52 protein-coding genes (1 of these 52 running past the window's edge) are annotated in these 57,671 nt (G+C 47.5%); 23 read left to right on the plus strand and 29 right to left on the minus strand.

The annotated features are described in order from the left end of the window. On the plus strand, positions 1-738 hold a 738-nt coding region (locus tag KU854_RS17855; RefSeq protein WP_218359773.1), incomplete at its 5' end, for a LysR family transcriptional regulator. Positions 739-909: 171 nt separating this feature from the next. Here KU854_RS17855 and KU854_RS17860 read toward each other — a convergent pair. Genes KU854_RS17860 through KU854_RS17895 form a run of 8 tightly spaced genes read right to left on the minus strand, consistent with a single transcriptional unit; the run spans position 910 to position 11,177 of the window. After that, the gene (locus KU854_RS17860) at positions 910-2,079 is read right to left on the minus strand and encodes a glycosyltransferase (RefSeq protein ID WP_218359774.1); all 1,170 of its coding nucleotides are present in this window, start codon (positions 2,077-2,079) and stop codon (positions 910-912) included. 24 nt (positions 2,080-2,103) lie between these two features. Next, positions 2,104-3,303, minus strand: a complete 1,200-nt coding sequence (locus KU854_RS17865; RefSeq protein ID WP_218359775.1) for a glycosyltransferase family 4 protein — start codon at positions 3,301-3,303, stop codon at positions 2,104-2,106. A 4-nt stretch (positions 3,304-3,307) separates the two neighbouring features. Then, positions 3,308-5,188 (minus strand): XrtA/PEP-CTERM system amidotransferase, encoded by a 1,881-nt coding sequence (locus tag KU854_RS17870; protein WP_218359776.1) that lies wholly within the window; start codon positions 5,186-5,188, stop codon positions 3,308-3,310. Then, on the minus strand, positions 5,188-6,639 hold the full coding sequence (gene xrtA / locus KU854_RS17875; protein WP_218359777.1) for an exosortase A: 1,452 nt from the start codon (positions 6,637-6,639) through the stop codon (positions 5,188-5,190). The genes KU854_RS17870 and xrtA overlap by 1 nt, the downstream gene beginning before the upstream one ends. Beyond that, a complete protein-coding gene (locus tag KU854_RS17880; protein ID WP_218359778.1) occupies positions 6,632-7,849 on the minus strand; it encodes a TIGR03087 family PEP-CTERM/XrtA system glycosyltransferase in 1,218 nt (405 codons plus the stop codon). Before KU854_RS17880 ends, xrtA begins: the two co-directional genes overlap by 8 nt. 3 nt (positions 7,850-7,852) lie before the next feature. Then, the gene (locus KU854_RS17885; protein WP_255555634.1) at positions 7,853-8,797 is read right to left on the minus strand and encodes a FemAB family XrtA/PEP-CTERM system-associated protein; all 945 of its coding nucleotides are present in this window, start codon (positions 8,795-8,797) and stop codon (positions 7,853-7,855) included. Between the two features lie 40 nt (positions 8,798-8,837). Beyond that, positions 8,838-9,767: an XrtA system polysaccharide deacetylase gene (locus KU854_RS17890; RefSeq protein WP_218359780.1), complete on the minus strand. Its 930-nt coding sequence runs from the start codon at positions 9,765-9,767 to the stop codon at positions 8,838-8,840. A gap of 3 nt (positions 9,768-9,770) precedes the next feature. Beyond that, positions 9,771-11,177: a TIGR03013 family XrtA/PEP-CTERM system glycosyltransferase gene (locus KU854_RS17895; protein ID WP_218359781.1), complete on the minus strand. Its 1,407-nt coding sequence runs from the start codon at positions 11,175-11,177 to the stop codon at positions 9,771-9,773. Between the two features lie 848 nt (positions 11,178-12,025). On the opposite strand from KU854_RS17895, the gene KU854_RS17900 reads away from it, so the two are divergent. The 5 genes from KU854_RS17900 (at position 12,026) to KU854_RS17920 (ending at position 17,940) form a co-directional block, all read left to right on the plus strand. Then, the gene (locus tag KU854_RS17900) at positions 12,026-12,676 is read left to right on the plus strand and encodes an XrtA/PEP-CTERM system exopolysaccharide export protein (protein ID WP_218359782.1); all 651 of its coding nucleotides are present in this window, start codon (positions 12,026-12,028) and stop codon (positions 12,674-12,676) included. Positions 12,677-12,692: 16 nt separating this feature from the next. Beyond that, complete coding sequence (locus KU854_RS17905; protein ID WP_218359783.1) at positions 12,693-14,258, plus strand: XrtA system polysaccharide chain length determinant; 1,566 nt, start codon at positions 12,693-12,695, stop codon at positions 14,256-14,258. Continuing rightward, positions 14,245-15,093, plus strand: a complete 849-nt coding sequence (locus KU854_RS17910) for an XrtA-associated tyrosine autokinase (RefSeq protein WP_218359784.1) — start codon at positions 14,245-14,247, stop codon at positions 15,091-15,093. Before KU854_RS17905 ends, KU854_RS17910 begins: the two co-directional genes overlap by 14 nt. Beyond that, complete coding sequence (locus KU854_RS17915; RefSeq protein WP_218359785.1) at positions 15,074-16,528, plus strand: TIGR03016 family PEP-CTERM system-associated outer membrane protein; 1,455 nt, start codon at positions 15,074-15,076, stop codon at positions 16,526-16,528. Before KU854_RS17910 ends, KU854_RS17915 begins: the two co-directional genes overlap by 20 nt. A 77-nt stretch (positions 16,529-16,605) precedes the next feature. After that, the gene (locus KU854_RS17920) at positions 16,606-17,940 is read left to right on the plus strand and encodes a hypothetical protein (protein ID WP_218359786.1); all 1,335 of its coding nucleotides are present in this window, start codon (positions 16,606-16,608) and stop codon (positions 17,938-17,940) included. An 88-nt stretch (positions 17,941-18,028) separates the two neighbouring features. On the opposite strand, the gene KU854_RS17925 is transcribed toward KU854_RS17920, so the two are convergent. Further along, positions 18,029-18,739, minus strand: coding sequence for a PEP-CTERM sorting domain-containing protein (locus KU854_RS17925; RefSeq protein ID WP_218359787.1), 711 nt, complete (start codon positions 18,737-18,739; stop codon positions 18,029-18,031). A 387-nt stretch (positions 18,740-19,126) separates the two neighbouring features. Between KU854_RS17925 and KU854_RS17930 the strand changes: the two genes are divergently transcribed. Beyond that, the gene (locus KU854_RS17930) at positions 19,127-20,329 is read left to right on the plus strand and encodes a tyrosine-type recombinase/integrase (protein WP_218359788.1); all 1,203 of its coding nucleotides are present in this window, start codon (positions 19,127-19,129) and stop codon (positions 20,327-20,329) included. A 122-nt stretch (positions 20,330-20,451) separates the two neighbouring features. Here the strand turns inward: KU854_RS17930 and KU854_RS17935 are convergent, their stop codons facing one another. Together KU854_RS17935 and KU854_RS17940 are read right to left on the minus strand one after the other, a co-directional pair. Continuing rightward, entirely contained in the window at positions 20,452-21,825 is a 1,374-nt protein-coding gene (locus KU854_RS17935) for a putative O-glycosylation ligase, exosortase A system-associated (RefSeq protein ID WP_218359789.1), read from the minus strand. Positions 21,826-21,912: 87 nt separating this feature from the next. Next, complete coding sequence (locus KU854_RS17940) at positions 21,913-23,043, minus strand: glycosyltransferase (protein WP_218359790.1); 1,131 nt, start codon at positions 23,041-23,043, stop codon at positions 21,913-21,915. 141 nt (positions 23,044-23,184) lie between these two features. Here KU854_RS17940 and KU854_RS17945 point away from each other — a divergent pair, with 141 nt between their 5' ends. The 11 genes from KU854_RS17945 (at position 23,185) to KU854_RS17995 (ending at position 33,099) form a co-directional block, all read left to right on the plus strand. Next, positions 23,185-24,213, plus strand: a complete 1,029-nt coding sequence (locus KU854_RS17945; protein ID WP_218359791.1) for a GHMP family kinase ATP-binding protein — start codon at positions 23,185-23,187, stop codon at positions 24,211-24,213. Further along, positions 24,201-24,791, plus strand: coding sequence for a D-sedoheptulose-7-phosphate isomerase (locus tag KU854_RS17950; RefSeq protein ID WP_218359792.1), 591 nt, complete (start codon positions 24,201-24,203; stop codon positions 24,789-24,791). Before KU854_RS17945 ends, KU854_RS17950 begins: the two co-directional genes overlap by 13 nt. After that, positions 24,775-25,518, plus strand: coding sequence for a nucleotidyltransferase family protein (locus KU854_RS17955; RefSeq protein WP_218359793.1), 744 nt, complete (start codon positions 24,775-24,777; stop codon positions 25,516-25,518). Before KU854_RS17950 ends, KU854_RS17955 begins: the two co-directional genes overlap by 17 nt. 122 nt (positions 25,519-25,640) lie before the next feature. Continuing rightward, positions 25,641-26,465, plus strand: a complete 825-nt coding sequence (locus KU854_RS17960; RefSeq protein ID WP_218359794.1) for a hypothetical protein — start codon at positions 25,641-25,643, stop codon at positions 26,463-26,465. A gap of 21 nt (positions 26,466-26,486) precedes the next feature. Then, complete coding sequence (locus KU854_RS17965; protein WP_218359795.1) at positions 26,487-27,239, plus strand: sulfotransferase family protein; 753 nt, start codon at positions 26,487-26,489, stop codon at positions 27,237-27,239. Positions 27,240-27,340: 101 nt separating this feature from the next. Beyond that, positions 27,341-28,474: an acyltransferase family protein gene (locus tag KU854_RS17970; protein WP_218359796.1), complete on the plus strand. Its 1,134-nt coding sequence runs from the start codon at positions 27,341-27,343 to the stop codon at positions 28,472-28,474. Between the two features lie 131 nt (positions 28,475-28,605). Beyond that, a complete protein-coding gene (locus KU854_RS17975) occupies positions 28,606-29,586 on the plus strand; it encodes a type IV toxin-antitoxin system AbiEi family antitoxin (protein WP_218359797.1) in 981 nt (326 codons plus the stop codon). Further along, entirely contained in the window at positions 29,552-30,373 is an 822-nt protein-coding gene (locus KU854_RS17980; RefSeq protein WP_218359798.1) for a nucleotidyl transferase AbiEii/AbiGii toxin family protein, read from the plus strand. The genes KU854_RS17975 and KU854_RS17980 overlap by 35 nt, the downstream gene beginning before the upstream one ends. Before the next feature lie 148 nt (positions 30,374-30,521). Further along, on the plus strand, positions 30,522-30,899 hold the full coding sequence (locus tag KU854_RS17985) for a DUF3316 domain-containing protein (protein ID WP_054780337.1): 378 nt from the start codon (positions 30,522-30,524) through the stop codon (positions 30,897-30,899). 161 nt (positions 30,900-31,060) lie between these two features. Then, a complete protein-coding gene (locus tag KU854_RS17990; RefSeq protein WP_218359799.1) occupies positions 31,061-31,753 on the plus strand; it encodes a heavy metal response regulator transcription factor in 693 nt (230 codons plus the stop codon). After that, a complete protein-coding gene (locus KU854_RS17995; protein WP_218359800.1) occupies positions 31,750-33,099 on the plus strand; it encodes a heavy metal sensor histidine kinase in 1,350 nt (449 codons plus the stop codon). Before KU854_RS17990 ends, KU854_RS17995 begins: the two co-directional genes overlap by 4 nt. 175 nt (positions 33,100-33,274) lie before the next feature. On the opposite strand, the gene KU854_RS18000 is transcribed toward KU854_RS17995, so the two are convergent. Genes KU854_RS18000 through KU854_RS18010 form a run of 3 tightly spaced genes read right to left on the minus strand, consistent with a single transcriptional unit; the run spans position 33,275 to position 36,433 of the window. Then, on the minus strand, positions 33,275-33,757 hold the full coding sequence (locus tag KU854_RS18000; RefSeq protein ID WP_255555635.1) for a cupredoxin domain-containing protein: 483 nt from the start codon (positions 33,755-33,757) through the stop codon (positions 33,275-33,277). 28 nt (positions 33,758-33,785) lie between these two features. Then, entirely contained in the window at positions 33,786-34,649 is an 864-nt protein-coding gene (locus KU854_RS18005; RefSeq protein ID WP_218359801.1) for a copper resistance protein B, read from the minus strand. Further along, the gene (locus tag KU854_RS18010) at positions 34,646-36,433 is read right to left on the minus strand and encodes a copper resistance system multicopper oxidase (RefSeq protein WP_218359802.1); all 1,788 of its coding nucleotides are present in this window, start codon (positions 36,431-36,433) and stop codon (positions 34,646-34,648) included. The genes KU854_RS18005 and KU854_RS18010 overlap by 4 nt, the downstream gene beginning before the upstream one ends. Positions 36,434-36,855: 422 nt before the next feature. Here KU854_RS18010 and KU854_RS18015 point away from each other — a divergent pair, with 422 nt between their 5' ends. Together KU854_RS18015 and sodC are read left to right on the plus strand one after the other, a co-directional pair. Continuing rightward, the gene (locus KU854_RS18015; protein ID WP_218359803.1) at positions 36,856-37,518 is read left to right on the plus strand and encodes a VPLPA-CTERM sorting domain-containing protein; all 663 of its coding nucleotides are present in this window, start codon (positions 36,856-36,858) and stop codon (positions 37,516-37,518) included. Between the two features lie 398 nt (positions 37,519-37,916). Beyond that, positions 37,917-38,429 (plus strand): superoxide dismutase family protein, encoded by a 513-nt coding sequence (gene sodC / locus KU854_RS18020; protein WP_218359804.1) that lies wholly within the window; start codon positions 37,917-37,919, stop codon positions 38,427-38,429. A 206-nt stretch (positions 38,430-38,635) separates the two neighbouring features. On the opposite strand, the gene KU854_RS18025 is transcribed toward sodC, so the two are convergent. From KU854_RS18025 to kduD, 11 genes are all read right to left on the minus strand, one after another. Beyond that, entirely contained in the window at positions 38,636-39,802 is a 1,167-nt protein-coding gene (locus KU854_RS18025; protein WP_218359805.1) for an oligogalacturonate lyase family protein, read from the minus strand. 52 nt (positions 39,803-39,854) lie between these two features. After that, complete coding sequence (locus KU854_RS18030) at positions 39,855-41,627, minus strand: sodium:solute symporter family protein (RefSeq protein ID WP_218359806.1); 1,773 nt, start codon at positions 41,625-41,627, stop codon at positions 39,855-39,857. A 296-nt stretch (positions 41,628-41,923) separates the two neighbouring features. Further along, positions 41,924-44,152, minus strand: coding sequence for a right-handed parallel beta-helix repeat-containing protein (locus KU854_RS18035; protein ID WP_218359807.1), 2,229 nt, complete (start codon positions 44,150-44,152; stop codon positions 41,924-41,926). 15 nt (positions 44,153-44,167) lie between these two features. Further along, on the minus strand, positions 44,168-44,845 hold the full coding sequence (locus KU854_RS18040) for an oligogalacturonate-specific porin KdgM family protein (protein WP_218359808.1): 678 nt from the start codon (positions 44,843-44,845) through the stop codon (positions 44,168-44,170). A gap of 689 nt (positions 44,846-45,534) precedes the next feature. Beyond that, positions 45,535-46,158, minus strand: a complete 624-nt coding sequence (locus KU854_RS18045; protein WP_218359809.1) for a bifunctional 4-hydroxy-2-oxoglutarate aldolase/2-dehydro-3-deoxy-phosphogluconate aldolase — start codon at positions 46,156-46,158, stop codon at positions 45,535-45,537. Positions 46,159-46,169: 11 nt separating this feature from the next. After that, positions 46,170-47,099: a 2-dehydro-3-deoxygluconokinase gene (gene kdgK, locus KU854_RS18050; RefSeq protein WP_218359810.1), complete on the minus strand. Its 930-nt coding sequence runs from the start codon at positions 47,097-47,099 to the stop codon at positions 46,170-46,172. Positions 47,100-47,196: 97 nt separating this feature from the next. Further along, positions 47,197-48,108, minus strand: a complete 912-nt coding sequence (locus KU854_RS18055; protein WP_218359811.1) for an alpha/beta hydrolase — start codon at positions 48,106-48,108, stop codon at positions 47,197-47,199. A 76-nt stretch (positions 48,109-48,184) separates the two neighbouring features. Continuing rightward, entirely contained in the window at positions 48,185-48,820 is a 636-nt protein-coding gene (locus tag KU854_RS18060) for an RpiB/LacA/LacB family sugar-phosphate isomerase (protein WP_218359812.1), read from the minus strand. 40 nt (positions 48,821-48,860) lie between these two features. Then, positions 48,861-49,181 (minus strand): cupin domain-containing protein, encoded by a 321-nt coding sequence (locus KU854_RS18065; RefSeq protein WP_005467181.1) that lies wholly within the window; start codon positions 49,179-49,181, stop codon positions 48,861-48,863. A gap of 7 nt (positions 49,182-49,188) precedes the next feature. Then, a complete protein-coding gene (locus tag KU854_RS18070; protein WP_218359844.1) occupies positions 49,189-49,713 on the minus strand; it encodes a YgjV family protein in 525 nt (174 codons plus the stop codon). Positions 49,714-49,731: 18 nt separating this feature from the next. Continuing rightward, the gene (gene kduD / locus KU854_RS18075; protein WP_005482916.1) at positions 49,732-50,493 is read right to left on the minus strand and encodes a 2-dehydro-3-deoxy-D-gluconate 5-dehydrogenase KduD; all 762 of its coding nucleotides are present in this window, start codon (positions 50,491-50,493) and stop codon (positions 49,732-49,734) included. A 255-nt stretch (positions 50,494-50,748) separates the two neighbouring features. Here kduD and kdgR point away from each other — a divergent pair, with 255 nt between their 5' ends. The 3 genes from kdgR to KU854_RS18090 all read left to right on the plus strand — a co-directional run bounded on the left by kdgR (position 50,749) and on the right by KU854_RS18090 (position 54,189). Next, positions 50,749-51,531 (plus strand): DNA-binding transcriptional regulator KdgR, encoded by a 783-nt coding sequence (gene kdgR / locus KU854_RS18080; protein ID WP_218359813.1) that lies wholly within the window; start codon positions 50,749-50,751, stop codon positions 51,529-51,531. 82 nt (positions 51,532-51,613) lie between these two features. Then, positions 51,614-53,482 (plus strand): DUF294 nucleotidyltransferase-like domain-containing protein, encoded by a 1,869-nt coding sequence (locus KU854_RS18085; protein ID WP_218359814.1) that lies wholly within the window; start codon positions 51,614-51,616, stop codon positions 53,480-53,482. Between the two features lie 2 nt (positions 53,483-53,484). Then, positions 53,485-54,189 (plus strand): exonuclease domain-containing protein, encoded by a 705-nt coding sequence (locus KU854_RS18090; protein ID WP_218359815.1) that lies wholly within the window; start codon positions 53,485-53,487, stop codon positions 54,187-54,189. An 86-nt stretch (positions 54,190-54,275) separates the two neighbouring features. On the opposite strand, the gene KU854_RS18095 is transcribed toward KU854_RS18090, so the two are convergent. The 4 genes in view from KU854_RS18095 to KU854_RS18110 are tightly spaced (at most 1 nt apart) and all read right to left on the minus strand, a layout consistent with a single transcriptional unit that may run on beyond the window. Then, positions 54,276-55,772 (minus strand): oligosaccharide flippase family protein, encoded by a 1,497-nt coding sequence (locus tag KU854_RS18095; protein ID WP_218359816.1) that lies wholly within the window; start codon positions 55,770-55,772, stop codon positions 54,276-54,278. Then, positions 55,769-56,806, minus strand: a complete 1,038-nt coding sequence (locus KU854_RS18100) for a glycosyltransferase family 2 protein (protein ID WP_218359817.1) — start codon at positions 56,804-56,806, stop codon at positions 55,769-55,771. Before KU854_RS18100 ends, KU854_RS18095 begins: the two co-directional genes overlap by 4 nt. A gap of 1 nt (position 56,807) precedes the next feature. Then, positions 56,808-57,551, minus strand: a complete 744-nt coding sequence (locus tag KU854_RS18105) for a sulfotransferase (protein ID WP_218359818.1) — start codon at positions 57,549-57,551, stop codon at positions 56,808-56,810. Further along, positions 57,548-57,671, minus strand: partial view of a polysaccharide pyruvyl transferase family protein gene (locus KU854_RS18110; RefSeq protein WP_218359819.1) — the 3' end only. Its footprint extends 713 nt past the window's final position; 124 of the gene's 837 nt are visible here — the last part of the coding sequence; its start codon lies beyond the right edge, outside the window; the stop codon is at positions 57,548-57,550. The genes KU854_RS18105 and KU854_RS18110 overlap by 4 nt, the downstream gene beginning before the upstream one ends.

Genomic DNA, 57,671 nt, shown 5'->3' on the forward strand with positions numbered 1-57,671 from the left:
CTAAAAAGGCTGGAAGATGTTGTGGGTGCCAAGCTGGTAAAGCGGACATCCCATGGCGTGAGCCTCACCCCGGCAGGTGCGAGATTTCTTCCCCATTCCCTCAGGCTACTGGAAACCAACCGCGACGCACTTTTTGCCACACAAATAAGCAATGAGCCTACGACGATTTTATTAGGGGTCCCCCACGAAATTGTCCATCCCACCATCCCCAAAGCCGTTAGGGCATTCAAGCGCTCTGGAAACTATCAAGTAAAAGTTGTTATATCCAATGCGAAACAGCTCCATGCTGCTTTTGAACAATCAGATATCGATATCATTCTTTCGGTAGATCCCTCCCCCTTACCAGATGGCAGGGTATTGGCTGTCCGCAAACTTGAATGGCTATGCGCCCAAGACAGCGAAAGCTGTCATCAGCGGCCACTTCCAATGATTTATCGTCAACAGTGCCATATCAGTGTCCTCATTGAAGACATTCTGCGCCGCTCTGGTATTCCTTCGGAAAAGAGACACGTTGCAAAAGACACAGATGAAGCATTGTTGTACGTCGCCGGTGATGAGGGATTGTATTTTTCTCCATCATCCGTATATCAAGATGGATTGATCACGGCACCGGTATCTGCACAGCTTCCCACCCTACCCAACGTATATATTAATCTTCGTATGCGGGATCTAAAACTAGAGCTCCTTCGCCTGTTCTCTGTATTTCTGGTTGAGGCTTTTTCAGCGGGCAATAGGTAACAACCCCAACGCTTTGTATAAAAAGGGAAGTTGGTGAGATGGTGTTGAAACGTTGGCAACGCAAATTTGGATAGAGTAACGGCTTGATAAACAAGAGTTTTAGACGCTCAGTCAGCGTCCTGGCATCAGTTATCACCACAAGTACTTCAGTTCTTAACCGGTTGACCTCACCTATTTTGTGTTTCTGGACGCCGCCGAGGCTCCGGTCGTTAACGTCGAAAAGATGGACTCGATGCGGGCTGCATTGCCTGCCCAGGTGAGTTGCCTGTCTTTAATCGTTTGCAAGGCCTGTCGTTGAAGTTGTGCCCGCAACACATCATCTTCCACAATTTGTTTGATGCGGACAAAAATTGCATCCGGTGCGTCGACCGGATAGAGCAGGGCGTTGTTTCCATCCACTAAAAGCTCGCGGATATTTTCTGTATCCGGCGCAATAATGGCCTTTCCCTTGGCAAGATATTCAATCAATTTTAAAGGCGACGACCAAGGGGTGACCGCGGGCTGCAAGGCGATGTCTATCTGGTCGAGCCACATTGGCATGGCGTGGCGTTCTACAAGGCCTGTTACATGAATCTGTGTGGTGACACCTAATTCTTCCGCTTGTTGTTGCAACGGGATGGCGACGGGGCCGTCTCCGACAATCAATAGCATTAGATCTGGATTTTTCGATGCTGCAATAAGGGAGAGTACTTTATCCAATTGGTGCCATTCACGGCAAAAACCAACGAAGCCAATCGTTAACTTTCCTGTGAATTCGGGGCGACGGACGCTGTTCTGATTAGGGTGGAAAACCGAAGGGTCAATGCCATTTGGGATGACGGTAATATTGTCTTCTGACACGCCCGCTTCAAGCAGATAGCCGGCAAGTACATGTGTGACCGGGCAGACATGGTCGGCGTTGCACCAGGTGTAGCGCTCGGTCCATTTGGCAAGCCTTGCAAGGCCGATACCCCCATATTGGGCCCGCTCCAGATAAAGAGGCGAGTTCACCTCCAATACCAGTTTCAACCCGAGCAGCTTCTTGACCCAAATTCCGGAAGGAAGAAACAGATTATATCGTTCGTATATCGCATCCGGACGGTGCTTTAAGCAAGCCACGAGCAGTTTGAAAAAAACGTAAAAGGCGTAGCCAAATTCGAGCAGTTCCGAACACCACTTTGGCAGGGCGCGGCGAAGTGAAGACACCCAACCGCCATCACTGCCAAATGCCGCTTCGGTGGCGACCTTCGGCCCGACGACAATCAGTTTATGTCCTCTCTCGGAAAGCGCCCGGATGATCTCCTCCACATGAACGTATTGGCCATCTTTCGATGCGATCCTGTGGTGATAGAGTATTTTCATGTCAATCAACCTTGTACATGTTGGCTATCGCCCATGGGCAGTTTTCGAAATAAGGGACGAGAAAATCGCGTGTTGTCCCTGTGAAGTGCTTAACCAGTCAAACTGCTCTGCATAACGCCTTGTATCGCTGCGAAGGGGAGGGGAAGTGAGCAGGGCATTCATTCCCGCGGCGATCGCTTCAGGTGTTCTCTCAACCAGCAAGCCCGCGTCTGCAGTCCGGACGACTTCCGGTGTGCCCCAGATATTGCTGGCTACTACGGGCGTGCCACACGCCATGGACTCGAGCAGAACATTGGCCCAACCCTCTCGGCTGGAGGCGAGCACCAAAGCGTTGGCGGCACCATAGTACTGGGCGAGCTCTTTCTGGCTTACGCTGCCAACAAAACTGATTCGGGATGCCAGCCCGTTGTTGTGAACCTGTTTATGCAGCGCTTTTTCTTCCGGGCCACTGCCTGCAATGACGAGCACAGCATCCGGTACATTTTTCATGGCATCAATCACCAGATGGTGTCCTTTCCGCTCTATCAGATGACCCACAGAAAGTACAACCGGCTGGTGTGACGGCAATTTGAGTTGTTGTCGAAGGTCGGCTTGCTTGGCTGTGTCGGCGAAAGGAAACAGGGTCAGGTCAACGCCATTTCTCAACGTAGTCACGCTGTTTGGCGCAGCGCCCAGTGCAATCATTGTCTGTCTCAGCGCTTCACAAACAGCCATGTTGTGGCCGCTTTTTTGCAACACAGTCTGAATGGCTTTTTTGGGGGCGGGGAATTGCGGGATCAGGTTGATGTCCGTTCCCCGTGCCGTCACCGTGAACGGTTTTCCAAGCCGCGTTGCAGCCTGTTCGATGGCGACACCGTCGGGATAAAAGTAATGTCCGTCAATAACATCAAAATCAAATCCCTGCTCCTGGAGCTGGCGCGCCTGATGGTAGATAGCGCCTGACAATGTCCGGGGGGTGAGCGTCATTCCAATTTTCGGAATAACAACATAACGGGGGTGATAGACATCCATCCCAAAACGTTGCTCTCGTGCGGGGGCTTTGGCGTATTCTGCGTATTCACCAAAAACGGGGTGACGGAAGGGAAACCAGGGGACCGGTGCGATCACTTTGACTTCTACATCTGGAAAATGCGCCATCAGATGGCGCAACCGTGTTTCTATAAACACCCCATGTTTGGGGTTGTTGGCATAGGGGAATAGGGTGGTGACAGTCAGGATCTTCATGACGTTACTGCCGGTTGATGAATTTGGCGAACATCAGGAGACTCCAGAGTGCATCTGCATGGTTACTTCGCCCTGATGTGTGTTCGGCGAGCATGGTTTTCAGCGTATCGGCGCAGAAAAAGCCACTGTCCAGCATGTTTTCTGACAACAGGTTGCTGCTGAGTTCCCGTCGCAATGGCCCTCGAAACCAATCAGCAAGTGGAATGCTAAAGCCCATTTTAGGACGGTAGAGGATGTTGTGGTCGACGTAAGGCTCAAGTGCTTTTTTGAAGGCGTACTTGCCTTCGGTGCCCCGGATATTGTCGGCACTGCTAATGGAAAATGCCCATTCCATAAAGACATGGTCCAGCAGGGGGGCGCGAACCTCCAACGAGTTTGCCATGCTGGCACGATCCACTTTGGTCAGGATGTCACCAGGCAACCAGGTTTTCATATCAAGATATTGAATCAGTTTGAGTGGGTCATCCGTGGGAGCGGCTTTCGCATGCGTTTTCATGATCTCCAGGCCGCTGTAGCCAGCCAATTGGCGTTGGTAGCTGGCGCTGAACAATTTCGCCCGCTCTCCCTGGCGCAGTTTTGACATGGTATTGGCGTACGCTTCTACCGCGTCCATTGCCAGGGATTGCAGTGTGGTTTTGGCCCGCAGTGGTTTTGGCGCCCAATCTGCTTTGGGGTAGAACTGAGCGAGTTGACCGAACAGCGGTTTTCGCAGCCCAGCCGGTATTTTGTCGCGCAGTCTTTGCTCGGCAAGATGCATTCGCTGGCGGCGGTATCCGGCAAAGATTTCATCGCCACCATCGCCGGAAAGCGCCACCTTAACCGACTGCCGCGCCAGTTGGCAGACCTGGTAGGTTGGCAGTGCAGAGCTGTCGGCAAAGGGCTCATCGTAAACATGGCTTAAGGTATCGATCAGCGCAAAATCGTTTGACGATACGATCTGGCGGGTGTGGTTTGTGTGGTACCTCGCGGCAATTTGATCGGCATACTCGGTCTCATCGTAATCGCGCTCCTGAAACCCGATGGCACAGGTATTCACGGGGGAGTCCTGTATGCCCGCCATCAGCGCAGTGATGGCACTGGAGTCGACGCCGCCGGATAAAAATGCGCCCAATGGCACATCGGCAAGAAGGCGTATACGCACCGCTTCGGTGAGTCTTTCAATCAGTTCAATTTGTACTGTTTCCCACGGCAAGGTGACTGCGGGGGAGGTGAAATCCCAATACGCGGTGGGTTTTAGTGCAGAGTCCGGTGTGAGAAGCAGGTAGTGGCCGGCAGGGAGTTTACTGACGTCTTTGTATGCGCTGTGCGGGTCCGGCACATAACCGTACATAAAAAATTCTTCCGCCAGCTCAGTGCGCAAGGTGCGGTTAACATCCGGGTGTGCGAGCAGCACTTTAAGCTCTGAGCCAAAAACCAGTTGGCCATGACGGGTAACCGTGTAGTACAGCGGTTTTTTCCCTATCCGATCCCGTGCCAAAAACAATTGCTTTTGGTTGCTGTCCCAGAGTGCAAAAGCAAACATGCCCCGAAAACGCTCAAGGCACTGCACGCCCCACTGCTCCCACGCATGCACAATCACTTCAGTATCACTGAGGGTGGCAAAGCGGTGTCCCAGTTCGGTTAGCTCAATGACCAGCTCGCTAAAGTTGTAGATTTCACCGTTAAACACCACGCAGACGGAGCCATCCTCGTTGAACATCGGCTGTTGACCGGTGCCGAGATCGATAATGGATAAACGACGGTGCCCCAATCCAACAAAACCATCGATGAAGTAACCCTCATCATCCGGTCCACGGTGCGATTGTTCCCGGTTGATCCTTTGCAGTAACTGGGTATCAATCGGTTGACGCGAAGACAGATTAAAAATTCCTGATATCCCACACATCAGCGCACTCCCTGGCGGTACTGGTTTATCCATTCAATGGCGAGTTGCTCAAGCTGTTCATCGTCCAGACTTGTACTGGACAGCGCAAAGACATCGCCTTTTCCTTCCCCGTCCGTAAGTAGCTTCTGTGCTTTGAACAGCTTTAGTTTTAGGGGATTGGTTGAACAAAACTGCTCTATACAATACCAATATAGGATCTTCTTGCTCTGCCCCCGTGGATTGAGCAGTGTGATCATCGTAGCGTCAAATGCCGGCGCTGTGGCAGGGGATAACGACACTGCCGTTCGCTCGCTCGGTGCCCACCGCTCGGGGTCGTAAAAGCGGTTAATGGAACTGATCAGTTCGCCATTGGCTTGGTTAATGGCATAGCGCGCGGAAAAATACTCAGCACGTCCCTCAGGCAGTACGCCCCGGCTCACGGTCAGTGCTTCTGGAAATGCGACTCCCCAAGCTGTTTGGTACCCACTAATGGCTTTTTCCGGTAAAGAGACAGGCGACAGTGTAGGGTTGGCCTGAACATGCAATGTCCTGGTCCAAACAAACAGAATAGATAAGATGACGACGAGGGTGAGCGTCACCATATAAGGGCGCAGAGCCGTTTCATTGCGCGCTACCAAGGTTTCACTGGCTGATGGTTGGTCAGGGAGAGGGTCTGCAAACTTGTCGGCGACAAAAAAGATAACGCCAATCACCAGGGTGAAAAATACCCAGCCATAGATGAGGTGATCTGCCCCTGTGGCGTATTTCATGTCACTGAGATAACCCACCAGTATGATCCCGTACGCCCGTATCCCGTTGGCGATAATGGGAAAGATAAAGGAGAAGCCTACAAAGGCGAGTATCTTCCACCATTTTGAGAAGCTGAGGTACGCAAACAAGGTGCCCAACGCCAGACTGGAAATTAAAAAACGGATGCCGGAACACGCTTCAGCCACTTCGAACATCCCGTTGGGGATCGTGAGGTACAGGCCTTCGCGGTATACCGGAATATTGGTGAGATGGAGGGCGAACACGGTGATATCCGCAGTGACCAGTTGTAGGTAGGGCACCAGTTCTTCGCCAAAGGGAATACAAAATATGAGGTAAAAAATGGGGAAAAACAGCAGTTTGGTCAGCGGCGTGCCAAGCAATGCCCAAAGCATCAATTGCAAGCTGGTAACAACAGCAATATGTTCAAACAGAGCAACGCCAGCGGCATTCCCCACCATCCACAGCAGTGCGGGTACAATTAAAAACACCACAGGTATCCATGCTGATCCCAGAAGTGTCACCTTAATTTGCTCGCGTTTGCGCCAGACCAGCCAGAGCGAAATGGGCAGTATCAGAAAGCTGTGTTCGTAAGTTTTCGACTGCAGCCAAACAGACACCATCCCTTCGATAGCGTCATGGAAAACCACGCCCCATGCCAGAAGCGGAAAAGCAAACCTCAGAGCCAGGGAAAGGTTACTCAATCTCTGCCCCTAAATAGCCTAACAGTGGGGTCAACTTGGCCTCCCAGCTAAAATTGGCTTTTAGCCAGTCCCTGCCGTCTTTTGCACGTACTACGTTTTCACGAAGCTTTGACACTATCCACCGCACCATCTCTTCTTCTGCATCCGTGACATACAGGCATTCAGTGGGATAGTTTTCCAGCCCTTCCACTCCAAGGGAGGAGGTCATGACGGGGCGCTCCATGGCCAGGGCTTCCAATATTTTGTTTTGAATTCCCCGGGCCATCAACATGGGCGCTACTGCCGCTTTGGCGTGCGCCAGATACGGGCGTACATCATCCACCCTTCCCGTGACGACTACGCCGGGATGCGTGTTGAGCTCAATAACCTGTTTAGGGGGAGACGAGCCAACAATGTAAAACTTACTGTCAGGACATTGTTGGATAACCTGTGGCCAGACACGTTTGATAAACCAGATAACTGTCTCAATGTTTGGCCGGTAATCCATGGCACCGGTGAACACGATGTAATTGTCACTTTCCAGAGGATAATCTTCCGCAAGGGAAGAGGGGGCTAATGGCGAGAAATAATCGCTGTCGATGCCGTTTTCCAATGTTCTGATTTTATTATGTATGTTAGTGCTTACCATCTCTCTGAAGTGCGAAGATTCGGTGTCTGATATGAAGCAACTGATATCAAATTGATCCGCTACCAGCTTCTCATAGTCCGCCAGCGTACGGTGTTCCCGCTGATAGACTTTGCGCATGATCCCTGTCGATGCATTCGCGTATTGGCGCCATTTGTCAGAATCAATATCCGCAAACTGCATCACAGTATGGAGTTGGGGCGTTTGGTGGGGAAGAACGTACTGGGCCATACAGCCGGAATACACAAACGCTTTGGTGATAGACGTGGAAGCCAGGGTTTGCTTCACCCAACGGGACAGGCTGGCGCTGCGGTAGTAGGGCAGGGTAATGGGCTCTCCTTTTCCCAAGGCGGTCAGCCCCTTCAGTTTGGCAAATGATGGGTTTAAATCGACAAAAAACGCCTCTTTGCAGAAGGTCCGAACCTTGTCGGTGTATTGCCTGTCGTTAGGGTCATCAATAAAGCAGCCAAGATAGACATCATAGTGCCGTGCGAGAAACTTAAGCACGTGAAAAGTCGTGATTTTATCCCCTTTGTTAGGGGGATAAGGGATACGGTGGCACAGGTACAGTAGTGGCTCTTTCATGGATCACCCTAAAAATTTTGAAATCTGGGGGCCGATTTGGCGCGATAAACCCAATGGCATTTTTTTCCAAAGGTCGATAAACAGCCGGTACTTTGGATTGTTTGGAGACAAATTGGGCAGCTCTTTGGCTTTTACCAACGCGATTCGGTAGTGCAGTTTTTCCTCGTCCATCCCCCAGTGCTTTTTATAGTGGTATGCCCCCGAGTCAACTTTGCTCCGGCCAAAGTCAAATACCTTCATGCCTCTCTCTTTAGCCAGGCACATCAGCTGGTAATACATGAAGTCGTTACTTTTCAAATCACGGGCTGCATGTGTACCACCGCCGTAATACGGCAATACCGTCTCTTTATAGTAGAAGCTGAGCACAGCGGAGACGGGCTCCCCGTTTTCATCCCGTATGATCAGTGTTTCGCAGCGCTCACCGAAGGCCTGCTTGAGCGCGTCAAACAGCTTTTTGTTGAAAACTGGGGTGCCGAGGTTGTGGACGCTTTGCGCGTAAATGTCATAGCACACGGACGGATTGTCGCTGCTGTCCCAACTTAGATGGTTGGTGAGTGAGTGTCGGATAACCGCGCGTTGTTTGCGCTTCACGTTTGTGAGGATTTCCTCGGGGGTTTCTGCCAGCGTCGAGGAAAAGGTGGAGTGACGGCAATGGGTTACCCAAGGGGACTTATCTTCTGTCGGCGTTTTATCCCGCAGCTCAACATAGTCAACATTCAGCGACTGCCCTAACTCAAGGGCGGCATGTTCGAGCTGGTTCTTTAATTCGAGGGTATCGGCAATGGCGCCACCATACACACAAAAAGGGGTGGAAATCAGGGCGTGGCCGAACATCCTGCTTTTTTGCTCAAACAGCGGCAACACACCCACAATTTTTCCATGGCACTCCGCCACCATGTAGTGAGGCTTATGATTGAAGACTGCGCTGATCACATGGTACCAACCCATGAGATGAAAAAAGCTCCCGTCAGGGTGATGGTCGACGTAATCATCCCAAGCTGACATATCTTGCTGATTTAGCGGCCTTATTTTTAGTTTTTGAGTCATGGCTAGATCCATCCAATTGGTAAACATGGCTCATCGTATTCCAGGAAAAATCCGACAAGAGATAGCGAATGCGCGCCTCCATCCGGTTGATATTCAGATAGTGGCGAAATCGGGATTTGAGGGAGATGTCAGGAATTCTCGGTTGCTTGTCGTCTATCTCCCATGGATGAAAGTAGAAGCTATACGGCTGCCCCGTGACTTTGATGTAGTTTTCTATCAGGGACCGGCTCAGTCTGTATGGGTATAGCCTAAAGAAACCCCCGCCGCCAATTGGGATATTTCTGCCCAAAGCGTTATAGGTTGGAATGGGGATTTCCATTATCCCTTCAGGGCGCTGATAAGGGGCTTTTGGCCAAGACGGCGCGCCGTAGAGGTCGTGTTTTACCGGATAGGTGCTGCTGCTGTAGATAAACCCGAGATCAGCCAGTGCTGAAAAGGCCCATTCGGTGTTGGGATTAATTGAGAAGCTCGGTGCACGGTAACCCCGGACAGCGCAGCCGGTAATGTCTTCCAGTAAGGACTTACCGCGGAAAACATCATTTTTGAAAACCAGTGGTGTCTGGCTTGTGACAACTTGATGGGCATAGCCATGGCTGGCCAATTCATGCCCTTGCCCGACAATTTCCCGTGCCAGCTGCGGACAACGCTCTGCCACCCAGCCAAGCATGAAAAACGTGGCCTGCGCATTATGTTCAGCGAACAATTCCAGTAGCCGGTGGGTATTTTGCTCAACACGCAGTGGGTACTTTGTCCCCCAGTCTGCGGGCGTAATGCGGTTACTGAAAGCCGAAACATGGAAATAATCTTCCACATCTACGGTGAGCGCGCACTGTGGCAGGATATTGGCTGCTCTCTTATGGGTATCCGGCATAGGCTAGCGACCCTGACCGAATATGATGATCTCGGACGTCTTTAATAAAATCAGGAGATCGAACATCAGGTTTCTATGCCGGATGTAATAGAGGTCGAATTTCAGCTTTTCTAACGCATCTTTTTCGCTGCTGCCGTAGGGATACCTTAACTGTGCCCACCCAGTTAACCCAGGCTTAACGCTTAACCTTTGGTCATAAAAAGGAATTGATTTACATAGCTCTTTTGTAAATTGAGGACGCTCTGGGCGAGGACCTACAAAATACATGTCGCCACGAAGCACGTTATATAACTGTGGTAATTCGTCGACCCGGAACTTGCGGATGATTTTGCCAACTTTTGTAACCCGGGGGTCTTCTTTTGATGCCCACTGGGCACCATTTTTCTCGGCATCAAGGCGCATGCTGGTAAATTTATAGATTTTGAAAATTCTACCTCTTAACCCAACGCGCTCCTGTGAGTAAATAACAGGAAAGCGTAAACCGCACTCAATTTTGATAGCAATGGCGGCTATTATCATTAATGGTAAAGTGATCAAGGCGATAGCAATTGCGATAGCACTATTGAGCAATGAATAGGCTAAAGTACGAAGCCGATTTCTACCTTGTTGATTGTGATAAAGCATCCATGATGGGTCGAGATGATCGATGGCGACTTTTCCGGTTTCACGCTCAACAAAGTCAATAATATCCGTAATTTTTGTACCACTTTGTTTCAGGTGAAAAAAGACATCTAAAGAGAGCGTGTTTCTGCGCTCATCAACAGCGACGACAATTTCATCAACCCGATGGTGGTTAACGAAAGCCTCGAGAGAATTTTCATTTTTCAAGGATAACGAAATGATTGTTTCGTTGTGCAGTTGAAACTGCTCATCACCTTCTGTAGGGACAAAACCCACAATTTCAAATCCATTTCGGTCTGATTTCCTGCGCATACTGTTTTGGATAATGCTGGCACGTCGGCCTGCCCCAATTACCAGAACGCGATTGATAGAAATATTTGTAAAACCATACCGTTGAATTGAAATACGACAGGCAGTAATAAGCATGAATGTTGAAGCGGTGAGATACACCGTCATAAACGCCGGGCACTGTTTATCTGCAACGCCTTGCAGTAAAACACCGGATACACCATAGGTGATAAGTATGGCAACGAATATACGTAACGCTATGCCTTGGTTGTTTTCCCTTAATTTTTCGTTATAAAGCCCTAGGCAAAGTAATGATATTAATAAGACAACCAAAAACGTAAAGAAGAGTGTGGCGGCGCTGATGATGCAAAATGAATACGTTGGATGGAAATAGTGCGCAGCCATAATCGTTAATGAAAAGGCAATGCAAATCATTAATAAATCACTGGCTATGAGAATAACCTTATTGGCGTTCAGTTCATGAAAGCTAGTATTTGACATGTCGACTTCCAATCCATTATCGCATGCATCAACTTTTCTGAATCTAGACCTGAACTTTAAAGAGTTCCAATTGAAAATTGGTTAAAACAATAAAAATCCGTCTTATTTAGGACTCACTCAACTAAAAAGTTATAGTAACCTTATGATATTAGTGATTTATATTTTTCGTGTAAATTGAAGTGTTCTAAAAATAATACAAAATAAGTAAATGAGAACACTTACACCATATATCTCAATATTAAAACACTTTTTCTTGTTTTATTTGCTTGAATAGGTGTTAGTGGGTTTTGTTTTGCAGTGAGTAGGGTGTTCAATTAACTGTATGATTAACATCAATACTTTATGTACGCCGTGCGGTAATTGCGATGTTTATGATTTTGTTGGGTTTCAACGATACGACAAAAATAAATCTGAATATGGTGGTGAATCCTGTTAGTTGTGAGTATGGAATGTTCTACAGTCTGACTACATTTTAATGCAGTTTATGGCGGGTTTGGTTTTTAATTGTTGGATGAAAGTTAAAATACACAATCTGTCGTTTTGTAAAGTGAATAAGTGTTCTGTGTCGCCTCGATAAAACAACAAGTTAAATTCAGGATGTCACTGGTTTTATAATTTAAAAGTGTCTCACTTTAGATATAAAAGTAAGAAGAGCAGTTCAATAAGGGTTGTATTGCAAGAATAAAGCGGATTTTCACTTATCGTGCCAAACAGAAATAGGATTCTGTCCTATATTAGTACGTTACAGAACACAGAGTTATGCATATGACCATTGTGGCTGCTGCTTTGAACCAAAAAGATGCAGGCGAAATGATGTAAAGGAAGAAAGGACTTCTGAGGAATTATGTATGGTAAGAGATTGGAAAGTAATTTCTGTGGCAACAAGACTGATGGTCACGAGTGTTGTAGTGCTGTTAGTGGGTTGCGCATCAGAACAGCTCCCTGTGTTGCCTACAGCAACAATCCACCCGTCCATTACCAAAGATGTCAATGACTATCGCTACATCATTGGACCTGGAGACAAAATCAAAATCTCTGTCTGGGGTAACCCGGAAGGCTCGGGTAGCTACCAAGTCAGACCTGACGGGATGGTGTCGACGGCTTTGGTTGATGACGTCGTTGCCGCTGGCAGAACGCCAACCGAATTGTCCCGTGACTTGGAAGAAAAACTGTCCCGCTACATACGCGACCCCATTGTCTCTGTGTCGGTCGACAATTTTGTTGGGCCGTTCAGTGAGCAGGTCAGGGTAATGGGAGAAGCTGTTGAGCCCCGGGCAATCAGTTACAAAGAGGACATGACACTCTTTGATGTGATGATAGAGGTCGGTGGGTTAACAGAATTTGCCGATGGCAACAGTGCCCGTTTAATCCGCGTGATTGATAACGAACAGCGCCAGTTTAGCCTTCAGATGGACGACCTGATGCGGGATGGCGTCATTGAGGCAAACGTCGACATTCTCCCCGGTGACATCATCTTTATACCTGAAGCTTGGTTCTAGTCAGGGAGTCGGGTAAATGCAAGAGCAGTTCGATATTGTAACGGGCTATCTGCGTGCCACGTGGCTCAAGCGTCGGTACATTCTCATCTTTGCTTGGATTATTTGTCCTCTTGGGTGGATAGCGGTGACGCTGCTTCCTAACCAGTACACCTCTGAAGCCAAAGTGTATGCAGATACCCAGTCTATACTTCAGCCGCTCTTGCGGGGGCTTGCTATTCAGACTGACCCATCCCAAAAGCTAAACCTGATGGCGAAAACGCTGCTCAATAAGAAAAACCTTGAAACCATAGCCAGGCAGGTTGATGCAGATGTCTTGGCCGGTACGCCCGAGCAGTACGAACAGTTGATTGATGAACTGGAATCCGACATCAAGATAGCATCTGGCGGTCGAGACAACCTCTATACCATCAGTTACACGGGAGAGAATCCGGTCTACGCCAAGAACGTGGTTCAGGCTGCACTGAATGTGTTTATCGAAAACACCCTGAGTGACAAGCGGTTGGACGCTGAACAGGCCAGTGAAGTGATCACCGACCAGATCCGGTTTTACGAGCAACGACTGGTTGAATCAGAGAAAGAACTGGCTGACTTCAAGCGAAAATACCAAGGGCTACTTCCCGGCAGTGACAAAAACTACTACTCAAATATAGAGCAGCAGAAGGCGGAGCTTGAAAGCGCTGAGTTGCTGCTGAATGAAACACGCTCACGTCTTGAAGAAGTGGAAAGTCAACTGGATGAGGAAAGAACCGCTGCACTGAAGCAGCTCTCTACGGTTGAAACCGAATATGACGGGCGTATCGACAACCTGGAAATCCGACTCGACGAATTACTCTTTCGCTACACCAACCAGCATCCGGACGTGATTGAAACCAGGCGTCAGTTGGGGGAGCTTAAAGCACTTAAGCGACGCACCATGGCCCGTGTCTCTGTGGATGATGTGCTGAAAAACAGCCCGGTTTATCAAGATCTTAAAATCACGAGCAACGAGCTAAACAACGAAATTGCGTCATTGGAAGTTCGTGTTAATCGACATCAAAGCAAAATTGAAGAGCTGGGACTCAAGCTCGATGTTGTGCCCGATATCGAGGCGATGCTGACGTCATTGACCCGAAATTACGATGTTACCCGAACTAAATATGAACAATTGCTTGCCCGCGGAGAGAGCGCAACCATCTCCCATAGCGTAGGCGCCGCGTCGGAAGACATTAAGTTCAAAATCATTGAACCACCTACCGTTCCAAGGAAACCATCCGGACCGCACAGGGTTTTGTTGCTGGCTGTTGTGCTGGTTGCGGGTTTGGGAATTGGTGTGGCTTTTTCCCTGCTCATCAGTCAATTGAGTCCCGTCGTATTCTCAACAAACCAACTCTATCGAGCCACAGGGATCCCCGTTTTCGGCGTCATCACTGCCACGGAAAGTTCAGGGATCCTGAGAGCAGAAAAACGGGGCTTGGTTGTCTTTTGCATTCTTGGTGCTTTGTTGATCCTGGGCTTTGTGAGCTCCATGGCCATCAACAGCGACCCCGCGATGCACCAGGAATTCATCAATGAAACCGTAGGGAGATATCATGAGTTTTTTTAAGAAAGTCACGGATGACTCTGATACCGACACCAGAAACGTAAAAGTGCTTTCGCCAACGACCAGCGGCGATGGGGATGATTTTGATTCTGGCATCGAGAATGAAACCATTTTCATTGATGAAGACTACCTGCTCCGAAAAGGTATGGTCAGCGTCAAGGACAATCGGGGAAAGTTGCCGATCAACGATGAAGTCAGGGCGATAAAACATAAGCTGGTCAATAATGCCTTTGGTGCAGGCTCTGAAAGCCACGAAAACGGCAACCTTGTCATGATCACCAGCGCATCACCCAACGAGGGCAAGACCTTCAGCGCGATTAATCTGGCATTGATGCTTTCTCTGGAGAAGAACAAATCCGTTCTGTTGGTAGATGCCGATGTAAGAAAACCCAGCGTTAACAAATCATTGGGTATCAAAACCTACCCAGGCTTGATTGATTACCTGAAAGGCGATGTGGAAAGTGCTGATCAGGTCATCTATAACACGTCGATTAAAAACCTGAGGCTAATGCCCGCCGGTGACTCCCACCATTTGAGCTATGAATTTCTCGCGAGTGACAAAATGGTCAACCTCGCTAAAGAGTTGGCGACACGATACAGCAACAGAATGGTGATCTTTGATTGCCCGCCGCTATTGGGTGTAATTGAAACAATATCGCTCTCAAGGTACGTGGGACAGGTGGTCGTTGTTGTGGAACACCACAAATCAAAAATGGCCAATGTCATTGAGGCTGTGTCGCACCTTGATGAACGGTTAGCTGTGGGATTTATCATAAATAAATCAGTCAACAATGAGCTTAGCCAGTACGGCTACGGGTATGGCTATGGGTATCAATAATATGAACCGAAGCACTCATTGGTATGGCCTTTGCGCTGTTGGCGTTATGGTTGCTTTTTCGCACGCGGTAAACGCTGAAGAGGTAGAGTTTTCGCCATCGGTTTCCGGCATATTGACGTATTCTGACAATATCTACCTTACCGACGAAAATGAAATTGGTGGGTTTATTGGCACCTTGTCGGCGGGCGCAAACCTGAATGTGCAAGGAAGCAAAAGCAGGCTGATGTTCAACTACGATGTCTATCAGGTTCTGAACGAAAAACGAACAGAAGACAACCGGTTATATAATGAACTCAGCTTAACGGGATACAGAAACCTGGCGGGTGAAAGCCTTACGCTGGATACAAACGCATACATCAAGAATATATCCAGAAACATACAAGATAACGCCAATGAGGATGTGATTTCGGGCAACACCATCGAGTCCCGCTATTTCGCCACGGGTCTAAGTTATCAGAGCAATCCCAGGGGTTACTTCGATATCTATAGCCGTTTGGACGGGAATATCACCTCAAACGAAGACAATATTGGCGACTTTTACCAAGTGGCAGGCAACCTGGTCGTCACTGAAGGGACAGCCTCCCGAAACTTCTTTTGGTTGAATGAATCAAACTACACGCGGAATGAATCTACAACCAATGACGGCGGAAATTTTAACTACAACATTAAGCAAGAGTTCGGGATCAAGCCGATATACAATATCAGCCCTTTCATCCGTATTTTCTATGAAGAATACAGTGACTTGGATGGAAACCAGAACGACAACATTGGTACCTGGGGACCGGCTGTCCGCTACTATTTGAGCCAACGTTCTTACGTAGAAGTGAGCTACGATTTCCTGTTTGACGGCGGACACTTCTGGCGTGGTGCGTTCAGTTTGTATCCAACACCAAGAACAAACATTGAGTTTGATTATTCCCGCCGTGTCTTTGGAGACAGCTACTTCTTCTTGTTCTCCCACAGGACAAAAAGGCTCACAAACATCATCAGTTATACCGAATCACTTACCAGTTTTGATAGAGAGCTGTTTTTCGAAGGCGAAAATATCGAAGAGATCCGTCTGACGAAAGAACTGCTATTCGGGTCAACGTTAGCGCTCAAGCGCACCACCTTTGGCGTCGACGTCAGTTTTGTTGAACAACGCCCGGTATTGACGAATGTTGTTGAAAATAACAGCAATGACGTACTGAGAACGACGTTTAGATTTACGCATGAGCTATCTAACAGAACGACGTTGTCTGGTAGCTTCCAGTTCAACAATTACAAACGCCGCGCCGCGGTTGATCCCATCAATGATGATTACTCGCGGGTTTTTGATCTTTCGTTGAGAAATCAGCTCTCCAGGCGTATTTATTGGAGTGTTTCAGCGCGTCATGCCGATAACACTGATTATGCGGAAAGCAGGGCAAGTTTAGAGGTTGGCTTTGTTTATTGACGAAGTTGTTTAGTCAGTCGTTGGTAGATACAACGAGCACTCGTGTGGAAAGTAAAACTTGCCCATGAGGAAAAATTGTGACCAGTCCACGTAATAAAAATCTTCTTATGAAGACTTTTATTTTAATTAGCATTCTAATTGTCGTTTTGTTTTTTTATCTGGTAAATTCGGCATTTTCTTCCTCTCCCATTATATCAAGGTCTTATGTTCAACCGGGAGAAGTAAAACAGGCCGTTTCACTCTACAAGAAAATTTCCAATGACATCTCTCAATCAAACGAGAATGTGGAAATCTTCTTGAGCGAAGATGATTTAAACGCAATATTCAAAACCTCTTCCCATGTCACGCCAAGATTGAGTTTTGATTACAACATGGTGAAAGATGTTGGCTTGAATGTGTTTGCGAGTTTGGATCTCAGTGACTATCGCAGCGAGTCCTACATCAATGTCTCTTGTGTTATTTCAGGTGATGCACCACATAAAATAGATGTCTGCCAAATGGGGGATATTACGGTTCCAGGGCAAATGGTTTATTGGCTTGGTTATGCAGCACTGACCGTTTTGTTTGATGATGATGTCAAATCAACGTATCTACAGTTCTTGGATGAATTAACGTTTATAGATGGCGGTGTATATACCAGCGCAACGACCACTGATGGATTTAAGGAAACAAGCAAAACACGCCTGAAGAATTTCTACAACACATTTAAATCTTTTATTCCGAGCGACATGGAACAGATGAATGCTGAAGTTATCAGGCGGTACCTGACAGCTATCACTAACCAAGTTGGACTCTCAAATGACCGTAAAGTCGATCTGGTTGAAGTCTTTAATGTGGTTTTCCAGTTGGCGAGTGATAGAAGCCAGAATGGTAACCCTATCGATGAAAACTCCTATGCCCTTTGGTCTGTTTCAATCGCATTTGCAAACCCACGCTTTTCTGAACTTATCGGATTTGAGCCTCAAGACTTTGAGCAAGCGATTGATTTATCGCGACAAAAGATACTGACACTGGAATCGAGGCATGATCTGGCTTTGCATTTCCTGTACTCCGCGATCATTGAACGGGTTGGCAGCGAAGCCATTTCTAACAATATCGGAGAGTTGAAAGAACTGTACGATGCAAATGAAGGTGGCTCAGGGTTTGACTTCTCAGATCTGGCTGCTGATATATCGGGAGCCAGATTCTCCAGTTATATATCAAGTTCTGAAAGTCACGCTTATCAAGCCCAGCGGTTCCTTTCAACAGCCAATAGTTCAGGGTTGTTCAACTTACGTGTTGATAACAAAACGGTGCTGAGTAAAAAAGAAAATTTCACCGGTAACTTCATGAATGAAGAAAACGAACGCTATATAGACGAGATCAATGGAATAAAAACTAAAGTAGCCAGACTTCCGCTTTACATGAAGTAGATTTTATATTTCAAAAAAAGAAATGGTTATTCAAAATCAAATAAACTTCAAAGCCTTCAGCAAAGGCAGAAGGCTTTACAGATTCAAATTATCTATACGATAAGTCGGACACTCTTCTTTTGCGTGAAAGCACGCCGATACAAAGAAGAATCAAACCAAATAAACCCAAGGTTGCGGGCTCTGAAATAGGTGTGGGCCCATTTTGCCCGCCTACAATAAGTTGATCTTGCTGGGTATCAGATCGAATGATGTTCATGGTGTAATTGCTGGTCCATGAATCCAAACTATTCAGATAGCTACTTGCCCATAATTCAGAGTTGGCATTGCCAGTAGAGACCACCTGAAACGAACCGCTATTTAAACTGTATGCGCCTGATGTTTCGTGGACAATTTCCCATAGTGCCAGCTGGAAAGCAGCCGCCCTCGCAGAAACATTGCCAATTAAATCAAAGGCATTGGTATATAAGCGCCCAACATAATCCTCAACTGAGCCCAAGCCATTCGAAGGATCAGAAGCCTGAAAAAGGGAGTAATTATACGTTTGGCCTTGCTGGATATACTGGCTTAGCTCGATACAAAATGTTTGAAATACATCACCCGTACCTTCATTTGTCCAATTGAACAGTCCAGCATTGGTTCGCATGGTACTTGTACCACCATTGATGGTTACCGTTGCGCTGTCTTTCAGGTTGTTTTCATAGCCATTAAACGTGGCAGTAATGATCCCTGCTTGAGCAACACCCGCCCACAAACTCGTCACGAGAAGCGTAGTTACAACAGTGGCGTATAGCTTTCCCATACCTGCTTCCTCAGTCCTTTAACTTCTTAACAGTCATCTCTTATCAATAAGTCAAAAGCAAGTTGTATACCATATGGTTAACGTACTGATATATATGACTTTAAATTAACCACTGAAACTAAGCCGTTAAAAATTCTGACATGACCGTATACAAAGTGACACCAGATTAATAGGCACAGACGGTATCTGGGTTGCTAGAGCATACCGCGAGCCACTTTCTTTCAATATCATGAATTAGGTAATATAATTGCTGTTATGTTACTTAAAACTCACGTCGATGACTGTCTGTATTCGTGACGCTGTCACATTTTTGTTTGAGAAGTTGTTCTGGCTCTTTGCCTAGGAAAATTCACGCAGTCACTGACAACATTTTCGGCGATATTTGATATGACACTGACGCCTTACAGTCCTGGTACCCAGTTGGTTTCTCAGTTGCCGGATGAGCAGTTTGTGGAAACCGTCACCCGGCGATTGACCGATCCTAGATTAAAGCAACGTTACGCAGAGCTTGTGACGGCGCTTCGTTCTGAACTGTTCAGTATCGGAGCTGCTGCGAATTTGTCTACCGAGCAAATTCACAATGCCAACCTTGGCATAGACAGTTTCCTCAGTACCGCCACTGGTCAATCACCTCATTCATTGCGCCAATACCTGCACAACTTCCGGTTTTACCGCCGGTGGTGTATGGCGAAAAACATCCCGACCTTGCCGATCACGCCATTCCATGTCAGCGAATATCTGGAATTTCTGGAAAGCAAAGGGCGAACCAAAGCGCTGCAAGTGGATTTTGGAAAAAGCCTTAAACCATCGAGTATTGCCAGTCACTTGAGCAGCATTTCTCTCTTACATCAGATTGCCGAAATCACAGACATCACAAAAATCAAACGTATCAAGGCAACGATGAAAGCAATCCGCAATACCGCAGCGCGGCAAGGTTATATGGTCCACCAACAGAGCCCTTTTCGCCGCCATCATTTGTCGGAATTGAATGTGATTTGGGGTGACAGTGTCAAACCGAGAGATGTCAGAGATTTGGCTTTTATATCATTAGCTTATGATTCTATGTTGCGGGAATCGGAAATGGCCAATGTCACGTTTTCTATGTTGTCACGCAGCCAAAAATCCGGTCACTACACTGGCCGTATCAGCCACATAAAGGGCAGTTATGATGGTACGGATGGCCAACATGGCGGACGTTTTCAGGTGTCCAGTCATACCTACCAACTTCTGGTAAAAGCCTATGAAATGACCACGGATGAATCCGATCGCGACCGAAACGGCCTGCTGTTTTTCCCTCTAACGAAAGGGGGAAAACTGAATAAAAGATTTGTGGCCGAGGAGCAGGGCGTGGTTTATCGCAAACCGCTTTCGGGCAAAGCAGTCGATGAAATATTCCAGCGTGCCTATGATGCCTTATTGCCAGACGATGTAAAAAGCCCCTGGCGTGGTCACTCAGCGCGAATTGGCCGAGCCCAGGATTTGTCCATGGATGGAAAAACCAACCAGCAGATCATGCAAATTGGCCGATGGAAGAAAGCGGATATGCCCGTTCTCTATACGCGAGAGCAGGATCTTGATGAACTCTTCTGACTCTAATCGTGCAATTAATATTATAAATAACAATAGCCTACTAGTAATTAAGTTATAGTGCGTTAAAGAATCTTTCATGCTCTCTCTATTCATCAGCATGCTAGCTTTCGAGAAAACGAAAGCTAGCCTTTGAATTCTTCTTTGCTCTGTACCGCTGACTTTCTATTAACAGCGACAGGTTTGCCGATTTTTCGCCCGGTCATAGCACCTTTACGTTTTGGTATTTTTGCGTCCTCTGCGTCTTTTTGCAGAATGGATAAACAGACAACCATGCCGACAATGACATAAAACATCTCAAAGTAGGCCATAGAAACCGCTGCACCGGCAACGCAATAGGCAACAAGAGAGACCTTGAGCATTCGCGCCAGGTTAGACTGCCAACTCCCCCTGAAGTACTTTTCGACAGAGGAAAGCTTCAGAAAAGCGAGAATAATGATAAGTAAAAACAGAGTAAGCCCAGGAAATCCGTGATCACCCAACACCTGAAAATAGATACTGTGGGCGGCCCAAGGTTTGTCTCCGGCAGGGGCCGACGGGATGAAATTCAGCTCATCAAAGTCCAAAGCGAGTGAGCGCCAGACATACGCATATTGCGGCCCCTTGAATCCTCCACCGAGAAGTGGACGCTCTAATGCCATAAGTGTGTGAATTTTCCACGAAACGACACGCGCTTCAAACGAACTGTCTTCATCAGCCGTCTTTATCGTGTTCATCCGGCTATACCAGGAGCTTGGTAATAGGTTTATGGCAACAATCAACACAGGAATTAACGCTATCAATGTTCGTGCTTTCCGCTTACTTTTAAGGAAGAAGTACAAACCGACAAAAAGCAGACCGATAAAACCGCCGCGCGACTTTGTTCCTAGCACCGCCAAAACACAGATGAAAATCGTTATGACCAGCCCGACCCGCAACCACTTTTCTGGGGTCACTGTAATAAGGTGCACGACCAAAGGCAGCATGACCAATATAGCCAACGCCATATGGTTGTTGTCCGCCAAAATATGCCCCGCTGGGCCATTAATTTGGTGCCCACCGAATGATTTAACGAATTTTAGCCCCTCTACCAGAGCGAAAAAGCCGATAGATAAAACCATGGCCCATATCAGCATGTCAAAATGATGGGACTTCCGCATCGTTAACGTGATAAAAATAAACAAAAGTATTACTTTGGAATAGCCGTCCCAAACCACCCATGGAATTCCAGAGGGGATTAACGCTGTTGTTGTCGTTATGGTGGTGTGGATTAACAAAAGGATGATCAGAAAAAATATACTATCAAACCGTATTGATGGCTTGTTTCTACAGAAGAGGTAAGTCGCCATCGCAAACAAAGAGAAGATTAAGTTATATCGAAATGATTCAGCAAAACCGTAAAGCCAGTAGACGGGTACAAATAGTCCTGACCACAGCCAAATAGACACGGCAATAAATGGCTTTCTGTATGAAACAAAGATAATGATAAAAAAGAACAATATAAATGCCAGGTCTCTCATTGCTCGTCCTTATCATCAATTTTTTTTGCTCTGATACAGATAAAGACAAGTGCAGCTAAACACCCAGCATATAACAGACTTTCCATACTATCGTCCCACCATGCTGTATAACCTGTCGTAAGACGCGATCATTTTTCTTTGACTGTAATGAGATACAACCCTATTTCTTGCTTCTGCTGACAACTTGCTTAAGTTTTCTTTCTCCTGATAGGCTTCAATCAGCGCTTTAATGAAGTTTGCATTGTCAGCACTCTCTACGACGTAACCCGTTTTGCCCCGCTCTACAACTTCAGCAATCCCCCCAACAGGCGTGACTAGATGAGGCACGCCGACAGACATCGCTTCCAGCAATGTCATCGGAATACCTTCTGCTATCGAGGCCATCACAAATACATCAAACTCGCGGTAGTAGCGGCGTACATCTGACTGGGCACCTACAAAAATGACCTTATCCAGCAAGAAATCAACCTTAGAGACACACTGTTTCAGCGCCTCCTCCTCAGGCCCATCTCCGACGAAAACAAGCACGCAGTTTTCCATAAATGATGGATTGGCTAAACAGGCTGCCTTGAAGCATTCGATGATAAAAGACTGATTTTTGATCGGATGAAGTCTGGACACATGTCCGAAAACAAACTTACCTTTACTCTCTCTCTGGCATGCAACACCGTTGCGCTCAGGGAAAAAGAAATCCGTATCAACCCCATTGGCAATGAGGCTGACTTTTCTTTTTGGGATGTTGACGTCCTCACTTAACCAATCAGACAAATCTTTTGATACTGCAATGAAAGTATTTATAAACGGACTCATGGCCTTTCGGAGAAATCTGTATTTCCATACACTCCCATCAACATCATAGGAATCACGACCATGTTCGGCATGAACTCGTAAGTTCACATTAAGAAGTGATGCAACCCATTGATACTCAATGGTTGAAAGATTGTAGCTATGAAGGACATCAGGCTTGATTGACCTTAATAGTTTATAAAGCTCCCAGTGAACACCAAAATTGTGTCCTACTTTTTTGTGCAGAGCGTAGAAATCAATTTGACCATCAACTTCTTGAATGAATTCGCCAACATTTGTCAGTGCAACAATGGAGTGCCGGTATTTTTCTTTATCCAGAGCGTTTATACAGTTAATTATTACCCGCTCCAATCCGCCGATATTAAAACTGTATACTAAATGACACACATGTATTTTTTCTTTGTCATTCATTAATCTTCTACTTTTTTAAACAATCCATTGTCAACGCTAACTTTAGGACCACACTCGGTTATTTGCAAAAACACCGTTTTTAGTCTTTAACTACAATTTAGTAAATAAGTGAAAAGCGATATATTTAAAAGGACTTGAGACATGTTGGTACGCTCACGCTCCCCTCTTCGCCTTGGTATTGCCGGTGGCGGTACAGATCTTTCACCTTACTGCGATACTTTTGGTGGTTGTGTTTTAAATGCCACCATCGATATGTATGCCAATTGCACCATTGAATTGCTTGAAGATCAGGATGGCATCACGTTTGTGGGTCAGGACATTGAGAAAACCTTCCACTGCCCATTGCAGAGACATATTCCTCTGGAAGGCGACCTGCAACTCCATAAGGCTATCTACAACCGCATTGTGCGCGATTTCAACGATAACAAACCCCTTCCCGTCAAAGTCTACACGCACTCAGATGCGCCGCCAGGAAGTGGTTTAGGATCATCCTCCACCATGGTGGTGACCATACTCAGCGCATACAACGAACTGCTTAAGCTTCCCCTCGGAGAGTACGATGTTGCCCGTCTTGCCTATGAAATCGAACGGGTTGATTGCAACCTTGCCGGAGGGAAGCAAGACCAGTACGCCACAACCTTTGGCGGGTTCAATTTCATGGAGTTTTTTGAAAACGGGCGGGTGATCGTCAATCCATTACGAATTCGGCAAAACATCATCAACGAGCTTGAAAGCCAGATGGTGCTGTTCTTTACCGGCGTATCGCGATCTTCGGCTGACATCATCAATGACCAAGTCAAAAATACCTCGTCAGATGACAATAAACCGCTGGAAGCCATGCATGAAGTGAAAAAGCTGGCCTATTCAATGAAAGAGTGTCTGCTCAAATCAAACATAGATGGCATGGCGGATCTTCTGAAAGAAGCGTGGAACGCAAAAAAATCCACGTCAAATTCCATCTCTACCAAACACATTGAGTTGATTGAAGATAAAGTCATCAGTGCCGGCGCAAAGTCCATCAAGATATCCGGTGCAGGGGGCGGGGGCTTTATGATGCTGTTTGTCGATCCGATTTACCGCATTGATGTCGAAAAGGCATTGCGGGAATTTGATGGGCACATCCAGCCTTTCCGTTTCACTAACGAGGGCACGCAATCGTGGACAGTTTAGAGACGATAAAGCACCACATTTCAGCGTCAATCGAGACCAAACAGGCAATTCTGGCTTCCGAGTCTGCGCTCCAGTCTATCAATGACGCTGTCAGGGTTTGTTTAGCCGCCTATAAACAAGGTAACAGGGTGCTCATCGCGGGTAACGGCGGCAGCGCGGCTGATGCGCAACACATTGCCGCCGAATTTGTCAGCCGGTTTGAGTTTGACAGACCCGGGTTACCGGCAATGGCCCTGACGACAGACACATCTATTCTCACCGCCATCGGTAACGACTACGGTTTCGAGCGTCTGTTTTCCCGCCAGGTAGAGGCCAACGGTGTGGCCGGAGACATCTTTATCGGCATCAGTACGTCCGGCAATTCGCCTAACATTCTTGCCGCATTCAAAACCGCCAAGGAGAAAGGCCTGGTCACCATTGGATTGGCAGGTAAGGGCGGCAAAATCCAGCAAGCCTGCGACATTTGTATCAGTGTGCCTTCCGACCACACCCCAAGGATCCAGGAAAGCCATATTCTGATCGGCCACATAATCTGCGCGTACGTAGAAGCTGAGTATTTCAATGACTACGCCAAATAAGATCACTGCTGTGGTTCTGTGCGGGGGACTCGGGACGAGACTTCGTGAATTCTCAGGTGGGTTGCCCAAACCCATGGTCGATGTCGCTGGCAGACCCTTTCTTGAGTATCTGCTGGACTACCTTGCCGACCAGAATGTGAAGGATGTGGTACTCGCCGTCTCGTACCAATATGAACGCATCACGGAACATTTCGGCAACTACTACCAAGACATGGCCATACGCTACTCGATTGAGCAAAAACCGCTGGGCACTGGCGGTGCGATAAAACAAGCGATTGATGCGTGTATTCCTGATCGTGAGAGCGCGGTGCTGGTTATCAATGGCGACACCTTTGTCGATTTCAGCTTAAGCGAAATGTACCAAACCCTGACGGCTTCAAATGCCGACCTTTCCATGACATTGGTAGACTGCGAAGACACCAGTCGGTATGGACGCGTCACCACAGACGAAAACAGGGTCATACGCTTTGAAGAGAAACAACAAGGCAGTCCTGGACTTATCAACGCTGGTGTATACCTCTTAAGCCCGCGGCTGATCGATGATCTCCCAAAAGACGATGTTTTCTCCTTTGAAAACGACGTGTTGATGAAGATTGTATCCACCCACCGCCTTTACGGCTGCGTAACCAAAGGGTACTTCATCGATATCGGTATACCGGAAGACTTTAAAAAAGCGCAAATCGACTTCGGAGAGCCTAACAAACACGGGCGAAATACAGGGATATGATTAGAGCATTACGGGAAAGATTTTCTGAATTGGAGAAACGGAAGAACCAATTTCTCTTTTGTAAAGCTATCGCGGACGTCACGAAGACGAAACCCATCCAAAGCATAGAAAGCGCCCAAACTTTGGTTGTTACACAAGTCCACCATGCGGCGGTTGAAATGTACCTGCTTGCCGTCAAATCCTTCGTCTTACAATACGGGCCATGCAAAATCGAAATCGTCGACGACGGCAGTTTGACCCCGGATGATTTATCCCTGCTTAACACCCACATTGAAAACCTGACCGTTGTCGATATCAGTGAAATCGACGTGTTCAATTGCCCTTCCGGTGCCTGTTGGGAGCGGCTTCATTATGTTCTGAGCCGGACCGATGAATACTATGTCATACAATTAGATAGTGACACCGTCACGTTTGGCGCTGTACCGGAGATCTACCAGCATGTCATCGACAACCAGGGGTTTACTGTCGGCTCCCCCATGTTTGCTGCGCCAGTGTTAATAGACTACATGTCGACCTTGGCTGAAAGCTGGAACAATGCACACATCCAATCACAGGCAGAAATGAATCTTCCTGCATTGAAAACACTTGGCATGACGCACTACATCCGTGGATGTGCTGCTTTCACAGGCTTTCCTAAAGGCTCGAATCTGCGGGAGAAACTGTGTCAGGTCAGCGAAATAATGGAAAGTAGCCTGGGGAAAGAGAAATGGAATGAGTGGGGAAGCGAGCAATTTTCCAGCAACGTGATGCAGTCGCTGTATCCCAACAGTCGTGTATTGAAATGGCCGAAATATCAAAACCATGAATTTCCCAAGTATGCCTCCGGTATCAAAGGTCTTGCGGGATATATCGGTAAGGTGTCTTTGATCCATTTTATCGGTGCATCCAGATTCTCAAACGCTGTGTATACCGAAGCGGTAAAACGCGTACTTCCAAAGCTAATGTGAAGAAGTCAAAGGCTTAACAACATGAATGCAGACAAAGTAAAAAGATACTGGAACTTTCTTTCTCACTTTAACCGCTCTCTCGAAGACAAAAAAAATGTGTTCATCATCAGTCATATGCGGTCAAGAAGTACATTATTAAGCCATGTTCTAGCGTCCCACCAGCAGATCTGCGGTCATCGTGAACTTCATTCTTCCTATACAAAGAAAATTCACCTGTTTAAAACCCGTGCAAGCCTCTATAGGGAGAATGACAGCTTTGAGAGTGCAGACTATCTCCTTGATAAGCTCTTGCACGGCAGGCTAATCATTGATGAGCGCATTTTTAAGACATTGCCCTCTTATATCTTTCTCTTGCGGCAACCCGAGCAAACCATGGTGAGCATGATAAAAATGCACCTGTCAGACAAAAATTCGCTGGATACCGTCAAAAAGCTAGAGGATTACTATGTAGAGAGAACAGAGTATATGGTTGATAGTTGGCATAAATTTGAAGGTGACAAAATTTACATTTCATCTGAGAAACTGGCCAACAACACGCAGGAAACCTTATCTGATATCACCACCTTCCTTGGCTTAACCCAGCCACTGTCAGAAAACTACGATACCTACAAAGACACCGGAAAGGGCGGCATTGGCGATCCTTCTTCCAATATAACGACCGGGAAAATAATCAAACCAAAACCGCTCAGTGAAGAGTCAAAAGCACTCCTGCAACGCTTGGATATGCAAAGGATAGAGGATGCTTACTTAAAAGCCCTGGATAGCCTGAGCTGAAAAAACGGCGGTGAATTCAACAGCAACCGAAACATAGCTGGGGTTAAAAGTAACGTCAGGGGCGCAATTGGAAAGATTACCCGCTTGGAGTAACGAATCTGATGATGACGACAATTAAATCGAAACTTTCAGACATTTACACCATACAGCACGGAAGACACAGCACCATCAACGCCATTGAAGGGCTAAGGGCCATTGCTGCCTTTATGGTGTTTGTTGTTCACTATGCGGCGCAGTTTACTCCCTGGATAGATACCCACTCTTTAACATGGGAACTCATCGTCTACTACCGTCATATCGGCGCCAAAGGTGTTGAACTCTTTTTCGTCATCAGCGGCTTTCTTATCTACGGCATCATCATTGGGAAGGACACCCCTTTTGTCACTTATTTCTGGCGCAGGATCGTCAGACTCTATCCTGTATTTCTGGTTGTTCTCGCCTTATACATCGCATTGTCTTTCGTTTTTAGCAGTGAAAACAAAATCCCTGACGGCATAGGTCAGGCCACTCTCTATATCATTTCCAACATTTTAATGCTCCCCGGCCTTTTTGATATCAAGCCAATCATTACCGTCGCTTGGAGCCTGAGTTATGAAATGTTCCTTTATCTGGCACTGCCGGTATTCGTCTATGTCCTTCAAATGCGCAGCTGGGAAAGTGAAACGCGCATACGTTTCCTCGCAGTCTTGTCCATTCTGGGCTTTGTCGTTATCTATGCAGGGTATGACTCCCATCAAAAGATGGTTCTCTTCCTGGCGGGAATGTTGATGTATGAATTGAAAAACAGACCTTTGCTACAGAGCGACAACCCCTTATCAAGCAACGCATTTCTCCTGACTATCCTGGCAATTATCATCATCCGGATATTTTCATTGGATAGCGTATTGCTTCTGCCAGCCCTCTTTATTGGCTTTTTCTTCACCTTCGCGTCATGTCTGAATAAAAACAGCAAATTCAGCCAACTCTGCTCTACGCCGTTTCTGAGGTATTACGGCAACATGAGTTACTCCTATTACTTGATCCATGGGATCACCCTAAAGTTCTTCTTCATGGTCATGGCTGTCTTTATTCCACCAAATCACCAATGGGACTTGGCACTGTATGTTTGGTTCCTGCCGGCGTTTGCTTTCACATGGGTCACCTCTACCGTGCTCTTCCTCCTGGTTGAAAAACCGTATTCTTTGATGAAAAAACCAGCAAGAGATAGAGAAAAGAAGAGCACAAAGGCCATTTGATGCACTGTATAAACGATGATTAAAACATGGGGATTTGTGAGCATTGTCGTGACGGTATCAACATCCAAGTAGCAGAGTGTGTATCCAGGTGATATATTTTCATGAATCATGAAAATATTTAAGTCGTGAAAATGAATCAGCAGATACTAAGCCAAGCCCTGGATGCACTGCCTGAGCATATTGAGGTCGCCGATGTTCACTATCAACCTACGACGACACCTGACAGTGGCGTGGATGCATCGGTGACGCTGACGATAGCCGGTGAGGCGCGCACCTTTAATGCTGAAGTAAAGCGCATTCACCGCAAAGCCTCACTGGATACGTTTTTACAAACTCACCATCCGCATGAAACCCTGCTGATCTGTAACCCACTCAGCACTTTCTTACGCCAGTACAGTGAAGAAAAGGGGATCAACTACCTTGATGAAGCCGGTAATGCCCATATTGTGCAGCCCGGCTTTTTTCTGCATATCGAAGGCAAGAAAGGCGAAAAGATTCGGGATGCTCGCCCAACATTGAGTGAGGGGATCATGAAATGCCTGTTTGCCCTGCTGGTTGATGAAGACCTCCTGAACCAGCCCTATGAAATCATGGCGAAAAAAGCCGGTGTTTCGCTGGGGATGGTCAGTAAAACGATGAAGTTCCTCATCGAGATTCAGGCGATCCCGAAAGACAAGAAATCCCGTCGCTTTTTGGATAAGTCAGCACTCATTCAACAATGGCTGGTTTCCTATCCTCAAGTGCTCAGAAAAAAGCTGGCGCCTTTCAGGGTGAAAACCCCGCTTCACTGGCAAGAGATAGCACTGGAAGAAGGGGAAATCTGGGGTGGGGAAGTAGCGGCAGCATTGATGACGAACTACCTTGTTCCCGAAGAGTACTGGCTGTTTACCCGCGAGCCGATGCAGAAAAAGATGCGGGATCTTCACGCACGCCCATCCGCTGACGGCCAGCTCCTGCTTGCAGCTCCATTTTGGGGAGCAAGCCTGACAGTATCCCCCAGCGCTCAGGCACTGCTCACTGTAGCAGAGCTTCTGGCCAGCAATGACAGCCGTAACAGAGAAGCAGCCGAGATCTTAAATGACCAATACTTACACCTTAAATCACTCCCTTAACCCGCAGTTTGAGCGGGCGCTCGAAAGCCTGGTGCGTATCGTCAACGGGCTTGGAGTCGCTTATTTCATTGCAGGTGCCACCGCCCGAGATGTGGTGCTGCATGGCATTCATGGTTACCCACCCATCAGGGCAACCCGGGATATCGATACCGCCATTTTGGTCGACAGCTGGGATAGCTTTCAGACGCTCAGAGAAAATCTGCTAAAGGCAGGATTACAAACCACCCGTGTCGAGCACCAGCTCATTGAGCCGGTAACAAAGTTACCCATTGATATTATTCCGTTCGGCGCAGTCGCTGACGAGAAAGGGGACATATCCTGGCCACCACATTTTGACATTACGATGTCCGTTGCCGGTTTTCAGGAAGCTTATGAGTCATCCCTTACCGTGACTTGGAACGAACTCACTTTTCAGGTGGCTTCTCTGCCGGGTATTGCCCTATTGAAGTTAATTGCCTGGCTAGAGCGCGGCGCGAATAGCCGCAAAGACGCGACGGATTTTTTCACGGTGTTGAGCCGCTACCATGAGATTCATGACGGGCGATTGTGGGAGGACTATGTTCCCGGCGACACGCTCGGATATGACGTTGAAAGGCAGGGGGCGTATTTGCTTGGCTTCGACTTAACGCCTTTACTGAGCGTTTCAACATCCCATGCACTGGCAACGATTCGAGATAAAAAGCACGACCCTTTTATCGCTGCAATCACGGCCACACATCGCGGCACTGACGTTGATAGAGTCAGCCAACTGCTGTCAGATTTTTGGTTGGGATGTGGCATCAGTTAAGGGAGAGATGTGTGGTCGGTGTTAGGACGCCATTTCTCCATCGCTAAACTCAAAATGACAAAATTGTCATCTCGTCGATAGGCGGGTGTCAGAGTGTACTCGCGATACTGCACTTCAGACACACAGCAACCTAAAGACAGGTGATGATATGAAAACGCTAACACACATTGCAGCTACAGCTGCCATCGTACTTGCCAGCACCACAGCAATTGCAGAGCCACTAAACAGCACTGCCAAATTTACCTCAATCACAGAAACCCGCTCCATTGAAATGCCTGCTGCTGAAAATAAGCAAGATGCTTACGACTGGGCATATGTCCAGCTTCAAAACCTGCAGTCGCAAACGCCGGAGCAACTGAAGAAGTCTCTAAAGGTCTGGTCGCCATCCAACATAAAAAGTAACTCACTACACTTGAAAGACCAGGGGTTTGTCACTGTCGAAGAGCGCATGAACAATGACGGCGACCTCGAATATGTGGGTATTGCCAATGTCCGATACCACTATTTGAACCGCGAAGACAATTAACGGTCTCTTAAGTCAGGCAATGGGTACTCGGCAGGAAAAACTGCCGGGTGCCCTCTTTTCGTTTGGGCGGTGATAGCAGCGATCCCTTCTCTGCTAGAGTTAATCTCATAATAACCAGAATAATCACAGTCTTGTGATATGACATTTTGCCGGGGAAATGGATGAAATTGCTCGTCATTGAAGATGAAGTTAAAGCGGGTGCATATCTTAAAAAGGGGCTGACAGAATCAGGCTATGTTGTTGATTTGGCTTCCGATGGCGTGGACGGTCTCTACATGATCACCAGCGGTGAATACAACCTGGTCATTCTCGACATCATGCTGCCGAAACTTGATGGCTGGCAGATACTTAACACCATGAGAAGCAACAACATCAATACGCCGGTTATTTTGCTCACGGCCAAAGAGCATGTCGAAGACAGGGTGAAAGGTTTTGAGCTGGGCGCCAATGACTACCTGATCAAACCTTACGCCTTTGCAGAATTACTCGCGCGCATACAAAACCTTCTCCGTAATTTCACTCCTCCTCAGAACAGCGGTGCGGGTCACCACATCATGACCATGGCAGATTTGGAATTAGATCTGCTAAAACGCACGGCGAAACGCCGAGGAGAAACCATTCATCTCACCGCCAAAGAGTACCAACTGCTGGAACTGCTGATGCGCAAAGAAGGCCAGGTGCTTTCCCGAACCACGATCGCTTCTTTGGTATGGGACATGAATTTTGACAGCGACACCAACGTCATCGACGTCGCGATAAAACGGATAAGAAACAAGATAGATAAGCCTTACGACAATCCTCTTATCCATACCATTCGAGGAATGGGCTATAAAATGGAGGATTTAAGCCAGTGACGTGGTTTTCACTCTATTCAATGAAGAACAGATTGATCCTGATGTTCATGGCTTTTTCTGTACTGGTTTATTTGTTTGTCGCGTCAATTATCGAAACCTCCCTCAAGTATCACTTCTACGATCAGGACTACCAGCACACTAAGGACAAATACGACGCAATTAGCTGGGGCGAGGTACTGCGCGAGCCTCCGGAAAACCTCGTCGGGCGGATAAACACGACCGTCGACTATTGGGTCTTGAAGAACAACCATGTCGTCGCCACGAATTCAGGCATACCGCTCCAGGCAGGTATGCCTGAAACGCTTTTATCTGCCTTTCAATCAGGGAAGCAATTGGATGAATGGGAGGACGAACAAGGACTATACCGCCCTTTTTTGTTCGACGCCGGTGACCAGTTCTATGTGTTAATGGTGCAAAAAATTGATGGCCACCTGCAGTTTTTCAAACAGTTGAGAGTCGTGCTTCTGTGGTCTGCGCTTTTGGTCGTATTGCTGGCAATCGCATTTAGCATTGTCGCCGTCAATCTCGGCTTAAAGCCCCTCAAGCATGTTCAGAACCACTTAAAAACCGTTAACCCAAACAATCTGGATGTTGTCATACCCACTGACAACTTGCCCGATGAACTCCGGGACCTGGTCACGATTCAGAATGACATGCTAAAAAAGCTCAATTTAGGCTTTAGCCGCTTGTCGGAATTTTCGTCTGATATCGCCCACGAACTCAAAACGCCACTGTCAAATATCAATACGCAAACTCAGGTGACCCTCGCGTCGACAAGAAGCGTTGAAGAGTATCAGGATGTGCTGCAATCCAACCTTGAAGAAATCGAGCGGATAACCAAAACGATCGATGACATCCTCTACATTGCCAAAGCAAAAAACGCATTACTCATACGGACCAATACGAAATTTGCAGTAGAAACTGAAATCGACCGTATTGCTGATTACTTCAGTATTCTTGGCGAAGAAAAAGGTATCGACATCATTACCCGTGGCCATGCTTTTTTATCTGTCGACAAGAACATGCTGGAACGCGCAGTCACGAATTTGCTGACCAACGCCTTGAGCCATGCAGATCACGCATCCAACATCACCATTGAGGTCCTCAACCTTCCCAACGAAGTCTGTATTTTGGTGGAAAACCAAGGGGATACCATTCCGGAAGCGTCGCTACCCTACCTGTTTGACCGTTTCTATCGGGTTGATAAATCGAGAAAACATGAAAGCTCCGTCGGCAGCGGTCTTGGTCTGGCAATCACTCAATCGATTATGGAAGCCTATGATGGCTCTGTGTCTGTAGAATCAAAACACCGGCGCACCGTCTTTACCCTGACGTTCCCTAAATGACCGCTTGATAACTTTGGGAACCGCCAATACTGAAAGCCATATCACGCCTTGTAGGTTGGCTTACCGCCAGCACAAGACTCCTTTTACTTCCGCTGCTTTCCTTCGTTTTTACGCAATAAAAAGGCCGCTAGTGATAGCGGCAACGTTTCTTGGATATTGGCGTTTCTTATTGGTATCAGTTTACAGAGACCTTTCCTACCATTCCCGCTTCCATATGACCCGGGATGAGGCAGGCAAAGTCGACGTCACCCTGCTCTTCAAATTTCCATATGAGTGCAGACATTTGACCTGGTTGAAGTGTGATCATATTGCTTTCCTGATGCTGCATATTCGGCATTTGGCGCATCATTTCAGCATGGTTTTTCATGTTGTCGAGCGAACCAATCACCAGCTCATGGGGGATTTTCCCTTCATTTTTGACGAAGATTCGCACCGTTTCGCCAACATCTGCTGAAAATTGAGAGGGTGTAAATGTCATCGTGTCGTTCATCGACACTTTGATGGTCTTCGTCACATCAGCTGCATTGCCCGGGCTACCCACTGTCTCTGTATTCATCGGTTTGCCATGCATTTTTTCCCCGTGACCGACATCGGCGAGCACATTTCCCGAAAGCAAAGCAGCCACAAGGGCAAGTCCTATGGTTGTTTTACGGATCATTTTGTTCTCCTTTCTACACAGTTAGTGATCAGAACCAGATGCGAACGCCAGCAACCCAGAGTGTCTCGTCCGGTGTTTTACTACTGTCTTTTCCAAAATCTGTTTGCCACTCAACACCAAGGTAGGGCGCGAACTTGCGCGAGAACTCATAACGTACACGCAATCCGGTAGCCATTTCCGGTGTCAGCCTGCTGATATCCCACTCAGTGTCATCCTTTCCGTAAGTGCGCAATGCGATAGATGGCTGGGCAATCAGTCTTTGCGTAAGCAGGACTTCGTACTCCGCTTCAACATCTACAGCCACCTGCCCGTTTTCACCCACCGCCAACATCGCATCCACTTCAAACCAATACGGCGCCAACCCTTTGAAGCCTGCCGTTACCCAGAAGCGATCATTGCTATCAAGGGTGTCGTAACGGACACCACCCTGAACATCCCAAAACGATGAGATGGCATGGCGCCACAGCAAATTGGAAGATGATTCATCCAACTCGCCATCGACGATATCCCCTTCGCTTTGCAACACCACTTTGTTGTAGTCGCCACCGTAGAAGACCTCGCCTTCGTAATTTATGGGGTCATCTCCATGCCGGAAATCCTGATATTCCAGACGGTCTAAACGCAGACCCCAGAAGTGTTTTTGGTCGGCCAGTTCTGGGCTTGCCACGCCATCCAACAAGTAAGGCCCTGAATTTAGTGTGAGACCGCCAGAATATTCATTCGGGTCGCGGCCAGCCGTCATCTCCTGGCTCGGTTCTGTTAATGCCATCCCATCGTGACCCGCAGGCTCAGCGCCAGCATTCGCGGTGGCGGAAAGCGCTGCAACCAGTGCCAGGGTCATCATGCTTTGGCGCATGAGCAGACTGTGCGTTTTTTGGGTTTGAATCTTCATGAAATAACAACCTCCCTGAACATGCCGGCATCCATGTGGAACAGCAGGTGACAGTGCCAGGCCCACCGGCCAAGAGCATCTGCAGTAACGAGAAAACTAATCCGTTGTGCGGGTTGCACAGGAATGGTGTGGCGACGGACGAGAAACTCCCCATCAGGGCTTTCTACTTCACTCCACACACCGTGCAGATGCATGGGATGCGTCATCATGGTGTCGTTTTGCAATATGACCCGGACGCGTTCGCCGTAATTGAAATGAATGGGTGTAGAATTACCGAACTCCACCCCATCAAACGACCAGGTATAGCGTTCCATATTGCCTGTCAGGTGAAGTTCAATTTCCCGCTCAGGAGGACGGGGGTCGATAGAACCACCCTGGGTTCGCAGATCAGCCAATGTCAGTACCCGGCGGCCATTACCTCGTAACCCGACCCCCGGGTCATCCAGATTGGTTCGTGGCGTATCGACACGCATATCAACACTTGCGCCGTATTCACTAGAAGCATGACGAACGGTACTGCTCGGGTTGGCAAACGGGACGGCGGCCGTACCCATACCGCTATGATCCATCCCGGGCATATTGTTGTGGTCCATACCCGCCATCCCATCCATGCTATTCATGTTTGGCATACCGGCCATACTGCTGTGATCCATTGATCCCATCATGTCTTCCATCGTCAGAGGCTGGATTGGGTCAATGGCAGGAACCGGTGCAGTGAGCCCCTCCCGCAATGCGAGGGTGCCAGAAGCAAAACCCGTCCTGTCCATGGATTGGGCAAAAATCGTGTAAGCCTCATCACGCGGAGATACCACTACGTCGTATGTTTCGCCCGGGCCAAAACGGAACTCATCAACTGTCACAGGATGAACATTCACGCCATCGCTCTGCACCACAGTAAGAGGCAAACCGGGAATGCGGACATCATAGAAAGTGTTGCTGGAGCCATTGATAAAGCGGAGCCTGACCCTCTCACCTTTTTTGAAGCGTCCCGTCCAATTGCCCCCCGGAGTGGCCCCGTTCATCAAATAAATCAGGGTTGCAGCAGAAAGGTCTGCCAGATCCATTGAACTCATTCGCATGCTGTTCCACATACTTTTGTCGGCAAGCGTATCGGAAAGACCGTTCTTTCTAATCTGTGTGACGTTATCTGGCAGCGTTGGCTGAATGTAGTTGTAATAATCCCCCTGCATTTTCAGGTTGTTGTATACAGTTTGGGGATTATCATCCGTCCAATCAGAAAGCAGGACGACATGTTCGGAATCGTACTCCACCGGGTCTTCGCCACTGGGCTCAATCACAAGGGCACCGTACATGCCTGTCATTTCCTGGAAACCGGAATGAGAATGGTACCAGTAGGTGCCGTTTTGCTGGACGTCAAAGCGATAGGTAAACGTCTCACCGGGCTTGATGCCGGCAAAACTGATGCCCGGCACGCCGTCCATCTGAAATGGGAGGATCAGTCCATGCCAATGGATGGACGTCTCTTCTTTCAGCAGGTTTGTCACCTTGATGGTCACTGACTGGCCTTCTTTCAACCGTATCGTTGGCCCGGGAAGCACCCCATTGATAGTGGTCGCTATTCGGGAACGGCCGTTAAAGTTCACCACCGTCTCCTGAATGACCAGATTAATGACATCACCTGAAACCTCGGGCATCGTATTTGATTTGGTGTTTGGTACGCCCGCCCAAGCAGGGGAAATGATCGGGGAGATCCCCGCTAGTACCCCACCTAGCGCAAGACCTTTAACAAAATATCTCTTCGAATGATCGACACGAGAACGCATATCCTGACTCCATTCAGCCTTTAAATGTTTCGTATCCATACGTTAGGGGCTGGCAGCTTTCCGGCTCATGACCTGAAAATGACAAATTTGTCATTTTGCTTCTGGCACTTATTCTCGTTTGGGGTGGCGTCGTGATGAGAAAGGGAGAAAATAGGCACATCCGGAAGTAATGGGTCGAAATGGTGGAGCAATAGTTCGTAGTCCTGGTTGGCACCCAATTGGGGGGGGGGGGGCAAGAAAAGCGGAGGGGGATGTTGAGTCAGTTACGTAAAGTCCCCTTCTTGCACGTCAATTAATTTTACGCCATGGCTTGGTAGCTACCTCCATCCATTAGTAACTGCCTGATAAGAGTCTCTTTATATTTCAGGCCTGATTATTGCTTATGTCGTACTGTTTATTAAATAAGCATTAGTGAGGCCAATATGAGCCGTATTATCATCCAGAGACTTCTCCTCCCGGTTCTCAGTCTCTTCCTCGCGCTCCCAGCGCAGGCGATCTTGATTTACGATACCTGGACGACCAATGAGGGTGGCACGGGTAACTATATCCTGACTATCGAACACGACGTCGCCAACTCTGAGTTTAACTATTCATTTACCGTTGACCCATGGAACGCTGAAGGCTTAGGTTTGTTTCTTGACTTTGGTGATGTGGATGTCATCTCACCAGCCCTTAGCAATGTGAGTCCCGTTGGCCAAGTCTCTGTTTGGGATACGGACACGACTTCAACAAGCTGTGGTCCCGGTTGTAACCTGGATGGCTTAATCAGTGGTCAGGAATGGGAGTTTGTTCTCAGCTTAGGCTCGCCGGGCTTTGATGAGATCCAAACTTTCGAATGGACCACAGATGATCAGGGATTAACGTTGGACGAAGACTGGGTTGTAGGCGTTCGTAGCCAACAACTTTGTCCTGATGGCTCGACCCTACCAAATGACGAAGCGCAATGTACAGGCAGTGACAAGTCCTATTCGAGCACGGGTTACTTTGGCCCAGACCCAAGAGACGTACCAGAGCCAGCCTCTATCCTGTTATTGGCCGTTGGTTTGCTTGGCCTTGGATTGATTCGCCGCAGAAAAAGCGCTTAATCATTGCCCCCCAATCAAGATGCGCACAGGAAGCCAGACGGCTCTGTGCGCATTTTTTTGCACAATCCATCCGACTCTTCCCGCTCACCTTAGAGCCGCAACGACTTAGCCTTGGTGCATTCGCTGGCCATAAATCCCCCGGCTTGAACACACCATCACTCTTACCTATCGAATCTATAGCGACTTCCAGTTATGTAACCGGTTACCTGTACAGATAAATTGGTCACAGGCGTATCGAAATAATGGGAGCGCTTATCAGGCTGACTACTGCTCAGAATTGGGTAATAAAACTGGACTTAATCTGAAAGATTTTGCCTAAATACATGGTCACATCAATGTTCTGAAGCCGATTCAGCACTGATGTGAATAGATAAACAACAATAAAAAGGACCCACAAAATGAACAAAACAACTTGGCTTGCGGCATTAACGCTTCTCTCTTTCCCAACGTTAGCAGAGACCGTCAACGTGGAAATGATCGATCTTGGCTCAGGTCAATCAGCAGGAATGGTGACGATCACTGCCAGTGATTACGGCACCGTTTTCACACCAAAACTCCAGGGGTTGCCTGCGGGTACACATGGCTTCCATTTGCATGCGAACGGTTCATGCGACAGCGTTACCAAAGAAGGTAAAACGGTCCTTGGTGGCGCCGCGGGTGGACACTATGACCCAGAAAAGACAGGCAAACATGGATACCCTTGGACAGATGACAACCATCTCGGTGATTTACCCGCTCTTTACGTGAATGCCAATGGCATGGCAGACCAGCCAGTACTGGCACCACGGGTAAAACTCGATGATGTAAAAGGCCGCGCATTGATGATTCATGCCGGTGGCGACAACCATTCTGATCACCCAGCAAAACTTGGCGGCGGCGGAGCCCGCATTGTATGTGGCGTGATTAAGTAGCCCACGTATCGCAAGCTATTGTTTTTCTTTTGCGGTCGCTAGATATAATGCTTTTTGGTAAATAGCATTGATGGCGCTGTACATACGATCGGAAACCTAAAAACAGGTTTCCGATCGTCTCTCATCAGTAGTCTCGCTCAACCGATCCTTATCTGATCAATATTACGAGCTTGGTTCGGGAATATTTAGCGAAACGTTTCAGTAAATTAACCTTTGTAAGATTCTGGAACTTCGGCAATATAAATTGCAGGGACGCCTTCAAAATCACTGGTAAACAACACACCACCATCATTCGGCGTGAATGACGGATGCGGGTGAGTAATTTGGCGGTCGCCATCCAATACATCCCAAGATGTACTGTGCTTACACAGTTTTTGCGCCGATTTTGTTTTTGTATTCAACACGTATAAGAACGGATCATTTTCAATGTTATAACTGTCTGCATCGGCAACATCAACAGGAGCATCACAGCCATCACCAACCATCAAAGAGCCATCGAAGTTACTCATTAAGTGAGAGCAAGGTGGCATGACCATCACTTCTTCGTTTTCTAATGTCTCTGGGTTGGCTTTGTATATCACGCGCTCGGTTTGACCTTTAAAGTAAGACACGTATGCCATCGCGCTACCATCAGGAATCCAGAATTCATGCGTGCAAGATTCCCCTTGAGCGTGCTCTTTGATCTTACGGACATTACTGCCATCTTCATTAACTAGCCACATGCGAGCATCCACCAAATCGTGCGGTCCCTCATGACAGAAGCCAACCGTAGAGTCATCAAATGGACGGTAAATAGGGTGACCAAGCCACGCGGTATCCTGATGCATGACCTCAAGCTCGCCCGTTTCGATATCCACCTTGATCAGACGACAAGTCGGATTGGTATGGTAGAACTCGGCAAATTTCTCCCATGATGTTAGCGGTTGCCAATCGCGTTTTAAAATCTCAATGCCAACCAACTTCGTACAGTCAGAGTTTGCGACCCAAGTACCGTAACCTTTCCACTCTTCATCAACTGTGTAAATGACTTCTTCTTTCAACGTTTCTAAATCGACTTTCATCAAATTCAGTTCATTTTTGACGTAGAAAAATGCACGCTCATCAGTTGAAATAAAACCACCAAAGGTATTGTCACCCTTGCCTTCCGTCAGTTGTATTGCTTGTTGCGTTTCAATATTAAGCAGGTAATAGTTACGATTCCCATCGAAATCACCTGCAAACAGCAGCTTTTTTCCATCCCGAGTAAAGCATTTCTGGTAAAAGTAGTTACGATGACAAATCACATCCGTTGGTGTTAATCGTGTCACTTTGACTTGGGTATCACTGTCTGCAAACGTTTTAAAATTGAGTGCAACAACATCACCTTTAGCCATAATACATCTCCAAAAAAGGCTGCCAATAAAGGGCAGCCAAAACAAAATTAAACTATTGAGAAATTGTCGTAGCTACTGTAGATGGCTGCATATCTATCTTTGCACTCTTCTTCAAGCCATAGCCCACTACAAAAACTGACGCGGCACAAGCAAGGTACAATAAGCGCCCCCAAAGTGGGTTGGGAATCAGCACCATCAGTGTCAAACCTGCGGCCATGTAGATCACCAGCGAACCCAATTTCGCACGTTGCATGCGGTCAACAATATCTTGACCATCCTCTGCAACACACTCGGTGTCCACATCTTTAAAGAATTTGGTAGTTTCCTCAATATGAGGATCTGTGGATTCTTTGTAGAACAGTGTAGTTAGGCAGAAGAAGCCCGCCGTGAAGAAAAGATGAGCAGCAATAGTGATCATCGTGCGCATTTCACCCGCTTCTCGGCGCGTTAGCTCATCCATACCGAACCAACTACCGACAAATTCCGGAGTGAATATTTTCACGACCGACCACGAGACAAACATACCTACGACAACTGTTGCCCATGGTGCCCACTTCGGTGTTTTGCGGATAATAATGCCAAGAAACAATGGAACAAGAATTGGTGATTGAAGTAGCGTCGCAACTTGCATCATTAGATCAAACAAGCTTAGGTGCTTCAGCGAATTGAAGAACTGAGCCATGATGATAACGAGGATACCATTCACCAGACACGCAATTTGACCCGCGCGCAACTGTTCTTTATCGGATGCCTGACCTTTACGAACAATATTTGAGTAGAAACTACGAACGAAAATACCTGAGTTGCGGTTCAGCGCTGAGTCCATCGAAGACATGGTCGCTGCAAACAGACCTGCCATTAGAAGACCTACAGTACCCAAAGGCATTGTTTCACGAGCGAAGACCAAGTAAACCGCATCGCTTGCTTTCGCACCCAGTGATGAGTATTGCGTTGCCGCATCTGGGTACAAAATTGCTGATGCCCAAGGAGGGATGAACCAGATGATAGCGCCGACGAACATCATTGCAAGCGCCATTAGAGCTGCTTTGCTTGCGTTATCAGAGTCTTTTGCATTCAGAAAGCGATAAGACTCTTGCATATTGTTAACACTTTGCAGTTGCTTAACAACAAAGAACAGGAATGTACCTACCAACAAAAGTGGGTAGTTCATGTCTGGTCCCATGATGAAGCCACCAGGGAATTTCTCAATAATTTCCCCAGGACCACCCACAACGAATAATGCAACAACTGCACATGCAACAGAAATTACCGCTACCACAAGCGTTTGGATAAAGTCAGACGCTACTACGCCCCATGCACCACTAAGCAATGAGATAGCCAATACCGCCAGACCTGTCACCCAAATGGTGGTCACGATGTCGGCATTAAATACCGCAGAAGCAAACACACCCAGACCATTTAACCAAACACCAGCGTTAATCACACTTAATGGTATGATTACCCAAGTAAAAAACTGCTCGTTGGTATTACCAAAGCGGCGTTTTACCCCTTCGGTTGGCGTATCTACACGCATTTGGCGGAAACGGCGAGCAAAGTAGAAGTAAGCAAAAACGTACGCCACCATATTGCCAACAAACACAGCCAATACCGCGAAGCCATCGTTAAATGCTTTACCTGCTGCACCGGTGAACGTCCATGCAGAGAACTGGGTCATAAATGCAGTGGCACCAACCATCCACCAAAGCATCTTACCGCCCCCGCGAAAATAGTCGCTGGTACTATTGCTTGCCATCTTTTTGAACAGCAAGCTGATTGCCACCATCAGGGCAAAGTAGCCTGCTATTACCAAGTAATCGTATTCCATGATAGAAACCTCGAAACGCTGTTTTAATTTAGATAAATTATATTTTCAATAAACAAAACTAACTGAGACAAAAATCAAAACAACGGTTCATTTTTCATCTTTTGTGCTCAAGCGTGATGAAGATCAATAATGAGCATCTTGTAAATAATTGCGGATCCATACTCGTAGTTGCAGCATTCCCTTGGGTAATCTTAGAACCCAAAAGATATTGTCACTGACAAGTAGAAAGGCGAAAAATGAGACCGTTGTAAGGTGAGTTTTAATGAAAAAGGGCTCCCGAGAGCCCTTGTCACACGTTAGTGAATAAGTTGCTTAAGCAGCGTCGCCTCTTTCTTACCCGGAATAGCTTGTTGGGTATTAATCACCGCAGCTTGCTTTAACGGCGCAAGCATTTTGCTGTCGACCGCTTTGCCATCACTGGTGTACGTCATGCCATTTTTGACCAACGCATTGCTAGTCGATTTTGCACTGTTGATCACGTCGTCATATTTACTGCTGACGTGGAATCGGTAAGAACGGTTATTGGTAAACGTGCCTTGTTCAATCTCGCCGGAATATGGGCTCTTGCGGAACAAGTAGTTGAAACGCTTGTTATCAATTGACACGTTATCGCTCAATACCAGTGCACCAGGATTAAAGTTGTCCGTAAATCCATCCATGTTGTTGTTAAAAGACAAGCTGTTTTTCACTACATGTGGAACCGGAATCCCCTCCCCGCCCAGCTTGAAGCCGTTACCGATCGTGCCACCCTTGTTGGTAATATCGAGGGTGCGACCATTGCTGAACGAGATGGAATCCAAAATGGTCACCGCGCCGTTTGCACCATCTTCCACTTTGTTGAACAAATCCCAACCGTCATCAATGTTGTGGTGAGACAAACAACGGATGAAGATATTGCCATCGCCGATGCGCATCTTGGCCGCAAAACCGTCTGCGTTAATCTGAGAGGGATCCAAGTTGTTGTAGCTTTCGCTTTCAATTACTTGGTTGTAACTAGCCCACAATGCTCGGCCAATGTTTTCAGGAGATGTGATCACGAAGCCAGTGTCTGGCGCGCCGTGAGTCACCATTTTTTCGAAGATGTTGTGGCTACCATAAACAATGAACTGTGCACCCGCGACTTCAATACCTTGGTAATGCCAGTAATTTGCTTCGTGGACAAGTTCCGAAACAAAGCGAACATTATCTCCTTCCGCACGTAGGTGCTTGAGCTTGTCGACACTGCCACTCGCCGTCAGCGGAATTTCCATCCCTTGGTAGTCGCCATCTTTCAAAATGATGGTGCCACCAGCAGGAAGCAGTTCTATTGCGGTCGCCAAATCAAACGGTTGTGCTTGGGATCCGTTGCCTTTGTCGCTGCCATTTGGAGCTACATATAGCGTCATAGCGTCTGGCAGAGAAACAACGTCAACGCCGTAACGGTGCGCTTGTGTCTCTTTGTTTGGTCCGTCAATGGCGGTGAATTTCACTTCCATTTGATTCGTGCCGCTTTCGAGTGTCAGCCACTGGCTGAACAACTCGCCCGCCGTCACGGTTTGCTTCGCAACCGGTTTGCCATTGTGTAAAACTTCAAATCCACCCGAGTAATTAGCACGAGCTTGAACCGGATACGCCTTGGTTGCAGACCGAGGTGAAGAAGCGATTTGGAATACCAGTTCTCCCTGCTTGGCCACGTATTTTGGAGCGTCCACGGTATCCGCCGCAGCAAGCTTCAAATCGACATTGCTCACCGTCATTTTTGCATTGCGTGATGCAAAGAAACCGACGTATTGCGAGTTTGAGTTTTGCATTTCAACAATATTGGCATTCGCACCTTTTACTACTTGTTCAACGACTTTGTCGCCATTTCGGTAGCTGACTTTGAAGCCATCATTGGTGCGTGTCAGCGTCATGCGGTAGGTTTCAGCAGTACCGTAAGGCACCCTTTCCACATAATCGACACGGCTTAAACGGTTACCCTGCGTCCCCCAAGGTTGGTAAATACCTTCACGAAACGACGCGTTGATATTAGCCATACCATCATTCGTTCGTGTGTGAGAACGCATTAGGTTCATCACCATGTTCGATGCAGAGGGAAACTCTTCATGGCCTTCAGGTTGCAGCACCAAACGTTCGGCACCTAAAATATCGCGAACCATCAAACCTGCGCCTTCTTGGCGGTTTGGTGTCGCCCCTGTTTCCGGGCCAAGCTGTTCGAGCACCACATCCGCACTGAGGGTAAAGTTCACATCGGTCGGCAGCTCAGTGTAGTAAAATGTGAGCCCTTCATGCGAGTTGGCTAACTTGCCACCGCGGCTTTCAATAGTAAATGTGGAGGCTAACTTACCAGCAGCGACAGCCTCACCATTGACCGTCACTTGGTTCACACCCACTTTTTCCGGCAAAATAGTCGAGCCGAAGTTCATGTCGGTCGATTGACCAAAAGTGATAGCTTTCCAAGTGAGGTCTTCGACTTTAATCTCAGCAGCGTCTCCGGCTGGTGCTAATATAGCTGCAAGGCACAAGGCTAAAGTGTGTTGTTTCATTGTCACTTTTCCTTGTCAGAAGTTGTATTTCAAACCGACCCGGAAACGAGGAACATATTCATCTTTAAACTCTGAGCCATCACCGTTATGCGTGATAGCCGCGATAGAGAAGAATGGAATCACGCCACTTTCTAGCTTGGTATATTCGCCTTTAAAGTCGATCAGCTGATCATGACCTTTGTCTTTCCATCCACCGTCACTGCCATGAATATCTTTGTACTCGGCTTCTACGCCAAGCTTGCCCCATTCAAACTTACGGTTAGCATAAAAGTTCAGCTGGTTGTAACGTGAGTCGTCCGTGTTTTTGTACCCATGACGAATACGCGCTGCGACATCCCACTCGTCATTTATTTTGTACGCACCCGTCAAGTTGTACTTGAACACTGACGCACCCGATGGGCTAGAATCAATGTTAATGCTCGGCGTTAATGAGAAGTTGTCGGTCGCTTTCCAAAGGTAACTCACGCCAGTTTCATGACCAGCATTGCCCATATGACCATCTTTGTAGTTCCATTTTGCTTCCACACTAAAACCGATTTGGTTGTCGAAACGGTGAGAAACGTAGACACGATCTCGATTCTCGTCGCCATCACGGTCGGGCACATATTCATGACGAATATCCACCGATGCAGCAGCCGCTAAACCAGAAGCCATTGCAAGTAAGAGTGCAGATGTAAGGTATCTAACTTTCATTTTGAAACACCATTTTGATTTATATGACATAAAGTTTTAATATACAGACTGTTACATGCTAATAAAGTTTTTATCGATGCCTTTGTGATCTTTGAAACGGTGTTTTGTCTTTTTAGTGAACCATGACGCATGGCTTTATTAGATCCGATGCGCGCAATGATCTATCGGCTCTTTATTGGGATCGCCGGATGGCAATTTCGCTGCTTTTCCAACTCGTCGAACGAGCTCTTTCAAAGCGGAGGAACCATGATGTGGCGGATGGTTGTCGCAACCGCATTCATGAGTGTGGACGTTTACGGGTAGGGCAGCCAAAGCGCATGATGCTGGTATCAGCGTGATGTTCTACTTTAGGGGAACGCGTTGGGATTTTTCACCGCCGACGCGTTTTTTGCGCGTCGCTATCGAAGATTACGAGCAGAAACCGATATAGAAGGTATTCGAGTATGGTTTGCCCACAAACCAGAACAGTTATTCATATGGTTAAGCTTTCCATTGACTTTGATCGCCGTAAGCGGAGGTAGGTGAACAGTGTCGGTGACCATTGCACGACTTTCTTCGGCACAATACCGCAGTACTGGATTTTAACTACGTATAAAAAACGCCTGCGGTGGAGCCACAGGCGTTGGCAAATTTCTCAAAAGATCGTTCGGCTATCTACGATAGTTTTCAATGCTAACCAGGAAAAGGAATTATTCGATGATTCTTGCAACTTGACGAACCAGCTTCGCCAGTTCATCCCATTGCTCGTTATCAATCAAATCGCCTGGTACCATCCAAGTACCACCACACGCTAAGACGGAAGAAATAGACAAGTAATCTTTAACATTGCTTGGACTCACGCCACCAGTTGGCATGAATTTCACAGGGTAAACCGCAGATAGGGCTTTTAGCATCGCGACGCCGCCTGACGGTTCTGCCGGGAAAAACTTCAGCGTACGCAGCCCCATTTCCATGGCTTGTTCAACCAAGCTTGGGTTGTTGACACCAGGGACGATGGTCACGTTGCGCTGTTGGCAGTATTTCACTGTAGTTGGGTTAAAGCCTGGGCTCACAATAAAGTCCACGCCCGCATCAATCGCGTCATCCACTTGCGCGCTTGTCAGCACAGTTCCCGCACCAATTAACATCTCTGGGTACGCTTCGCGCATGTTTTTGATCGCTAAAGCGGCATCTTCAGTACGGAACGTCACTTCAGCACATGGCAGGCCATTTTCAATCAGCACTTGTGCCAGTTTCACTGCCTTGCCTGCGTCTTTGATCGCGATAACAGGGACTACTTTAATTTCTGAAAGTTGTTGGTTCAGATCTTTCATTTCATCGTTCCTTAGATAGTTGGCATCGCTTGGCTTGGAATGATCGCGCCGCGATGTTGAATAACCGTGCCAGCCACTTTGTGCCCAGCAAGCGCAGACTCAGCTACGCCTCCGCCTAAAATTCGTTTTGCAAGATAACCCGCGCTGAAAGAGTCACCCGCCGCCGTGGTATCCACCACAGCATCGACCTTCAAGGCCGCAATGGTGTGTTGTTGATCATTTGTCACAACAAAGCAGTCATCGGCGCCACGTTTAACGATGATCTCTTTCACTCCAAAGTTTTTCGTACGGCTAATCGCTTCGTCTTCGTGCTTATCTCCCCACAGCATGACCTCGTCATCAAAGGTCAAAAATGCCATGTCGGAAATACTGAGGATCTTTGAGTAAAAATCACGGGCTTGCTCGATGTTTGGCCAAAGCTTAGGACGGAAGTTGTTATCGAATGCGATTTTGACACCTTCTTTACGGCACTTTGTTAGCAACTCAATCAACACCTGACGACAATCATCCGAAATAATCGCCAAGCTAATGCCACTCAGGTAGATCATTTGATGTTGACAAAGATCTTTGACCAATGACTGCAATGTACGCTCACGCAGCCAGTATTTTGCCGCCGCATCATTGCGCCAGTAAAAGAAGCTGCGCTCGCCATCTTCTGCAGTTTCAATCGCATAGATGCCCGGCAATTTATCTTCTGAAAGGTAGACCATATTCGTATTGATCCCCTCTTCACGCCATGCCGTTAGCATTTCACGACTAAACGGATCATGCCCTAGCCCCGTCACATACGAAGTTTCAACGCCGTGTTGTTTGGTTAGACGAGACAAGTACACCGCGGTATTGAGCGTATCGCCGCCAAAACCTTGCTGTAGTTCGCAGTTGTGTTTTCTAAGCTCCACCATACATTCGCCGATGATAGCGACACGACTGATAGGGTTCATGGGAAGTCTCCTCAGTATTTGATGTCGCCATTATCGCAATTACAAAACCAGTCAACAATTAATTTAAAACATCGGTTCATTTATTCGTGAGCTTGATCTATCGGCTTTGTCCCTCGGCAAGGTTTTGTAACCAAGCAGAGAGTAATTGCGGCCACACCGCGACGGGTAAACCTTGTGCATCGCGAATGCCAAAACCGTGTTTGCCTTGCTCAAACAAGTGCATTTCGGTCGCGATTCCGTGCTGGCGAAGTGCTAGCCAAAACACGACGCTGTTCTCTACGCTCACGGCGGTATCGTCACTGGCATGTAAAAGAAAACAAGGCGGCATGTCTGACGTCACCTGTTTTTCTAGCGAGAATCGGGGAGGTTCAGATTCACATTCCAAATTAGCCAGTAACTCGGCACGCGAGCCCATATGTGCAATGTCGGTGTTCATACTGATCACCGGGTACATCAAAGCGCAAAAATCGGGCTTGGCAGATACACAGTCCGCCTCATCTTGAAGAGGATAAACATCCAATGCGTAACTCGTCGCTAAGCTCGCTGCAACGTGTCCGCCAGCCGAGAAACCTAACACGCCAATTGATGATAAATGAGATGCCAAAGGCAACTGGCGCACCAAGCGCATTGCTCGCTGCGCGTCTGCCAGTGGCGTCCAAGCTCCAAATTCGTGCCCTTCGTTTGGCATGCGATAGGTCATCACAAACACGGTAAAACCTGCTTGGTTCAACACGCGTGCGCTGTCCGCCCCTTCTTTATCCACCGAGACTCGCTGATAACCACCACCGGGCATCAATAAAATACCAATCCCGTTGGATTGCTCTGGTTCAAACACGACAATTTCGGGATGCGTGATGTCAAACACTGCGCGATCTGGTAACAACTCGTTCGGATTTCTTTCTTGATAACTTTGCACCAAATCGGAGGGGATTTGAGGCTCAGACCACAAAGGCAAAACGAGATGCTCAGGAAACCAAGTCTGTAGTGAAGTAATCGGCGCAACGAGCATGGCATTCTCTCCGGCTTAAAAACAAAAAAGCCAGCACAATGGCTGGCCTTAACCTATTTCCCGATAAAATGAGTGCTTAGTCTAGTAGTGACTTCACATATTGTGCAATTTCCGGCACTTGGCAGTGCGCAAAGAAACACTCTTGGAATTGCGTGCTGCCTACTGCAGTTTTCACTAGCTCTTGGTCGACAGCACGTAGACCTTCAACTACATCTTTTGCTACCGCTGATTTCACGTTGTTTAGGATAGCCGCGTTCGCTTGCTGAGGTGCCGCGCGCTCGATTGGGTAACCTTCACCACGTTTACCTGTAAACGCTTTTTCGAAGATGTAGCGAACGTTCAGTTCACCCGCCCAACCAAAACCTTTTGCAAATGCCAGAGAGACAGCGTTGCCGTTATTGATTTGGTTGAATAAGAACGCATCAGATGGCTCTAGGCAGTAACCACAAACAACGCCAGGGTGTAGGTTGCAAGACATCAATGCACCTTGGCCAGTACCACAACCGGTTACCACGAAGTCCACAGCTTTTGAGTTCAGCAGAATGCTCGCCATGATACCTAGGTGAATGTATGTTAGGTGATGGTCGTTTTCATCCGTCATACCAACGTTGAAAACATCGTGACCAAGGCCACCTGCTACAGAGTTAAGCTCACCAGCCACCATTGCGTTTTTCGCTGCTTGGCTGTTTTCCATCATTAGTGCAATTTTCATGTGTTACTCCCGCGGAAACTCCGCATTCAAATTTCAATTCTTAAACAAAATCTTTGCGCATTGGGGTGAAAGTATCGATAAGTACACCCGCTTTCAGACAAACACAGCCATGCTCAATGTTTGGCTCTTTGTACATAGTATCGCCCGTTTTGACGATTTTTTTCTCATCACCGATGGTGAATTCAAACTCACCAGAAAGCACGTAAGTCAGCTGCTCGTGCGGGTGTGAGTGCATCGCACCAATTGCACCTTCTTCAAAGTGCACTTCTACCGACATCATGTTGTCGCTGTGTGCCAGTACTTTGCGTGAAATCCCTTCGCCGAGATCTTCCATCGGAATGTCTTGGTTAAATACGAACATGGTTCACCTAATAACTTGATTGATTAATCATGGATTCTGATTGCTGACGATGTAAGCGATAAATCGTCAATAAATTCATCACGATCACGGTCATTTCTAACAGCGTTCCACCAATGGAACCCACCAGAATATTATTGGTTAGCCAGCAAGACGCGCCGAGCAAAAAGCCAATGCGCATCCTGATCCCTGACAAGCAGAACACCGAGTATGTACCAATCACCGTCCCGATAATCGGCCATAAATCACGCCATTGCTCTGCTACCCAAAAGCCACTGACTAAACTGATAACAATAAAGACAGCAGCAACTCGTTTCGACGAGACAAAAATCGCCGTGGTCGTTCTGAGCGCCGACAGAAATGCGCTCAGCGCAGAGACCATCGAACCCAGCAATAAAAAGTGGAGAAGATGATTGAGGTTAAAAATCAGCATCAAGATTTTTAGGTGCCTGTCATTCTTCTGGTAGAAGACGGAGAATCCCAAACCAAAACTAATAAACCCTAAAGCTTGCGCTAATATCGTGGTATCCACCATCACCTTCTTGCAACTCGATTAGCGCGCTAGCCAACCACCATCTACTGCGATGGTGTAACCGTTGATGTAATCCGCAGCTTTAGACGCTAGGAATACACAAGGGCCAGCTAGATCTTCTGGCGTACCCCAACGAGCAGCAGGAATACGGTCTACGATTTCTTTGTTGCGCTGTTCATCGGCACGCAATGCCGCCGTGTTGTTGGTTGCCATGTAACCCGGAGCAATCGCGTTTACGTTGATGCCGTGGCTTGCCCATTCGTTCGCCATTAGACGAGTCACACCCATTACGCCACTCTTAGACGCAGTGTAAGAAGGCACGCGAATACCGCCTTGGAAAGAAAGCATTGATGCGATGTTGATGATCTTGCCGCCTTCACCTTGCGCGATGAACTGTTTTGCAACCGCTTGAGACATAAAGAATACAGACTTCACGTTGATGTTCATTACGTCATCCCAATCTTGCTCAGAAAACTCGATGGCGTCGTTACGACGAATGATGCCCGCGTTGTTCACTAGGATATCAATGCGACCAAGTTCGGTTACTGCGCGGTCAACGATAGTTGGGATGTCGTCTAGTTTCATTAAGTTAGCGCGGATATCGACGAACTTACGGCCTTCAGCCTCTACTTTCTCAATCGTTTCTGTTGGTTCGCTGATGTTTACGCCAACAATGTCACAGCCCGCTTTTGCTAGACCAAGCGCCATACCTTGACCTAAGCCAGTGTCACAGCCAGTAACAATGGCCACTTTTCCCTCAAGGTTAAATGAATCAAGAATCATGTCGTTTTCCTCAGTAGTAGGTAATGTCGTGATTTGGCGTCTTGGCCATGCCACTTTTTATGCATGCATCCTTACCCAAAAAATAAACGTTTGCAATTTTTTTTGAAAAGGCGTTTTAAAATTATTGATTGCGATCTTGTTATTCTGGATTCTCTAATTGCGCGGTTTCATATTTTTGAAAAGGCATTTTAAAAATACTGGTTCTTAAGCTTGTCAGCGATATAATGCAGAAAACTAAGAATGAAAGGGGCAACAATGGAAAAGTCGACTCAGCCTGAAGCGGTTTCATCAGTACTTAAGGTTTTTCATATACTTCAATCGCTTGGTGAACAGAAAGCCATAGGCGTTTCAGAGCTTTCACAACGTCTAATGATGTCGAAAGCGACTACTTACCGTTTTCTGCAAACCATGAAATCGCTCGGTTACGTGTCACAAGAAGGCGAAGCAGATAAGTATTCTCTAACACTTAAGCTGTTCGAGTTGGGAGCAAAGTCGCTTGAGTACGTCGATCTGATTGAACTGGCCGACAAAGAAATGCGCCACATTTCAGAACAAACCAACGAAGCTTTGCACCTTGGTGCGCTAGATGAAAATGCCATCATTTACATCCACAAAATCGATTCTGGATACAACCTCCGTATGCAATCGCGGATTGGCCGTCGCAACCCGCTATACAGTACAGCAATTGGTAAAGTGCTACTGTCTGAGCGGGACGAAAGCTTCGTGCGTCAGGTTTTAAGCGATGTCACGTTCATTAAACATACAGAGAAAACATTAGAAAACACCGATCAAGTGCTAGAAGAATTGGCGAAAGTGCGTGATTTACACTTTGCAGAAGATAACGAAGAGCAAGAACCAGGACTTCGTTGTATCGCTGCGCCGATTTATAACCGCTTCGGTCAAATCATTGCAGGTCTGTCTATCTCATTCCCAACCATCCGTTTCGATGAGGAGAGAATGGAGTATTACGTAGGCTTGCTGCATCAAGCCAGTAAAAACATTTCTGAGCAATTGGGTTACCACAGTTATCCTGCGTAATCAGAAACAAGAGGCAGCGCGAGGCTGCTTTTCTTGACACTTTGAACAATGATGAAACGCCGGTTCATTTTAGAGGCAAACAATGGGCACATCCGCCACGCCAAACATCTTCGACTTTTTAATCAAAATCGACCCCTTTGATAAATTACCAATACTTGTGGTGGAAGGCATTGCTAACTCAGTCAAGGTGAAGTACCTCGTGCGCGGAGAAACCATTGGTTTTAGCGCCTTGTGCGATCAGCGCTACCTTTACATCATCCGAACCGGAGCTATTGAACAGCGCACGCCTAACGGCGAATTGCGCGCGCGCCTTGGCAAAGATGACCAGTTTGGTTTTACCTTCCTCGACCCACTCGAAAATGCCGAAGATGGTTACCAAGCGGAAGCGATTGAAGATTCATTACTCTATTTGATTCCCCACTCTGAGCTGAAACTGGTCAGCGAAGAGCACCCAGAGTTTGCCGACTATTTTGCCGCCCAAGCCAATGTGCGCTTGAGCTCAGCAGTAAAGTACGTTTGTCGGAAAGAAGAAAAAGGGCTATTTTTTCGCACCGTAGGCGAGATCGCCAGCGAAGACATTGCCATCGTCGATGTGAACGATTCTATCCGCAGTGTGGCACAAACCATGTGCGGCAAACAGCGCAGTTCCTGTGCCGTCGTGATGAAAGATGACGAAATTATTGGTTTAGTCACCGACCGCGATATGACGACATCAGTCGTTGCGGGTGACTTAGATACCAGTAAGCCCATTGCAGATGTCATGACGCCAAACCCTGTGTTGATCGAAGACGACGCCAAGGTGATTCAAGCCATTTCCTTGATGCTGCAATACAACATTCGCTGTTTGCCCGTTGTGCATGGCAAACAAGTGAAAGGACTTCTGACGACGACGCATTTGGTACACAACCACCGTACACAGTCTTTGTTCTTAATCGAGAAAATTAAATACACGAGCTCACTCAACGCGCTGGCGGCTTTGAAAGAAGAACGTCAATCTATCTTCCAAGCTTTGGTAGAAAGCGGTGTGAGTGCGGAAATTCAGGGTCGTGTGATGTCGATGATCATGGACGCTTTCACGCGCCGCATCATCCAGCTCAATGAGGAACTATTGGGCCCGCCGCCGTGTGATTATGCTTGGTTAGTTGCAGGCTCTCACGCCCGGAACGAAGTTCACATGCTGTCTGATCAAGACAGTGCGATTGTCCTTTCCGATGACGCCACCGAAGAACACAAACTGTACTTCACACACCTTGCGATGCGAGTATGTAACGGTTTGGCAGCTTGTGGCTACCCGCTTTGTGACGGTAAATACATGGCGGCGTCACCAAAGTGGTGCCAGCCAATTCGTCGTTGGAAAGAGTACTATCAGAGATGGGTGGCCAGTCCAGAATACAATAAGCTATTGAGCATCAGCGTGTTCCTTGAAGTGCGTGCCATTCATGGCAACCGCGAGTTTGTAGACCAAATCCAGCAACACTTACATGACTGCATTCAAAAGAATCCAAGCTTTATACCAGCGTTGGTGCGCGATGCGATTGACACTCAGCCACCACTTGGCATTTTCAATAATTTGGTGCTGGAAAAAGGCGGTGAAAACAGCAACACGTTAAACATCAAAAAGTACGCATTGAATCTGATCATCGATCTGGCGCGTATTTTCAGTCTTGCCGCTGGCGGCTCGTTAACCGGAACAGAAGAGCGTTTTCGCTACGCAGCCCAACACGGCACCTTGTCGAAAGATAGTGTCGAGAACATCATCGGCGCGTATCGCCTTATTACGCAGGTACGTTTCCGTCACCAACTTAATGCGATTCTGACTGGTACCACACCCGATAACCACATCGCCCCTAGTGATTTCAGCAGCTTTGAGCGGAAGCACTTAAAAGATGCATTTAAGATCATCAGTGAACTACAAGATGTCGCAGAATTGAAGTTTGTGAAAGGAGCGTAACCATGATCAATCGTTGGTTTAAGCGGTGGAAGACCCCACTCTCTCCCGAGCAAAAACGCAAAGCTATTCACGTTGTCGACGATTGGCCCACAGAGCTGAAAAACTATCTGCAACAACCTTTGGTTGATAACACGGCAACCTTAAAGGATCTTAGTTTCGTTGCGCTGGACTTTGAAACCACAGGTGTGGATGCGCAAGTAGATAAGATCTTATCGATTGGCGTGGTTGACCTAACGCTTGAACGAATTGATATCGCCAGCTCCAAAGAGTGGTACATTTGCCACGGACAATTCATCAAACCAGAAACAGCAAAAATTAACGGCTTAACCCCTCAAGATCTCGCTAAAGGACTGCCATTGGATGAAGGGATGAGTCGGTTGTTGGAACGCATCGCGGGCAAAGTGGTGCTCGCCCACGGATGCTGCATTGAAAAAGCCTTCATTCACGCTTACTTTTCCTCTCGCTTCCAATTAGAAGACTTTCCTGCATATTTTGTCGACACTCTGCATATCGAAAAGCTGTTTAGCTATGCTGGGAAAAGTGGTGCGCACACCAGTTATCAATTGGATGATTTGCGCCGTTACTATCATCTTCCGGAGTACTTGTCGCACTCAGCCGCCAGTGACGCTTTAGCGTGCGCGGAGTTGTTCTTGGTGCAAAGTAAAAAGATACACTACTTCCCACATTTAACGTTGGACCATTTATAAACAGAACAAGGGAAGCAATTGATGGCTACATTCACGACAGAAAGGCATTCTTTGAATTAATACAGTACTTTAGTGCAGCGTCCACACTATCTTCGGGACAGTTTTGCCCCGATTTTTGCCGTGATGACTGACATGGAGTGAAGGATGACGGATTCGTAAAGGTAGCGGTAGTCGGGCACTCTTTTCTTCAAGAGATTCAAGGTAAAAAGACAAGCGCCGAGGTAGAAGACAAAACCCGTTCCAATAAGCACCAGCAAACGGGAAGCATCGCTCCATTGGATGATATAGCCGTCTATTGCATGGATAAGGACGGTCATTGCCCCCGACAGTATGAAAGGCAAAATCATTATTTTCATTACCCTGCCAACCCTGATCGGAATCATCTTCGACAGGTATAAAATCATGCTCAGCAACACAAGATAGGCTAGGATAACGCGGCAAATCGCAAACTCGAACAATGGCAATGACGACACCATAACAACGATTGCTATCACGATCACAGAGGATACCAGCTCGTAGAGAAACTGCTTTTTGACCTGGTCAATCAAGACAAACACATCTGAAAAGACCTGGTTGAAGTTCCTTGCAAAGGTCATGACGAGGAACAGGGCAAACAAACTTGAGGTATCTGCCCATTTCTCCCCAAACACAAAGGGCACGAGCGTTTCCGAGAGGTATACGCCGCCAAAAACGACTGGCATATACAGCAGGGAGATCACCATCAAGAACTTATATATTTTGTCGACAAGTTGCTGATTATCTTCCACATAGCTGGAAAGGCCAGTGTAGAAAATCGATGTGATGGGCATGATCAGGAAATTCACCACGGTGTTGGAGGCTTCCTTGGAAAACTTATACATACCAAGGTCAGACAGCACAAAGTTCCGGCTGACAATCACGTTATCACACACGTTCTTGCTGTATGAGGCGACCCCTTTCAGCAAGATCCACTTTGAAAATGTCCATTGGTTCTGGATATCAACCACCCTGAATTTAGGCTTGTAGGCTGCAACCCGATAACTGCCAATGGCGTAGATGGCCTGATACGCAATTTCGCCCACTACCACTGCCCAATAGGTTTGATAGTAAATCGTGATAACCACGGTCAGCGTGGTCGATATCGTCTTGGTGATGGTTCGCAGGTAGGAGATGGCCGAATAGTCCAGATCTTTGAGTTTCAGGCTCACGGCCGGATTGTGTAACCCGATGAAAAATGGCGAAAGTGACATTACTTTCAGCACCATTTCCAAATCGGGGATTTTCATAAACGACGCCAGCGGGTTCGCCAGCAGGAAAATCGCTATCGCAATCAATGTCCGGGTGGAAAAATTGATGGTAAACGCAATATCAAGGTCTTCCTTTGTGACCTCTTTTTTGCGTATCAGATAGTGGTTGGTGCCCACATTGGCGATAACAGCGAAGAAGCCCTGCACCACAAAACACCCAGCGATAACACCAAAGTCATCCTTGCTCAGATACCTCGCCAGAATGAAAAACGACAGCATGCCCGCAATTTGGGTGTACCAGGTGACAAAAAGCAGCCAGTTCACTCCTTTGAAGAGTTTAACCACTTTGGTCGTCATGGCTGCTCGCCTTGTTCAGGCAGCTTTGATTTAGGCTGGGTACGGCTTAAACCTCGGGTCAACGCCCTTAGGTAGAGCACGATCAAACTGGCCTTAAACTCACAGCCTAGCGCCTGACGGATCAGCACCAGCGCCGAACGTACTTTATCGCGTTCAATCAACACGATGGCAGCGCGCGTCAGCGCATAACGGCAATGCCGCCGGACAAAAGTGAGGAACTCATTGCGATCGCTCGTCGTCATTAAACGGTTGAACAGAGTCGCCCGCATGAGCTGAACATCTAACTCGTCGGTTTTTGTGGAGACGTTGTCCTTTTTTGAACGGTCAGGCGCGTAGTGTTTACTTACTACCTTGTTGTAATAAATCACCCTGTCGGCATTAACTGACAGCCGATGGAAAAGCTCACAATCCTCTTCATAGGTGATGAGTTCGTAGAAGCTGCCGTATATTGAAAGATGGGATAACGCGTAGACTGATGCATTGAGGTGCGGAAAACCGCCATGGGTGTAAAAGTAGTTCAGGTCAATCTCGTAGCAGGAAGCTTCCCCGAGAGGTTGGGCAAACTGGTTTACGAGTTCGGGGCGAAACCAGCTATCTTTGTTCTCCTTGCCGTCGCAGAACTCTGTCTCCTGATCGGCAAAAATCACATCGGCTTTTGTTTTTTGAATAATCTCAGCGACCGCACTGAGGTAACCCTCATCGACCCACTCATCATCGTCATCGCAAAAGGCCACATACCCGCCACGCGCCAGCCCTATACCGAAGTTTCTCGCTTTTGATGGGCCAAAGCCTTCGCCAAGGCAGTTATTCAGGTTCACATGACGGATAGGCAAACCGTCGAACAGGGTTTGATACCTGGCGACATTTTCCTCCGTCGAACCATTGTTTATCACAATGACTTCTTTGTTGGCGTAAGTTTGCTGCAATACCGACTTCACCGCCCTGAGCGCAAGTTCAGGCCGGTTCGATGTCGCCATGACCACAGAGATCAATGGCTGATCTGCCGGTTGATGCGCATCACCTTTGGCGTCCATGTTAAAAATACGCCTTCATTAGCCACCCGCAGCACTCTTCAACCTTGGCATCAATAAACTCGGGCGGTATTTTTTCATGGATTTTCACGCTGTCCGCCAGCTTGTTAGTGTGTACTGGTGCCAATGCTTTGCCTTCATAGCCGACAAAGTCACTGATCCTCCCGACACTTTCGGAGATCTCGCTGGTTTTTAGCACCATCAACCTCTCTTCAGGCACGGCATCAAAAATTATCCGGTATTGCTCGGCGTACTGCTTGAGGTATGCCTCCAATGAAAACAGTCCCAACGCCTCAAGGTACTGTTCCTCTTTGCTGAATCCCGTGTGGTGTCTTGCCCAGATAAAATCCCGGTAGGGTTTCCATTCTGGCGGAGTTTTGTTCAGGTGAAAGTTAATGCGCGATTTAATCCATGACCTTGGGTCCCGGATGGTGACCAGGAATTTGGCATCAGGAAATGAAGACACCAGAAGGGGTGTAAAGTATCCCAGTGGGTGTGAAGACTCCATTTCCAGGTTGAGCCTTTTATCCCGCGCCATTAAACGCTTCGCGCACTCAGTCTCTGATAACCGACCCGACAGGTAGTCCATCACGCAGCCTGTGGTTTGTTCCACCTCGGGCTCATGGGCTGTCCGGTAGACTTTGTTGTAAATCTGCGCGATAGATGTCGTCCCTGTCTTAGCAGCGCCAATACAGTAAACGTGCGTTTTCCTGCCCCGGAGGGAGCGGACAAAATTCATCATGCTCATTTGCACACCTCCCGGCTCAGCAAAAGGTGCTTGGCTTTCTCAATTTCCGCGACGATCTGCGCCTGTTTTTGTTCCAGTATGCCCTCTTTGCTGAGCTGGAACGCACCACGTTGTGCAAGT

Source organism: Enterovibrio paralichthyis, from assembly GCF_019209835.1.
Taxonomy (GTDB): domain Bacteria; phylum Pseudomonadota; class Gammaproteobacteria; order Enterobacterales; family Vibrionaceae; genus Enterovibrio; species Enterovibrio paralichthyis.

Excerpts from the sequence above, each read along its gene's own strand:
- KU854_RS17885 (WP_255555634.1), bottom strand. The coding sequence starts at position 8,797 with ATGGGTTGGTACCATGTGATCAGCGCAGTCTTCAATCATAAGCCTCAC.
- KU854_RS17915 (WP_218359785.1), top strand. The coding sequence starts at position 15,074 with ATGGCTATGGGTATCAATAATATGAACCGAAGCACTCATTGGTATGGC.
- KU854_RS18045 (WP_218359809.1), bottom strand. The coding sequence starts at position 46,158 with ATGAAAGATCTGAACCAACAACTTTCAGAAATTAAAGTAGTCCCTGTT.
- KU854_RS17985 (WP_054780337.1), top strand. The coding sequence starts at position 30,522 with ATGAAAACGCTAACACACATTGCAGCTACAGCTGCCATCGTACTTGCC.
- KU854_RS18060 (WP_218359812.1), bottom strand. The coding sequence starts at position 48,820 with ATGAAAATTGCACTAATGATGGAAAACAGCCAAGCAGCGAAAAACGCA.
- sodC (WP_218359804.1), top strand. The coding sequence starts at position 37,917 with ATGAACAAAACAACTTGGCTTGCGGCATTAACGCTTCTCTCTTTCCCA.
- KU854_RS17905 (WP_218359783.1), top strand. The coding sequence starts at position 12,693 with ATGCAAGAGCAGTTCGATATTGTAACGGGCTATCTGCGTGCCACGTGG.
- KU854_RS17890 (WP_218359780.1), bottom strand. The coding sequence starts at position 9,767 with ATGCCGGATACCCATAAGAGAGCAGCCAATATCCTGCCACAGTGCGCG.
- KU854_RS18010 (WP_218359802.1), bottom strand. The coding sequence starts at position 36,433 with ATGCGTTCTCGTGTCGATCATTCGAAGAGATATTTTGTTAAAGGTCTT.
- KU854_RS18005 (WP_218359801.1), bottom strand. The coding sequence starts at position 34,649 with ATGAAGATTCAAACCCAAAAAACGCACAGTCTGCTCATGCGCCAAAGC.
- KU854_RS17860 (WP_218359774.1), bottom strand. The coding sequence starts at position 2,079 with ATGAAAATACTCTATCACCACAGGATCGCATCGAAAGATGGCCAATAC.
- KU854_RS17895 (WP_218359781.1), bottom strand. The coding sequence starts at position 11,177 with ATGTCAAATACTAGCTTTCATGAACTGAACGCCAATAAGGTTATTCTC.
- KU854_RS18105 (WP_218359818.1), bottom strand. The coding sequence starts at position 57,551 with ATGAGCATGATGAATTTTGTCCGCTCCCTCCGGGGCAGGAAAACGCAC.
- KU854_RS17935 (WP_218359789.1), bottom strand. The coding sequence starts at position 21,825 with ATGAGAGACCTGGCATTTATATTGTTCTTTTTTATCATTATCTTTGTT.
- KU854_RS18065 (WP_005467181.1), bottom strand. The coding sequence starts at position 49,181 with ATGTTCGTATTTAACCAAGACATTCCGATGGAAGATCTCGGCGAAGGG.
- KU854_RS18035 (WP_218359807.1), bottom strand. The coding sequence starts at position 44,152 with ATGAAACAACACACTTTAGCCTTGTGCCTTGCAGCTATATTAGCACCA.
- KU854_RS18040 (WP_218359808.1), bottom strand. The coding sequence starts at position 44,845 with ATGAAAGTTAGATACCTTACATCTGCACTCTTACTTGCAATGGCTTCT.
- KU854_RS18095 (WP_218359816.1), bottom strand. The coding sequence starts at position 55,772 with ATGACGACCAAAGTGGTTAAACTCTTCAAAGGAGTGAACTGGCTGCTT.
- KU854_RS17930 (WP_218359788.1), top strand. The coding sequence starts at position 19,127 with ATGACACTGACGCCTTACAGTCCTGGTACCCAGTTGGTTTCTCAGTTG.
- KU854_RS17990 (WP_218359799.1), top strand. The coding sequence starts at position 31,061 with ATGAAATTGCTCGTCATTGAAGATGAAGTTAAAGCGGGTGCATATCTT.
- KU854_RS18085 (WP_218359814.1), top strand. The coding sequence starts at position 51,614 with ATGGGCACATCCGCCACGCCAAACATCTTCGACTTTTTAATCAAAATC.
- KU854_RS18100 (WP_218359817.1), bottom strand. The coding sequence starts at position 56,806 with ATGGACGCCAAAGGTGATGCGCATCAACCGGCAGATCAGCCATTGATC.
- KU854_RS17975 (WP_218359797.1), top strand. The coding sequence starts at position 28,606 with ATGAATCAGCAGATACTAAGCCAAGCCCTGGATGCACTGCCTGAGCAT.
- KU854_RS17955 (WP_218359793.1), top strand. The coding sequence starts at position 24,775 with ATGACTACGCCAAATAAGATCACTGCTGTGGTTCTGTGCGGGGGACTC.
- KU854_RS17945 (WP_218359791.1), top strand. The coding sequence starts at position 23,185 with ATGTTGGTACGCTCACGCTCCCCTCTTCGCCTTGGTATTGCCGGTGGC.
- KU854_RS17970 (WP_218359796.1), top strand. The coding sequence starts at position 27,341 with ATGATGACGACAATTAAATCGAAACTTTCAGACATTTACACCATACAG.
- KU854_RS17880 (WP_218359778.1), bottom strand. The coding sequence starts at position 7,849 with ATGAAAGAGCCACTACTGTACCTGTGCCACCGTATCCCTTATCCCCCT.
- KU854_RS17910 (WP_218359784.1), top strand. The coding sequence starts at position 14,245 with ATGAGTTTTTTTAAGAAAGTCACGGATGACTCTGATACCGACACCAGA.
- KU854_RS17865 (WP_218359775.1), bottom strand. The coding sequence starts at position 3,303 with ATGAAGATCCTGACTGTCACCACCCTATTCCCCTATGCCAACAACCCC.
- kdgR (WP_218359813.1), top strand. The coding sequence starts at position 50,749 with ATGGAAAAGTCGACTCAGCCTGAAGCGGTTTCATCAGTACTTAAGGTT.
- kdgK (WP_218359810.1), bottom strand. The coding sequence starts at position 47,099 with ATGAACCCTATCAGTCGTGTCGCTATCATCGGCGAATGTATGGTGGAG.
- KU854_RS17965 (WP_218359795.1), top strand. The coding sequence starts at position 26,487 with ATGAATGCAGACAAAGTAAAAAGATACTGGAACTTTCTTTCTCACTTT.
- KU854_RS18030 (WP_218359806.1), bottom strand. The coding sequence starts at position 41,627 with ATGGAATACGATTACTTGGTAATAGCAGGCTACTTTGCCCTGATGGTG.
- KU854_RS17870 (WP_218359776.1), bottom strand. The coding sequence starts at position 5,188 with ATGTGTGGGATATCAGGAATTTTTAATCTGTCTTCGCGTCAACCGATT.
- KU854_RS18025 (WP_218359805.1), bottom strand. The coding sequence starts at position 39,802 with ATGGCTAAAGGTGATGTTGTTGCACTCAATTTTAAAACGTTTGCAGAC.
- KU854_RS18090 (WP_218359815.1), top strand. The coding sequence starts at position 53,485 with ATGATCAATCGTTGGTTTAAGCGGTGGAAGACCCCACTCTCTCCCGAG.
- KU854_RS17980 (WP_218359798.1), top strand. The coding sequence starts at position 29,552 with ATGACCAATACTTACACCTTAAATCACTCCCTTAACCCGCAGTTTGAG.
- KU854_RS17925 (WP_218359787.1), bottom strand. The coding sequence starts at position 18,739 with ATGGGAAAGCTATACGCCACTGTTGTAACTACGCTTCTCGTGACGAGT.
- KU854_RS18015 (WP_218359803.1), top strand. The coding sequence starts at position 36,856 with ATGAGCCGTATTATCATCCAGAGACTTCTCCTCCCGGTTCTCAGTCTC.
- kduD (WP_005482916.1), bottom strand. The coding sequence starts at position 50,493 with ATGATTCTTGATTCATTTAACCTTGAGGGAAAAGTGGCCATTGTTACT.
- KU854_RS18000 (WP_255555635.1), bottom strand. The coding sequence starts at position 33,757 with ATGATCCGTAAAACAACCATAGGACTTGCCCTTGTGGCTGCTTTGCTT.
- KU854_RS18070 (WP_218359844.1), bottom strand. The coding sequence starts at position 49,713 with ATGGTGGATACCACGATATTAGCGCAAGCTTTAGGGTTTATTAGTTTT.
- KU854_RS17940 (WP_218359790.1), bottom strand. The coding sequence starts at position 23,043 with ATGAATGACAAAGAAAAAATACATGTGTGTCATTTAGTATACAGTTTT.
- KU854_RS18055 (WP_218359811.1), bottom strand. The coding sequence starts at position 48,108 with ATGCTCGTTGCGCCGATTACTTCACTACAGACTTGGTTTCCTGAGCAT.
- KU854_RS17900 (WP_218359782.1), top strand. The coding sequence starts at position 12,026 with ATGGTAAGAGATTGGAAAGTAATTTCTGTGGCAACAAGACTGATGGTC.